The organism is Psychromonas arctica DSM 14288 (assembly GCF_000482725.1).
Classification (GTDB): Bacteria; Pseudomonadota; Gammaproteobacteria; order Enterobacterales; family Psychromonadaceae; genus Psychromonas; species Psychromonas arctica.
Genome location: NZ_AXWP01000045.1, coordinates 8,216 through 65,401 on the forward strand (window position 1 = coordinate 8,216; position 57,186 = coordinate 65,401).

The following is a 57,186-nucleotide window of genomic DNA, read 5'->3' on the forward strand; positions in this document are numbered from 1 at the left end:
ATCTCTTGCATAGTTACCACCTCAGTTAAATGAAAGTGGCATGATCTCAGTTATCGATGAAATATTTTAGGTGGGGGTTAATTTGCGCTTACGTTGTTACTATTTTTTGATAGCTTTTCTTTGAGTGTGTTAACTTCAAGCGTTAGCACGTCAACTTGCTGGGTAAGTGAACTGACTTGTTGAGTGAGCACATCAATTGTTTTCACCTGCACACGGGTTATCTCCCAAAGTTGATTGATCAACGTTTGAGCATCTTTGATATTAGTGGCTTGAGGTGCTTTATCATTCATACTGCTATGATAAAGCCTCAAAAGGATCAAGCAACTCGATCCTTGAATGTATTTAAAATAATTTATTTAGGCTGAGTAGTTACAAATTATCTTCATTAAGATTAATCATTTAACAGCACTTCTGCGACACAATAATGAACAAAAAATAATGCCATATCTGCCATGTTAAAACTGATATGGCATTGTTATAATGCGACTAAAGTGTGTCTCTATTAAAATGTAGTTTTATTAAAATACGCTTTATTAAAAAATGCTTTAAAGCTCTAGTTCAGAGTATTAAAGCTCTTCTCCGCGATTTTTAATCACACTATTATACCAATGGAAAGAGGCTTTCTTTTCTCGTTTTAAACCGTTTTTATGGTCTACATAAATGAAACCATATTGTTTTTTATAGCCATTCAACCAACTCAACAAATCAATGGCAGACCAAGCATAATACCCCTTAATGTGAGCACCACGACTGATCGCTTCTTTTACTGCACTTAAATGCTCTTTGATATAATTAATTCGTGGAATGTCACATACCGTATCTTCTATGATTGGATCTTCATCACCGAGACCATTTTCAGTAATATATAATTTAATTTGCCCATAGTTTTCTTTGAGCATATCCAGACCATCAATAAACCCTTGCGATGAGATCTCCCAATCCCACTTAGTATACTTTTTATCAGCCATCTTCACCGTACGATAAACCCCATCGTAACTTGGATTACCAGGTGCACCGGTAGAGTTTTCACGTGTAATAACACGCCCTTCAAGCTGACCTTGAATCTTTTCAATACGCATCGGTTGGTAATAATTCAATCCCATAAAGTCATTTAAGTGAGCCGCTTTTTTAATGACGGCTAGCTCTTCTGCAGTCCAGTCAGGTAGGTTACCTTCTGCGGTTAACTGCTTAACAACATACTCAGGATAATGCCCTAATAGAATAGGATCATAGAACCAGTTTAAGTTAAATTGGTTAGCATGCTCAGTAGCAAACAAGTTTGCTTCTGAGTCATCTACGCTAAAGGCAGGGCTAAATACATGACTCAATCCAATTTCACCAAATTGATTCAGTTTTTTATATGCAATAACCGTTTTAGCATGGGTATAAAAAACATTATGTATTGCTTGGAAGTATTTCTTAGGATCATTTTGAATACCCGGTGGGTGTGCGCCCGATAAATAACCTAAGTTACAAAATACAAAGGTTTCGTTAAAAGTAATAAAGTTTTTAACGCGATCGCCAAATGCTTCAAAACAAAGTTTTGCAAATACTAAATAAGCTTCACCAGTCTCTCTATTTAACCATGCCCCTTTTTTCTCTAACGGTAATGGCAAATCCCAGTGGTAAAGTGTTACAAAGGGTACGATCCCATATTTTAAACATTCATCAATAATGTTGTTATAAAAGTCGATGCCTTTTTGATTTACCTCTCCAGTGCCTTCTGGAAGTATACGCGCCCATGAAATAGAAAAGCGATAAGATTCCAACCCCATTTCAGCCATTAACGCTATATCTTCTTGATAGCGATTATAATGATCAATCGCCACATCACCATTAGTACCTTCAAAGGTTTTTCCGGGTATTTTAGTGAATTCATCCCAGTTTGTTGGACCTTTACCATCTTGATCCCAAGCGCCTTCTATTTGATAAGAAGCGGTCGCGGCACCAAATAAAAAATCATGAGCAAACTTCATTGTAGATCCCTTTTGAATTATAATTTTGTGATTAATCGCAGGCTCAACAAAATCGAGCCTGCCTTTCTATAAACTGTTATTGGAAATAAGGTTTTGATACCAGTAGAAGCTTTTTTTCTTAGTGCGCTTTAATACTTTAAGATCAAACTCTTCGCGATCTACATGAATAAAGCCATAACGTTTTGAGCACCCTTGATGAGTACTAATCAGGTCGATCGCAGACCAAGGGCTATAACCAAACACCTCAATACCATCAGTAATAGCAAGTTGAACTTGCTCGATATGTTGTGTCAGGTATTGAATTCGATAGTCGTCATTGATCTCACCGTTTTCATCTACTTTGTCAAAAGCACCAAGCCCATTTTCAGTGATAATTAATGGCAATGCATAACGCTCATAGATATCACGCATGGTGGTACGGAAACCGACGGGATCAATCTCCCATCCAAATTCGTTTTTTACTAAATGAGGGTTTTCAACCCCTTTATAAGCACCAACCTCACCAATGGTTATTTGTTGATCACCGGTAGAGTTGATATCACTTGCATCGCCAGAGCTTTCAGCAACGGTTTGTGAGTTGTAATAATTAAAAGCAATAAAATCAGGTTTAGCTGAGGCTAATATTTCCATATCGCCTTCGCTGATAGTTGGTGCCGCACTTCGCTCTTCAAGGAAACGCCAAGCCGTCGCGTTATAACGGCCATAAACTGCCATATCAAGATATAACCAGTTACGTACAGCGGAAAAAGTATTTGCGGCTAACACATCTTCGGGCTTACATGATGCAGGATAAATAGCCGAGATATTGGGTGCAGGTCCAATTTTTGCGTTCGGTAACAGTTGATGACAAAGTGACATTGCTTTCGCTTGTGCCACCAGCATATGATGATTTTGTTGGTACAAGTCTTTCATTGGGTTAGTTGCATCAACATGCTTAGTGCCCAATGCATCGCCATGTAAGATCATCATGTTTTGTTCATTAATAGTTAGCCAGTATTTAACGCGATCACCAAAAGCTTCAAACAAGGTTTTGCTATAAAGTGCAAAAGCATCCACCGATGCTCTATTTGACCACCCTCCTTTTTCTTGTAATCCATAGGGTAAGTCAAAATGGTACATCGTCGCGATCGGCTCAATACCTTTAGCAATTAATTCATCGATTAAGTTACTATAAAACTCAAGACCTTTTGCGTTAACCTGACCTTCTCCTGTTGGGAAAATTCTAGTCCAAGCGATAGAAAAGCGATAAGCTTTTAAACCTAGCTCTGCAAATAATGCAACATCTTCTTTATAACGATGATAGTGATCACTTGCGACTTTAAAATCAGTTGTCCCTTCAACGACATTACTCATATCAATAACAGAAGGACCTTTTCCATCTTCATCCCAGGCACCTTCAACCTGATACGCGGAGGTCGATCCTCCCCAGAAAAAATCACTTGGGAAATTTTTAAGTTTTGACATATAAACTCCTCATTATTTCTACAGCTTAAAATGTGAATGGCTTAGCTAGCTACTCGCTTATTATTAGATTCTTACTCGCTTGTTAATCACTATTTAAGCTTTCTATGGATATCAATTAATTCTTCAATTAATTCTCGCGCCAACATGGCTGTCATAATATGGTCTTGTGCATGCACCATGATTAAATTTACCGGTACTTTACCCTCACCTTCATCCAATCCGATAAGCTCAGTTTGCACTTTATGTGCACGCTTTGATGCTTCTGTCGATTGAGCAAGAAAATCGTCGACTACATCCCATTCACCTTTTTTAGCTGACATCAAAGCTTGCATCGCTAAACTTTTTGATTCACCTGCATTGATGATTAACTCCATCACAGTCATTTCTAAATCCATGTTAAAACTCCACTCTTTACTGAGAAGCTACCTTTAGTAGCTTCTTGTGATTCAGGGTCATTAATAATTCTTGGTTAATAGTTATCGGTTAACCATCAGTACTAACTTGCTATCGCTTCTTTAGCTTCAACTTCAGCAGTCTCTTCAGAGATAAGTTGCTTCTCATAAATTTTGAAGAATGGGTAGTAAAGCACCATATTGATACCGATAAGAATGAACACTAATATGGCATTATTGATCTGCCAACCAGCCCCCCATGCAGCACCGATTGGTGCAGGCGCAGTCCAAGGTACTAATGAAATCGTTTTACCAATTAAATTCCAACTTGCTGCGCAATAAGCGATAGTCGCATTCACCATAGGGATACAAACAAACGGGATAAACATAGTTGGGTTCATCACAAATGGTGTACCAAATATAATCGGTTCATTAATGTTAAATATCGAAGGTACTAAGCTTAATTTACCAATCGCTTTTAGGTGAGCTGATTTACTACGTAAATACATCAAGACTAAACCAAATGTTGCCCCAGAGCCGCCCAAGGTCACAAAGAAAGACCAAAATGATTCTATAAAAATATGTGGTAACTCCATACCAGCCGCTAATGCTTCTTGGTTTGCACCTAAGTTAGAAAGGAAGAACGGTGCCATAATGCCGCCAACAATCGCAGCACCATGAATGCCTGCAAACCAAAGCACGTGTGCAACTAATACCGCTAACAAAATAGCCGGAAGCGTGTCAGATGCAGAGATTAAAGGTTGAAACACTGCCATGATTGCACCTGGGATAATCAAGTTAAATTCATGTTGTACTAATAAATTAATTGGATAAATAGTTAAGATGATAATCAATGCAGGAATTAATAAATTAAATGACTCACGAATCTTATCTGGCACTTGCTCTGGCATTTTAAAGCCAATGTTTTTTCGATTAAGGAAATAAGCTAATTCTGTCACTAAAATTGAGATGATAATGGCAGTAAATATCCCTGTACCTCCTAGATATGAGGCAGGAAGTACACCCTCTTCCATCGGTGCAGAAATTAATAAAAACGTCATTAACGCTAACATACCTATTGATAAACCATCGAGTTTGTAGGTTTTTGCTAAGTTGTAAGCAATACAAGTACAGATATAACAGGACATAATGCCCATCGTCATATGGAAAGGTGTCATGATTTCACCAAAGTACTGCTTAGATAACCCCAGCCACCATTTGCCAAAGCCAAAAGTGGTTTCCGGTGAAAATGGTGGGAAAGCAAAAACGAGTAGGAATGAGCCTACAATCATAAAAGGCATCGCACCAATAAACCCGTCACGGATAGCGCAAATATGTCTTTGAGAAGCAAATTTTCCAGCGATCGGCGTTAACGTGTTTTCTAAAAATTCAAAAAATTTGTTAGACATCTGATAGCCCTCTTTAGTTAATCATCGCTAATGCGTCAGCTAAGATTTTTTCACCTTTCATCATGCCATAATCCATTTGATTAATTACCGCAATCGGCTTACCTGCTTGATCAGCCTTAACCTTAAAATCATTTAATTTATATTTAATTTGAGGGCCCAATAAAAAACAATCGTATTCCGTTACATGTGAATCAAACTCTTCTAAACCAACAGCATCAATTTGGACTGCAATGCCTTTGTTAGTAGCAGACTCACGCATTTTTTTAACAACCATACTGGTTGACATACCAGCAGCACAGCAAAGTAGAATTTTAGTCATAATATTTACCTTTAGTTGAATGTTTATTTTAAGAATTAGTTATCATGTTTATGCTCACAACTTAATGTAACCGGTTACAGAAACCGATTACAGTAAGCGGTTACATTTTTGTGACTAAGTTCGTTTTATTTTAAGTAATTATTTATTTTTTAGTAATTTGTGGATTTTTAGAAGATCTATCACAGAATAATGGACAAGGTATGTGCTTGTTTCCCACCACAAGCAATGTCGATTTGTAGTTCTCACTCTTTCGACTGTTTTTTTAGTGTTTAGAAAAATGGCGTTAGCTATTAAATGTAAAATAATATTTGATAGAAAGCGCCTAAAACGATCCGACAGTAGACAGTCAAACTTGAATGGCACTGTTAATCATTAAAAACCCTCAACCTATATATGATTGAGGATTTTTTATTGATGCTTAATTTGAATTAAGCAGCATGACCAATATTTTATGAAGCCCAACAATAATTGAATAAATAATAAAATTATTTTTCCTGCTTAACACGTTAATAATACAAATAATATTTGTATTTTACACAAAAAAAGCCCCGATATACGGGGCTTCATGAGAGTTAATGAACAATTAGAAACTAGCTAAAACACTATTCTATATTTTGTACCTTAACGTTGATTATAATAATTAATTCATTTTAAATCATATGTTTGTGGCTGTGTTTTATTTAATTTATATTTTTAACCACCGATTTAACCACCATTGATTATCCAGCTATCCATTTTGGTTATTCCTTGGTGTTCACATATTGTGAACTAAGCTTGGTTTAGGTATAGTGTTCACATATAGTGAACAAACTGGATAGTACATGCACGTTATAAGTAAGCAACCTTTTGAAAATGCGAAAAAACTCTATCCAAACGATTCCGATGCACTAGATGCAACGTACAAGGTGTTAAAAGAGAGTAAGGCAAAAAGCCCAGATGAGCTACGAAAAGTCTTTCCGTCACTAGACAACTTTAAATACGTTGATAAGTGGTGGGTGATTGATATTGGCGGTAACAACTTAAGGCTTATTGCATTTATCGAATTTGTTGGAGGTCGATGCTTCATTAAGAACATTGTCAGCCATGCCGAGTACGACCGTATTACAAAGCAATACCGTGAAAAGAAACTGAAGAGGTAACACTATGTTAGATATCGCTGTGTTAGACAAAGCCGCTAATCAACTGAACCAAGTTATGCCTTGGGTGAGTGGTATCTCTTCGCCTGAGCAATATCAAGAGCTGATTGCCACGATGGAAGTACTTGTCGAAGATTATGACGCTCATCAGCCAGTGATCGACTTGATGTTTCCGGTGATTGAGAGGTATGAAGAAGAAGCTGAGCAGTTTAGTGAGTTTAATCAAGCTATTGATAAGCTTGAGCCAGGAATCGCCATGCTAAGAGTTGTCATCGATCAGCACCAACTGACGTTAAGTGATTTCAAAGAAGAGATAGGTGCCAAATCGACGGTATCGATGATCTTAAGCGGGAAGCGCGCTCTAACGCTCAACCATATTAAGGCACTATCAGCGCGTTTTGGGGTGCCAGCTTCGTTGTTTATCGGCTAGTGGTAGTTTTGGCTATCGTTAATAAAAACCGAGATACTCATTCTAATAGCGTAGCTCTTATTAGTGGTTTCTCGGTTTTTGTCAAAGCACGAAGTGACAACAATACGCCAAAAGTTAAGGTGCGGTTACTTGCTAAATCCCCGATTTTTTAAGAACTTCATTGAGATGACCGATTTATACCTATGCATTAAATGGACATATCAGTGGCTATTTTTCACTTAGTGTAACTATAATGGATATTATTGTATCCATTAAGGCTGCGCATGAACTTTTCACTTTTAGATGATACCGATGTAAGCCAAGCTTTTGCTATTCATCTGCGGGGTTTACGCAAACAAGCGAAGCTATCGCGAGAGGCGCTAGCCCAGCGTAGTTGTGTACCTGCTTCGACCATAAAAAAGTTTGAACTTACCGGACAAATATCATTTCGTCAGCTGCTGCTTTTGTGGCAGTCGCTGGATTCACTAGACAGGCTTTATCAACTGACACAAACAACGGCTGACCGTACCGCTTTACCGACCAGTATAGAAGAGGTGCTTAAAGATGAGTTTTAAATCCATTCAAAAGTTGAATGTGGAGCGCACTCTCACAACAGGCGAAACTGTATCTGTGGGTATATTGGCGCAAAACCGTCAGGGTGTTTTCTTTCAGTACGATGAAAGTTATCTAAGCACGTTTGGCAATTTATCCCCTTTTACTCTTGAAGGAGATGTGCGATTACAGCAAGCACCGAAAGGGCCACACCAAGGCATTCACGGCGTTTTTGGCGATAGTCTTCCCGATGGTTGGGGTTTGCTGTTGCAAGATCGAGTATTCCGCCAACAAGGTATTTTGCCAGCACAAGTAACAGCAATGGACAGGTTGGCTTTTGTCGGTCAGCAAGGAATGGGGGCATTGTCTTTTACACCTGTATCAGAGCTATCATTAGAAAATCGTTCAGATATTGATTTGGAAACACTTGGTCTTGAAGCCCAAACCTTGTTCGACCAGTCCCTCTCTGATGAGTTAGACGGTAGCACTCAGCAAGTGTTAGCAACCTTGGTAGCCGTAGGTAGCTCCGGCGGTGCTCGACCTAAAGCGCAAATTTATATGCCTGCTGGCGACGCGACGCAATGCCGCACCTATGCACAGCCTGGCGATGAAGCATGGTTAGTTAAGTTTACTTCGAAGAACTTAGCATTGGGCCACGAAGAAGGTTTGTGTGAAGCGGTCTATTTAGAAATGGCTGAATTCGCAAAATGTCAGCCACCGATGTGGCAGTTAATTGAAGCTCCTACAAGTAGCGGTGCTAAAGCATGGCTTGCGTTAAAGCGTTTTGACTATTTACCCGCGAAGGAGAAGGCTGGACGCTTACATATGCACAGTGCTTGCGGCTTATTGGATGCAGACTTCCGAAGCCCTAGCTTAGATTACAGCGATCTGATTAAGGCCAGTCGTCAATTGTGTAAGTCACCCGCTGCTGGGCAACTTCAATTTCGTCGCGCAATGTTTAACTTATTTTCCGCGAACCAAGACGATCACAGTAAAAACTGGGGCTTTTTACAAGCCGATGATGGTAGTTGGCAACTCGCACCATTTTACGATGTAACGTTTAGCCCTCACCCTTTTAACGAGCATGCGACTGCCTTTGCCGGATACGGAAAAGCGCCACCACTCAAAGTGATGCAAAAGTTGGCTGCTAGTGCAGGCTTTACTAATTGGAAGAAAGCACAGCAATGCATTAAAGAGGTAGTGGATGCCATTAGTCAGTTTAGGGCGCTTGCTGAGGAGCATGGGGTGAGTAAGACCACTGTGTTAGCAATAGAAAAAACACTCGCAGAGCGCAAGCAAGAGAACGCAGCGCTACTTATCTAGCCAGTAAACTAAATAAACACAGATATATTTCATTTCCCTGGTTCAACTTATAATCAGGAAAAACTATGGAAATCATGCAATATCAAAATGAACGCTTTCTTCGTTTGAATGAAGTAATTAGCATAACAAGCCTGTGTAAAAGCAGTATCTATAACCTTATAAAATCGGGTAACTTCCCGAATAACATAACTGTTATGGGTAAGCGTAAGGCCTGGGTAGAAAGTGAAGTTCAAAACTGGTTACTGGCAAGAATAAACGAATCCCGCCAGTGCTAAAATCAAGTTATGTCGCTACCAAAAAGTAAATGTTGGTAGCGCCTATTTTTTGTTTTTAATAAAATATTGTGCTGGTTATATATTTTTATTAGCTATTTTAAAAGAGATCATCTCTAAGTGAATATTTAACAAGCGATTGATTTTTATCCGCTCAATAGTTCCCCTTTAAGTCTCATCCTTAATTTAGTTCCAAAAGTAAAGCTTACAGGCCAAGTTAATTTATGCACTTTATTGGCTTGTTGTAAGCTTTTCAATTGCTTGTGTTAAAACGGAATTTTGTTTTTCTAAAAACTCAATTTTCTTTTCCATCTTGACCAAGTCAGCTTTTAAATGGGCTTGGTTTTGTATTTTTTCTAGCTGGCTTTTTAACGCTATATTCGCTTTTTCTAGTTGCGCCATCTCCCTACTTACTAGACTACCGTCAAATAAAGAATCGATAGATTGCCCAACATTAGTAAACTGATTGCGCCTTTTAATTTTTGTGAGCATAGCAAAAGTGTCTTTCTTGATATTAACCGTTAGTTGCTTGTGCTTAGTTTTTTTTCTTCTTTTGTATTGTCCCCAAGCTCGCTTCATTCTGATAAGAGTGTTTTCTTTATCGAGTATATTTTGAACATCTGAGCAGTACGCTTCTAATTGTTGAAGTAGACTTTTTTCTGTATTACGAGTGAGTAAATGTTTCGGTGGATACCCTAGCTTTTTAAAATATTGCCCAGTCCAACGAGTCATTTCTTCGTCAGAAAAATCTATCCATTTTATAAGTTCATCATTTAAAACAGTGCGCATAACTAACCTTAAAACTAATATGTTACATGAAGCTTTACATGTAATAGGGTGCAAATCAAGTTATGATGTATTACACTTATAATAGGTATTATGTGTGAAATGGAGGTGTGATGCTAGATGCGTTTGAAGGAAGAAATGAGATAAAGGCCCAAGATAGGCTTATCTACCTACGGTGGCTTTGGTTAGTTCACAAAGATGAAAATAAAGGAATGTCTATTGCTGAAATAGCCAGCACGCTAATGCTAAGTGAATCGACAGTAAGAAACGCGATTGCTCGCTTAAATACCAATGACTATTTAGAGATCACGAGGAATGAGGAAAAGGCGTCAGAAAAGATCTATAAGTTAAAAAACACTCATAACATACCAGTATTTTTTTACGGTAAAAAAGCAAATTACATACAAGCCTTATTAGGCGTTAATGATGATTTTACTAAACTAACGGCTGAAAGCTTGGCCCGAAAATTTATGAAAGCGGCTTTAGTCATGCTAAGCAATGATATTGGTCTAGTTTCAAATATAGGTCTCAATAAGTTAGCTGGCTTTACGGGCTTATCATTATCAAGGGTGCGTAAATTTATAGATGAGTTACTCCATGAGGGACTAATTTTAAAATTTATAGCAGGAGGCAATGCTCCAAATTTATACCCAAAATGTAAGTCAATTTTAATTTTAAACCCTCGTTATTTTGGCGGCGCCTTACTAAAGATAAATAACTTTCCAGAAGAGAGATTGTTTGGCTTAAAAATAAATGAAGAGGTAAGTAAAGCGCTAAACAAGCGTAATCGTAAAACGGGCAAAACTACTCTTGAAGCTGAAGTGCTGGCGCTAAATAAACACAGATTAGCGCAGCGAATGTATCACTATTTTTATGAGTTAGTAGCTGAGAGTGTGGCTGAACGCGCACCACTTAAAAACAATCAATTAATTACTTATATGTTAGCGCAATCAACTAACACTGAAGTGAATGAAGCTATTAAGTCATCTTGTAGTGAAGCTGTAACTCAATACGCTGACTTTTTACTTGCGCTGGTTACCCAGCTAGAAAAAAGCATGCATTTGCTAAATAAAAAAATACAGTTTTATTGCTTTAAAAGTAATGGTGACTTTTTCGTTGTTTCGAATGCGAATAAGTCATTTGAAGGCGAGCTAGAATGGACAGCTAAAACAACCATTAACTTTCAAGGTACAGGTGTTTCTTGGGAGTTACACAAGTAATATAACTTTACAGTGGTTTTAAAGCACTATTCACATACATGGCGGTGTTTAGCGGTACGTTTTATATTCTGTCTGTTTAATATACCAATATCACATCTCAGTTATTACACCCATTAGGTAGCTAAAACCACTGTAGTCGTTAAGCAATAAATCTATAAAAAATAACCTCAATAGCCTTTCTATGAATCAAACATAGGAAGGCTTAAAGTGCATCATAACCATCAACGTTCTAAACAAAATAAAAACTTAAAACTAACTACTAAAAAAACATTCAGGGGAATGCCTATACTTACAAGCCATGGTGCGCTGTGTATTCCATACTTAGATAAAATCTATAATACGATTGAAATAGCTTTAGATAACTCCCCTAGGTTAATGGCTATACGTGTAGACCTAAGGTTTCCTAAGTTAAAAGCGCATCAAGAGTGGGGTAATGTCATTCAGCTGTTTATCCGCTCGTTACAGTCGCAAATCGATTGCACTACCCGAAGAAAGCAAAGGCTTAGGGAAATGGTTCATCCATGTAAAGTTCGCTATGTATGGGTAAAAGAGCGTTCTACATCGATAGCAGATCATTATCACTTGCTGCTACTTTTGAATAAGGACCGATTTAATTGGATAGGTTCAACCAAAAATAAAAGTAATAACTTGAGTTCATTAATAGTTGAGGCGTGGGCCCGTGTGGTGGGTATTGATTACAACGAAGCTATTGGTCTAGTGTTTTTCTCTAAAGATAAGGAAACGAAAAGTGTTGTTATCCATCGACTTGATAGTAGTTCAAATAGCTTTGATGATGACTTTGAAGAATTGTTTAAACACGTGAGCTATTTGGCAAAAGAAAAAACAAAACACTATGGCGAAGGTAGTCGTTGTTTTGGCGCCAGTATTCGATAAGCACAATAGGGGCCATGAGGCCCCTTACTTATCGTTTAGTTAAATCCCATGCTCGCCACTGACTCGCTTTAATATACTCACGCGCATCACGTTTGAGTTGGACTAAAGTAAAGGTATTGGTATGTATACTCCCTGTAATGCAGTAGCTACAAAACTGATGACAGTTTTTACTTAATACAGAATAAGCTTGTTGAGTACCAAGCAGTGCTTCAGCATCGTTAGCAATATCATCAAATCCAACAGAGGTTCCATTAGCATCACAACTTATATAAATGGTTATGGCACTGGTTCCTGCTAAAAACTGGCACACGGAAACAGTTTCAATTAATCCCTTGGCATTTTTATGGATAATTTTATTGTTGCCTAAGTAAATGCCTGAATGCTCAGCAACACCAAAGGCTAAGTCACAGTACACAATGCTCCCTCTAACAGGACCATCGGTTTTCCAAAATAGGTTATGCGCTAAGCTTTTCGATAAGCTGCCTACAACAAAGCTCCCTATTGCGTGATATGGATTCATGTTATTTACTCTCAAATGTGATGATAACGAAACTCAAAAGGGCTCTGAGCTTAATGTTTATAAGGGATTAGCGGTCCCGCCCCCTGAGTAAATGATTAGGTTTAAAGTTCAAGAGAAACGAAGTCCTTATCAACCTCATCTTGAGTGATACCGATATAGCGAAGCGTCACGCCTTCTGAAGTATGGCGAAGCATTTTCATGACACGGCCTATATCTTTTGTGGATTGATAAAGAAAGTAACCTCGGGTCTTTCTCATCGAATGAGTACCTAAAGCGATATTTAGCTCTTGCCCTACTTGTTGAAACGCCATGGACACAGCGCGTCGCGAGATTGGCTGGGGTGGTTTGTTTTTCAGCTGTTGGCATCGGTGGGATTGAAACAAGTAGATGTGGTCAGGATGTTGCTCTCTCAATCTAACAATGTGCTGCTGCGCTTTGGTATTGAGTTGAATGTTGGCGAGCTTTCCGGTTTTACTCTCACGAATAATGACTCGGTCGCCATGAATGTCTTCAAAGCGAATCGACAACAAATCAGAAATCCTCAGTGCTAGGTTTAATCCGATATGCCATACATCGGCCATTTGTGGATGACAACGAATACTCAATAAGTGACCAACCATACGTATGGTGTCATCGTCTTTAATTGCTTGGACTTCAGCCATAGTCTGCTTCCTTTTTTGTCTGTAGAAGGGTGTTTTGGGAAGCACAGAGCAGACGATATTAAAGAACCCTTATACAGCAAGGGATGGAAGCTTCCCGTTTTAACAATATGGGAAGCAGCCTCGTTTTAGCTCTGTGCTGGTGGTTGTGTTGAATATTTGTAATATGAAGTGGAGCGGGACGGTTAGTGGATAGGGTTGCTACGAGTGATGATTAACTGTACTCAACCTGAACTTGGTCGTAGGCGTTCATGTCTACATAAGCTAGAAAGTTACACTCCCACATCTCATATAGCTCGGTTGTTTCTTGCAGGTACATACCAAGCCATCCGCTGAAACGAGCGAAAGCGACGTTGTTAGCAAAATCAAAAGCCAAGTCAGGAACGAGCTCTGGTGTACCGGTTCCCACATAAACAAGGTCAGTGATTTCAATAAGAGCGATATGGCTATCTTTGATATCTACCGTAATAGAGACAGGGTGAAAGCCGCCGTCTTTCGGGTGGTAATTGGTATCTTGAAAACAGATGGTCATTTTTCCTCGGTAATTAACATCATCAATAGAGCGTTTGATTAGGTCTTTCAGTTGATGTGAAGGCTTAGCTCGCTTGCACGCGAACATAGCCAGATTGGCAGCTTGATTCATAGGGACCTCTTTGAAGTAAGTTAGGATTAACGAACGGATGTGATGTTGATTGAGATAGCAGGTTGCGTGGTGAGAGTGTGAGTGATGGCTTTAAGCCAGCTAGCAAGTAAGGCTTGTACTTCTGGCCGCTGTAAGTTGCACTGCTTAATCTCTGGGTGGTAGAACCAACACCCTGCGAAGTTGAAATACAGCGATAACTCTTTTTGTTGCTTACCAGCAACCATCACATCAAAGGTGGCAATAAAGCGAAGTTGCCAAGGTGTTTTGCTTGATGTTCGCTCTAATTGAATTTCGATTGGTTGAAAGCGACTATTGATATCTTTAGAGCGTATGTTTAACGCTACCCGCTCGACTGTATTCGGGATGACGTTTTCAGACATAAGTGCTTCAAGAAAACAATGCATGGGACTAACGAGTTCATCATTTACCCCTGAAATAACAAACTTATTCATACCCACCCCTTTTCTGCAAATGACACACAAGCCTCACCCACAACGATGTGGTCCAACACTCGGATATCCACCAGCTTGAGAGCATCTACTAAACGCTGTGTAATGCGTCTATCTGCTTGAGAGGGCTCAGAAATACCTGAAGGATGGTTATGAGCAAAAACGACGGCAGCAGCGTTATGGTTTAGTGCTGCTTTGAGTACCTCGCGTGGGTAAATAGAGGCAGCATCGATAGTGCCAAAGAACAACTCTTCAAAACTGATCAATTGATGTTGATTATCAAGAAACATCACGGCGAACACTTCGCGGTCATGAGCCCCTAACTTGAGCTTTAAATATTCCTTAACATTAGTTGGGTTAGTGAACGTGCCTTCTCGCTTGTATTTCGCAGCCAGTGCGTCGGCTGCACGCTCTAGCAGTTCATTTAACTCTGAAGTTTTGAATGGGTAATCGTGTTGGTTGTTGGCGTTACGCATAAGAGCTCCTTGGATTATCTGTTTGGTTATGCGTACTGATGAAATATATCTGAGAGCGTTTTGAATCAGGGTGTGAAGGAGAGTATTTCCAGAGACAGGTAAAAAATAACTCTCTTGCCGTTGTTATGTAGCAATCGCAATAGAGCGACGAATGAACAATCAACACAATCAGCTGGTGCAAAGGATGTATCGGCTTTTTAGTCTCTGGAGAGTATAAAAATGAAAAAAGAAATTTATGTAGAAGCAGCCATCGTAGAGAAGCGAAGAGGACGACTCTCTGCTGGGGTAGGGCAGGTTGTATTCGATGACTATGAAAGAATAGCGGGTGAAGACTGGTTGTTCCTTGATAGCATCGTAGACCGTAATTACGCAGAGTTATCAGCACTTGCTTTTGGGCTAGAGCGTGCTTGTGATGGCGATGTTATTTATTCAAGCAGTGACTATTGCGTTGATGGCTTTAATGAGTGGCTTGATGGTTGGAAACGTCGAAATTGGCGTAAAGCAAATAAAAAGCCGATAGCTCATCAAGACCTTTGGGAGCTAGTGGATAAACGAAGGGCAGACAAGCAAGTTGAGGTGAGGAAAGTCGCTGCTTGCTCCGCAGGAAAAGATGCTGCTTATAGATACGCTCTTGCAGCGGCGAATCGTCAATTGTAATAAGAATGAATCACTTGCTGGTACTGCCAGCAAGTGATTCTGTTTAGTGCGCCGAGCATGGCGTTGATCTAGGAGGTGAAAGTCCTCTACGGGCTCAGTCGAGCGGGAACCGTTAGCCTATGCAAGGGTGTTCATCGTGAGGTGAAATCTGAAGGAAGCAAATGGCAAAACGTGGTGATGACGAACAGAAACCTGATAGTAGGCTATGTCGACTTGGGTAACCTAGCTATAGATAGAATAGCCCAACGACTCGACGGGAAGTGCGACGTAGTAAATCAGGCATGACCACGGGAAAGAGCAACGTCTTACCTCGGGAGATCTTACCGCTTGTCTTCGAAAGACTCAGATCCCAGTGATGAGATCCTAAGAGCAGTAAGAAGTCAGCAGAAGGCATAGTACCTTGAGGAAGTACAACTTAAGGGAAGGCCTGAACTGAATATATCAAGAAGCAGTCACTAGACACTCAATCATGTGGAGTCACAGCAAGATGAAATTTATCTCTCCGTTCCAACAGGCGATACCGCAAGTAAAGCGTGAGGACACGAAGAGTGACAAGCATGGTCGGCGTAGACAGGAGGACGAGTCTTGGTGAATCCAACTCAGTTGATGGAGCAAATCTGCTCACCAACGAACTTGAATCAAGCCCTTAGGCGAGTGAAGAAGAATAAAGGTTGTGCGGGAGTCGACCGGCTCGATATCACCGCGACAATCGAAAAGCTTCGCCACTCCTCGAATGGGTTAGGGCTTCGCCAGAGTCTTCTGGATGAAAGCTATCAACCCCAACCCGTTCTTGGTGTAGAAATCCCGAAAGCGAGTGGAGGAACGAGGCAATTGGGCATCCCAACGGTTCTGGACAGGATAGTGCAACAAGCTATCACTTCAGTACTAACGGAAATCTATGAGCCGAAGTTCTCTGACAGCAGTTACGGGTTTAGGCCGAACCGTAGTGCTCATCATGCCTTATCGGCGGCGAGCCGCTACATAAGAGAAGGACGAGGTTATGTGGTGGATATAGACCTAGCCAAGTACTTCGATACCGTTAATCACGACAGACTGATGTACAGGTTGTCTCAGGATATAGCGGATAAACGAGTGTTGAGGTTAATCAGGTCATATCTCCAGGCAGGACTAATGCGAAACGGTTTAGTGGAGCGCAGACAAAAAGGCACCCCACAGGGGGGGCCTCTGTCTCCTCTGCTATCCAATATCGTGTTAGATGAGCTTGATAAAGAGTTAGATCGTAGAGGGCACAAGTTCTGCCGATATGCAGATGACTGTCAAATCTACGTGAGTAGCGAGGAGGCAGCGGCACGAGTCAAAGACTCGATAACGGAGTTCTTAGAGCAAAAGCTAAAGCTGACGGTAAACCGTGAGAAAAGCGCCGCGACAAGAGTGAAGGAACGCAGCTACCTGAGCCACCGCTTTGAGACAGACGGAAGAATCCGTTTATCAAAGGCAGCACAAACTCAGATGAAGAAGCGCGTGCGCCAGATAACAAAGCGAAACCGAGGAGTAGAGTTAGATATCGTAATACGAGAATTAACGCAATACTTACGAGGTTGGCAACACTACTTCAAACTGGCTCTGCGGAAAGGGATGATGTCGGACTTAGACAGCTGGATAAGGCGGCGTCTGAGAAGCTATCGTCTGAAGCAACGCAAACGGAAATACAGCATAGCGATGTGGCTACGCCAACGAGGTGTGTCAGAGAGTAATGCTTGGAAGTTGGCGATGTCAGATAAAGGTTGGTGGCATCTGGCCCGAACCCCGCAATCAAATCATGCCATGCCGAACGAATGGTTCAAAGAGTTGGGTCTGTACTCGCTATTAGAGGGGTACGAGTCACTAAAAGTATATTCGGAACCGCCGTATGCGACCCACGCTTGTACGGTGGTGTGAGAGGACGGAGGCCGTGAGGCCTCCTCCTACTCGATTGTGCTGTTCTAAATATGTGTTGTTAGTCGTCCCTTCGGAGTAGGCGATCAGGGGAAAGTAAAAAATAACGCAGCGGCCTTTGTTATGAGTTGAACTACATAACAAGGTTTCAAAATGAAATTTCTTAAACTACAACAAGTCATGGACAAAACAACACTTTGCCGTAGCAGCATTTACAACCTAATCAAAGCGGGTGATTTCCCTAAGAACGTGACAGTAATGGGTAAGCGTAAAGCTTGGCTGGAAAGTGAGGTAGAAGATTGGATGGTGAGTAAAATCGAGATCTCAGAACTTTAAATTTACTATAAAGCCAACGCTAAAGATGGATTGACCATCAGTTCGTCATACACAAAGAGTTGTGCCACAAGTCTACAACCCTCCATTATTATTTTCAGAGTGAAGACTTACCTGAGAGCTACCTTCTTGATGCTCATCTTTATTCTCTTTAAGGTTGGTCCGGCTCTCGTTATTTTGTTTTGTTCTAATACCATTCAATTCAAGGGCCGCTGCAAAAGCATGCTTATCAGGCATACTAATATGGTTTTCATTTTCTAATGGCCTATCTCTTTCAGATAAATGAGCAACTGATAACAGTTGATCGTTTTTTTGCTGGTCTTTAGTATTGAAAGTATCTACTAGGGCGTGTCTTCAATTGGATAAGCCCTAAATAATAGTTACAATACCGCATCACAGGGGCGCCTTGGTGTGACATACCTGAAGAATTATGTTCGTGGAAAACAGCCTATAGTCGTTTCAACCGCTGGTCGAAAACTGGCTTATGGGCGGATTTTTTTTTGGCTTACGAAAAGAAGTTGATACGGAATGGGTATTCACAGACGGAAGCTATGTTCGCTGTCATCAGCATGCAAGTGGAGCTCGGCGTGGTGAAGAGCGAGCAATTGGACAAAGCCGTGGCGGAGCAACTACAAAGATACACCTATCCTGTGATGCCGATGGATATCCGCTCCATTTTAAAATCACTGGGGGTGACGTCCACGACAGTCAAATTGCAGGTGAATTGATTGAGATGATTGGACAGGCAGATTACTTTATCGCTGATAAAGGCTATGACTCAGAGTGTATCAGAGACAAAGCTCGCAGCCATAATATGATACCTGTCGTTCCTAAAAGGAAGAATGCCAAACAGCCTAATCCAGAGTTTGATAGCTATTTGTACAAGCTGCGTCATCTTGTTGAAAATATGTTTGCAAGGCTTAAACACTTTCGTAGTATCGCCACTCGCTATGAGAAGTTAGCGCGTAATTTTAAGTCAATGCTTTATCTGGCGTGTACTATCGTTCATTGTAAGATGAATTGAAGACACGCCCTAGAGATTTATTTAACAAAAAACACCCAACCAAGTTGAGTGTTTTTTTATTCATCTCTTTCAGTTACATCAAAGCTTAAAGCGTACTGATAATCTCATTCAGCTTGTGATTAAACGTCTCGTCCGTGACGACACCAGCTTCTTGATACCCAGCAACTTTTTTAATCTAATGATGACTTTCAAAAAAATTTGAGAAAAACAATCATTACATAGTTTGGGGATTGGGAATTAATCCATCTTTTACCATGTTGTCTAAATGCTCAATGATTTCATTATCTGTACGCAAACTCATTTCATTGAATCCAGCCTGACGAGCTTTCGTCACATCAAATATCCCATCGGTTTCGACATGAAAAAGGAAGTCACCAAAACTGCCTTGAGCAATACGATTAATATCAGGCTCTCGCAAGTCATATCGAGTTGCAATATTCTTCCATTCGGAATCTGATGCCTGATTCAAACGTTGCTGAAGATTAATTGGCTGTGGCTCGCCGACATCCAGTCCGAACCATTCCGCCACTTTTGGCCAGAGATACTTCCAGCGACATACATCACCGTTGGTAACGTTATAAGCACCATCCTTTTCGTTGTCGGCCGCCCACACGACCGCCTCACCCAATAAACTCGCAGTCGTAAAGTTGATCAATACACTATAAGCCGCTGCAGAACCCGGAAATTGCATAGCAACGCCAAAGTGTTTACACAACGTACCATAGAGACCAATCAAGTTCCCCATATTCATAGCAGAACCAAGCGAATGACCAATCATGATATCCGGTCGCAAAGCGGTCCACCTGATACCTTTACTCTCTAACGTGCGAGCATAGTCTTCGTGTTCAAAATATAGGTTTGGTGGATAATGACGGCTATCATCCTCTCGAGCTGGCGTTTTATACACACCAAGATGAGCACCATAAACCTTGCCCCCTTGCAGAAATATCACCCGCTTCAAATCCGCCCCAGCGGCTATCACACTTTCGATGATATTCTTAAACATCAAGCTATTTTCTTCCGCTTCTGTCTTTGCATCATCGGAGGGTTTGATTGCTGCATAAAAAATATGAGTCACATGGGCCAGACTGTCTGAATGCTTCTGTAGTGAAGCTCTATCAAGTAAATCAGCAGATAAATGTGCTGTCTCATGGGGAGGCTCAATCGCTCTTGAAAGAGTTGTTACCTTCCACTCAGCATCTTGTAATGCGACAATAGCCCCGTTTCCGGTCACACCTGAACCACCTACGACAAGCATATGAGGTTGCATTATATCTCCTTAGGTAACGTCAACTTTTTTGATAGAAACCAGCCACTAGCAGTGGCTGGTATCAAAAATTAATTGTCTTACAGGTTAGGCGATACGACCACCGCCGTCAACATTGACCACGGTGCCATTAATAAAGCCATTTTCAAGAATAGCCAATGCTGCGTGAGAGAGGTCTTTCGTTTGACCAACTCGTCCAACAGGAAGCGATTGAGCGACATCATTAAAGAGAGCAGCTTTATCTTCATCATTGAGCATATCCCAAGTTGCGCTATCGACGACTCCGGGAGAAATAACATTAAAACGTTTTGGTTTCATTTCAATGGCTAAATTAGCCACAAGGCTTTCTAATGCGATGTTTACAACACCAACAATAGACGAGCCTACTCCTTGTCGATAAGCGGCAAGGCCTGAATAAAATAACACAGATCCTGAATTTGTCAGGTGCTTATCAGCGCTACGCGCTAAGTTGATCGGACCGTAAAGCTTGCTGGCAACCATACTTTGAATCTCCATATCCGACAACTCTAAAAATGGCTTAAACACCAGATCAGCAGCGGTCGATACAATATGATCGTATGGCGCCTGCTCTGCAAGTGCTACATCAACTTGCTTCGCATCACTAATATCTAGCGCATAAGTACCTAATACACTGTCACCCAGTTCTGCTGCAACCTTATCCAACTTATCTTGCTTTCGCCCAGCTAAGGCCACTTTGGCGCCACGAGCGACCGCCATCGTTGCAAGCGACGCCCCCATTCCTGAGCCTGCACCAACAATAAAAATTTTTCTGCCTTTCAGTGAGCCTTGACCATCATTGCTCTGTATCAGTGGTGTTGTCATTTTATTCTGCCTAAATTGTTAATTGGTCTTTATGATACAATATTTAAATCAACTAATAATTAACTATATAAAGAATAGTTTATTCAGGAATATTGAATAATGGACAGACTTGACTTAATGCAGATATATGTGGATATTCACGATATCGGCTCCATGGCTGGAGTAGCCAGACAAAGGAACATCGCTCCCTCAGCAGTCACGCAAGCATTACAAAAATTAGAGCAGTACGTAGGCGTAACACTGATTATGCGTACTACTCGGCGCATGTACTTTACACCGGAGGGAGAGCAGTTTCTGCATCACTGCCGCTCCATACTCGGAAAAATAAAAGAAGCGCTTGATCATGTTAATCAAAATGGACCACTACAAGGAACCATTCGTTTTACAGCAACCAATGATTTTGGTCGTACTCGATTACCATTGATCATTGATGAATTTCTAGAGTTACACCCACAAATAAAAGTGGATCTTCATCTATCGGATGGTGTCGTGGATCTGATCGGTGAACGCTTTGATTTCGCCATTCGAACCGGACCTCTGGTCGATTCAGAGTTCAAAGCACGCCGATTAATGAGTCAAAAGCGCTACGTATGTGCAGCCCCGATTTATTGGGCAAACAACGGGAAGCCCACGCATCCTAGAGAGCTCTTACAGCATAACTGTCTGGTTTTAGCTCGTCCCAACGCTTCGCAATCGGAATGGCACTTTATCGAACAAGGAAAATCATTTGCAGTTAAAATATCCGGCAACAGATTGGCCAATGATGGAGGTGTACTACGCCAATGGGCTATTAATGGTGCAGGTGTGGTTGTAAAAGGTGAATTCGACATTGAGGAAGACCTTAAAGCAGGACGTTTAGAGTGTGTGCTTACTTCTTTTACACATCAGCTGATCAATCTCTATGCGGTCTACCCCGGACATCGCCCATCGCCAAACCGAGTACTGGCGATGATAGATTTTATCGTTGACAGGCTAAAAGTGTAGTGGTCAACTAATTTAGGACAGCTGATAAGTGAGCTATGCTGAAAGAAGGGTATGGTCAACTTCAGGCAGTAGGATAATGATAAATACAAATTTGCAAAAGGCTATTGAATGCCTACGCATATCAGATCTGTATGTTAGAAACTTAGAATCAAAATGTAATGAAGGTTTTGATCCTAAACATTCTGATATGGAAGATTTAATTATTCAAACAAAGCATATGGTAACAAAATCTGAAATTCTTCAGAGTGATGAGGAAGAAAAACTATTCAGGGTTTGTGTTGAAGTAGGAGTTAGGTGGGCTAGAGAAGCTAAAGATACTAGTAATCCACTACTATTCATTGAAGCAGAGTTTGTAGCTGAATATAGTGTTACGGATGATTTACCTGAAGAATGCTTTAACGAATTCGCGTTAAAGAATGTTAGTTATCATGTATGGCCGTATTGGAGAGAACTATTAACGTCTCAATGCGATAGAATGAGGATGCCTCGCCTCCTTCTTCCTATGACACAAGTAGCGCATAATTCCGGTCATGGTGAAAAGATAAATAATTAATTGTTTATCGTTACAATTGAATTAATGTTATTCGCTAGTTCTATTAATGCTTCTCTCCGCTCTTCCAAATAATCATACTGATCATAGATACCTTCAACACCCTTTAACTTGTGATTTAAGCACCTCTCGGCCACATGGCCGGGGGTGCCTTGTTTTGCCAGTAGCGTACGGCAAGTGCGGCGCAGGTCATGTACCGTAAAGTGCGGCATGTCGCCCATCAAGTTAGGCGGTTGTTTCTTCTTACCGGCTTCATGACCAAATAGCTTAGTAATCGCTCTGTTAAGCGTGTCGGGGCCCATATGAGGGCTCTTGCTGGCTCGTCGGCTAGGTAACACGTACTCAGAACCAAAACCTCTTACCTTTAATTCCTCAAGCCACTCCAACACTTCTGGTGCTAATGAAATAGTAAAACCCACATTGGTTTTACTACGCTCCTTTGGTAAGTGCCATAAGCCATTCTCTAGCTCAAATTCTTCCCATTTAGCTTCACACAATTCAGATTTACGCACACCTAAACAAACCAATAATGCACAAGCTAGGTAGTTATCGCGGCTAAAGTTAGTGCTGTTCTCTCTAGCGATACTAAAGAACTGTTTCAATTCATCTTCAGTCAAGAAACGATCTTTACTTTGTTCTATGCCGCCAGCATCCCTCACAGTAAATGCAGAGGCCGGATTACCTTGAAGAAGATCTAGCTTCATCCCGTGATTAAATAACTGTTTACAGTGACCTAGAGCATCATTGGCTATAGTCGGACGACCAGAGTCATTAATCGCAGTGATTGTTGTGCGAATATCACGTGCGGTAATCTTATCGAGATGAATGTCTCCTATGTGTGGTGCTATATCTTTAGTGTAAACACGTTTGGGGATATTAGGGTGTTTAAGGCGCTTAACTAAGGTGGGGTACCAATCTTCGAATAAGTCATTAACGGTTTTAATGCTTTCCTGCTCGGCACGTTTGCGTTGTATGAGGGGATCAAAGCCTTCTCTCACTTGTTTCATTTTAGTGGCGGCTTCGAGGCGAGCGTTAGATAAGGAAAGGTCATTGACCTTACCAAGCGTCATTTCACGGCGCTTTTTATTAGAGGTAAAGCGTAGCATCCAGCTTGCAGTACCTGACGCTGGAACCACTAGGTATAAGCCTTCACCATCAGCATGGCGTTGTGTTCTCTCGCCACCAGCCTTAATGAGCGCTTCTACTTTCTTTACGGACAACTTAGCCATAACTCACCTCTAATCGTACCTGATCTTGGTGAATACTTTCTTACCCACCACCTATCTTGATGGTAAGTCTATCATACCCACCACATTAACCACCAGTTAGTGGTGGTTAATAGTGTATTAAAGAATACAGTGGTAGAAAGTGTTTTTATCTAAGTTGTTGTATTTTAATGATATAAATACAGTTAAATACAAGTGTAACTATTATTCAATATTCTGTACCTGCTCGCGCATTTGTTCAATCAAAACTTTACATTCAACCGCTGCTGCAGTGATGTCTGTGTTGATTGCTTTTGAACCTAGCGTATTGGCTTCACGGTTAAACTCTTGCATCATGAAGTCTAAACGACGGCCTACTGCACCGCCCTTCTTGAGAACATTACGCGCTTCTGATATGTGAGAATCTAAACGGTCTAGTTCTTCTGCTACGTCTGATTTTTGTGCTAATAATACGAGCTCTTGTTCAACACGAGTGCTGTCCAAATCGACTTTAGCATCTTCGAATTTTTTCAGAATACGCGCTTTTTGCCATGCATGTACTGCTGGCATAAATTCACGTACTTTAGCGGCTTGTTCGCTAATACCCACTAAGCGTTGGTCAATAAACACGGCTAAGTTAGCGCCCTCTGCAGCACGAGACTCAACAAATTCATTTAAAGTCGTTTGGAAACCAGCCATTAATTCAGCACTTACTGCATCAACATCTTGCTCTGGTGCTTGCATAACACCAGGCCATTTTAGAATATCAACAGGGTTAACTTGTCCTGAACCCATTTGATCAACAACCCATTGTGCATTTTGCATCAATTGCATTGCTAACTCTTGGTTCATACTTAATGAAGTACTACTCGTTGAATTTGCTTCAAAACGTAAGCTACATTCAATTTTCCCACGCTCTAGACGTTGTCGAAATGTTTCTTTTAATTTTGTTTCTAAACCACGAAATTGTTCAGGTAAACGAAAATATGTTTCAAGATAACGCTGGTTCACTGAGCGAATTTCCCAAACTGCAGTACCCCAATCACCTTTTAATTGTTTGCGTGCAAACGCCGTCATGCTGTAAATCATATTTTCCCCTTTAAATTTGAATCGAGAGTATAACTGACTACGCACTAAACATGCTACGATGTGAGTCAATTTGGAGTCTTTTTTAATGCAACAAAAAATAATTTGTCACTTGATCGCAGGTTTTTTAGGATCTGGAAAAACACATTTAATTCAACAGTTAGTTAGTTACAAGCCGGTTAATGAGCGCTGGGTTATTTTAGTTAATGAGGTAGGGCAACAAGATTATCCAATGGAGCAGCTAAAGGCACACCATGTTGCGGTGAAAACCGTGCTCGGTGGTTGTTTATGCTGTACTGCAGGTATGCCTTTTCGGGTCGCTTTAAACGACATGATTAAACAACATAGACCTGATCGTATTTTTATCGAGCCCGCTGGAGCAGGTCATTTAGATAATATTAAAACATTATTACAAGGGCAGTTTTACCAACCTATTATTCGTATTGCTGCTACGCAATGCTTATTAAATAACAAGCATTTAAACGACCCAAGTTTTGCTGAGCATGAAAATTACTTGCAACTTATCGAGCAGGCTGATGCTTTGTTAGTTTACGCAGGGGAGGCCGTTATTAAGGCGAAAGAGGTGTCTAAACGCTATACCAAGCCATTAACTGTTTTACAGGGTAATAGGCAAGATGCTCATCTGTTAATAGACTCTTATTAGTACTTGGATGATAGCCTCATACTAACAGGCCCTTTTAAATTAAGGGCCCTGTGTAGATGTTGAAGTCGATTAATTAGCGATCAAACGACCTAATTCTTGACCATCTTCAATCATGCCTTGAAACTCTTCAACTAAACCATCTTTATTCAGTTGTATTGCCGCGACTAAAGGTTCAGGAAAGCGACCAACGATCATTTCTGGCGATAAGTTTGCACCCCATGCAAAACCCGCAAATACCGATAAGCGGATTAGAATAGCACCTTCTGACGGGTGTTCGAAAGATAATGGATCTAATTGCTGTTCAATGGCATCACAAAACACTGTTGAGAAGTCCCAATGTTTTGCTAACTCAGCACCCACTTGGGTGTAATCAAAACCAAATATTTCACGCTGTACAGCCAAACGAGGGTCACCAGACTCAACAGCTAGTGCCACCAAGGCACATTCATCAGGTTTTAAAATTTGCAATAATAGTTCACCGATATTATGCATCATTGCGCATGTAAAGGCGGTTTCACTATTTACTTTAGTATGTTTAGCCAACGCTTTTGCAATACTGGCAGTAGTGAAGGTATCAGTCCAAAATTTGTTTTTATCAAACCCTGGAATATCAGGAAAAGTATTAGATAAAGTCGCAGCGACAACAATACTTCTAACTTGATTAAGTCCTAAACGAATAACCGCTTGCTCAATTGATTCTACCTCTTTACCACGACGATAAGCTACAGAGTTAGCCATTCGAATGACTTTTGCACTGATTGATTGATCCATTGCTACTTTTTTAGCAATGTCTTCTACTCTTGCTTCTTGATCAGAAAAACTTTCCATTAACTCAAGTAATAAAACGGGTAAAACAGGTAATTTTTTTGCTTCATTAAAAAGTTGTTTAATTTCGAGCATAAACCACCCTTATATATTGATTGTTAGACTACCAAACATAGTTTGGATTGTTATAAAATCAAATCCTAACAGCTTGTTTCTTAAATTACTTCAAAAGTAATAGTTTTTGAATATTTAGTTTCACATGCTGAGCATCAACAATAGCGACTGCGCACAACTCAAATACCGAGCTCATAATATGAATGATTTTTATTTAATAACAAAAGTTACAAAAAAGTTACTTATTAACCAGTCTATTATAATCAAAAAGACCATATTCAATAGGATCTTGCTGTAAATATAATTGGTGTAATCGGTCACTCACAGACCAGAATGCAGGATTACTTCTACGCACGCCATAACGGGTCATTAACGCTTGAAATTTTTGAATAGTATTAGCTTGAATGAATGCGCTAACAAAATGGCTTTTATCACGTGCTGATACTTTAAAAATTAAACCAGGATAAGTGCCAAGAAAGCCTTTTATTAACTCAGCCGTATCCTGCAAAGGTAATCGATTTGCTCTTTCATTCAATAAGCTAGAAACATTTTTATGTTCATTGTGACGTAATAATGTATACACCCTATCTCCCTGCTCTTGATCCTCGATAAGCACAAAGGAAACTTGAGGCAGTGCTAATACCACTTCATTATCCAATATGCTCAATCGTTTTAATTCAATATCGTCTTCTGAGATCCTATATTGTTGATTTTTTTTCTGTAGCATCGGAGCTTCATACACATATTGCTTAAGACGAGTTAATAACTCTTCTTTTGGAAATTGTGTTTCAAAATCGATACCTGAAGGGCGATTGTAAAATAAGTTTTTATCTTCTAAATAATCACTCAACTCCTTAGTCGAACCTAAATACCAGCTTGCTAAGGTCGACTTTCTAAATTCAGTAGGAATAAAAGAGATAAAGTTTGTTTCGGATTCAATGCGTAAAAAGTCCATGTACAATCGAGTGGTCAATTGATGGCCAACATTGCCATAAACGTCAAAACCAGCCACTAATAAATAGTGAATACGCTCTAAAATAGGGTAATCAATTATCCAAGCTGTTTTAGGCTGTTTGCCAACCGCGCCTTTTAACACCGTTGCACTGTCGATATGCCTAAAAATAGTCAATGCTGCGTTCTCATCACCTGACCAAATATCATCTAATGTCAGGCCTTTTTCGTGGTCCATATTTTGGTGAATATAGTTACTCTTGGCTTTAAAATACGCAGTATTCCCTTCTGCATAAGATAACCATTCTGTTAGTGACAAATTGGTACTACTTGATTCAGCAGGTAACCTTAAATTCTTAGCTTGTTCGTATACAAAGTCATCTATTCGTGGGTTTTCATTTATGTTTGGGTTAACAAAGAACACCCAGAATTTATCATTAATCACATTTACCGCAACTTGACCACGACAAACAGGACCTTTTATAAACCCGCTAATCGTGAAATGAGCCTCTTTAAGCATAAACTCATAACGCGCGCTAACAGGGATATCTTTAAATACTAAAAATGGATTAAAGTTTTGATAGTCAGGTAAAGTTTTCACTGTAAATTTCGCGCTATAGAATAATTTATCCCATTTTTTTTCTAGTTTTTGATTAAAAACATAGGGTAAATTAGTTTTAGCTAATGTGGTTGCTCTATCCAGTACCAAGCGATAATAAACACGTTCAACTTTTGGGTCGTCATAGGGGCGTCGTGTGGGAATGATTTTTACCGGTTCACCAGAAGGCGTATATGAACGGATCAATTTAAAGAAACGTGGCGGGCTTTGTGCACTGATCGGTTGTGCATCAAAATAAACATGCGCTAAAAAGAGATGTTCATAAATATAACGCGCGACTAACTGTTCTTTCAACGAGTTACCATTTAACTTTCTCTCCCAATGCTCAACTAACGCAAGATGCTGTGCTGACAGCGGTAATGGGGCTGACATTGGAGCACCTCGCCCAATCCACTGTTCCAGTGTTTTAAATTCATCATTACTTAGATTAGGTAAGCCATAGGGCATGCCTGCTAATGGAAAGTCTTCTTTATAGTCCTCTACTTGATTAATATCAGGACACTGGTCTTGACGATTTAATCCGTAATTAAATTCTGCGGGTAAAATACCTTGAGGCTGTGGATGTTGCTCTTTTTGTAATAGCAATTTGTACATAACACTACCTTGCAAGTTGGCAAGTAGTGTTTGATCTCGTTCATTTAATACGGAACTAAAGCCTTGTTTTCTCCATTCATCTGTCTCATGGGCGTCTACAAATAAACGCGAAGGTTGGGCGCCCAATAGGCGCTCGCCATTGTACACCTTATGCTTACTGGCTCCGCGATCAATACCTTCGGGCGATGACAACTTTAATTGGCAAGGTGCATCATAACAACCATGACAAACAACACATCGACTTTCAAGAATAGGCATTACCTGTTCACGATATTGCTGGGCTAAAGCATCCTCAACGGGTAACTGTCTTGGTCTTGTTTTATCGCTACCGTAATCTTTTTCGAGTTGATCCGACGCATCGGAACAAGCACTCACAAGAACGCTAGTTAGTAGGATAATTAATACTTTAAAAGTCATGAATACGTTCTCTAAAATTGTTAGTATGTGTCATTAATTGATCAAAACTGATGTTAGCAATTATCCGATCGACTAGACAGATCGGTAGATTATCAATGCTAAATAACCTCAGTTTCGGATAAGCAGAGTAGTATAACACAGCGATTTCCGCGAATATCTAGGTTAAACCATCTACCAATAGCTAGAGACAGGATACAAAGAATGAAATTTAGCCCATGCACCAGCGACTGCACTACTGACGAAGACAAATGCTACGGATGTGGCAGAAGCCGCGATGAAATAAGTGAAACACAAGCGATCACAAAATTATTAGTCGAGCATTTAGTCAAATACGACTATGACGATCCTGAAAATTTTTTAGAGAATATTAAAAATAAAGTAATCAAACGCTCTACAAAAATCAAAGAAGAAAATAATGGTTAAAAAGCATAAACATCAGGTCTCACCAGAAACCCAAGATGAAGCGCTTGCGATGGCAAAGAAAGTACAGAAGCCAGGACAAACTAAAGAGCAAACTAAATTAATTGCTTTAGGGATCCAAAAAGGCATCGCTGAATATAAAAAGCTTGCCAAAAGTAAGCAACGTGAAGCAGATAAAGCTAAAAAGAAAAAAGCCTCCAACAATGAGACAGAGTCTGATCTCGATAGCAATGATGATAGGCCTGCGACCTACTGGTTGTCTTGGGGTTTATTAGCACTAAGTTGGGTTGGGTTTATTGGTTATCATTTTTTAACACTATAAATGTAGTAAAGGAAGAATCATGGTTAAAGTAATTGTAAACGGCGCAAAAGGTCGTATGGGTGGTGAAGCAGTTAAAGCCGTTAATAATGACAGCGAATTAGAATTAGTTGCAGCGTGTGACTTTGGTGATGACTTAGCTGCATTGATTAAACAAACAGGCGCGCAGGTTGTTGTTGATTTAACAGCTGCTTCTGCAGGATTTAATAATACCCAAACGATTCTTAATGCGGGTGCTTGTCCGGTTATTGGTACCAGTGGTTTCCTTGAGCATCAAGTAGAAGAGTTGCAAGCACTTGCAAAAGAAAAGCAATTGGGTGGATTGATTGCACCTAATTTTTCACTAGGTGCGGTCTTAATGATGAAGTTTGCCGTACAAGCTGCTAAATACTTACCTGATGTAGAAGTCATTGAAGCACATAGTCCACAAAAAGAAGAAAGCCCATCTGGCACAGGTATTCGTACTGCAGAATTAATTGCAGCTGCGCGCACCAAAGCAGCTACACCTTGCAGCGATAAAGAATTACTTGAAGGCGCACGTGGCGCTGAATTAAATGGTGTTAAATTACATTCAATTCGGTTACCGGGTGTGGTTGCACAACAAACTGTCTTTTTTGGCGGATTAAGCGAAACATTAAAAATTGAACATAATTCTCAGCATCGTGAATCTTTTATGCCAGGTATTTGTTTAGCCTGTAAAGAAGTCGTTAAACGTTCTGAGTTGGTTTATGGCTTAGAATATTTAATGGACTAAAGACACTAGATGATACCGTCTGACTTAGGCTACTCGAATGTGGCTTAGCTGAAGTAAGTGAGATAAGCCATATAAATAATAACAAAATGCCCTTTAAACTACTTGTTTAAAGGGCATTTTTTATTGCTAGATCCACTTTAAGTCAACATAACGTTTCTAATGTTGAAATACCGATAACGTTTGATCAACGCGTTTTGCGGTTGCTAATAACTCATCACTCTTGCTCATTAGACGATCACTCGCAAGTTCGTTCTGACGAGCAATATTCATTATCTCAGTCGCATTGTTAGCAACTAAGTCACTTTCCTGTGACTGATGGATAGTTAGGTCAGCTAATGAACGCAAGCTTTGCTTAGACTGTTCAGCTTCTTGCTGCATGTTTTCTAAAGGTACGATAATACTTTCAATTAATAACACACCTTTTTCAATCCGCGATTCACTCTCAGTAATTTCAGTTTCTACTTGATTCGTTTGTTTCTTCATGGTGCTGATCACTTCATCAATATTCATCGTCACTTCAGCAGTTCGGCTAGCGAGTACGCGCACTTCGTCAGCCACAACCGAGAAACCTCGACCAAATTCTCCTGCACGTGCAGCTTCAATAGAAGCATTTAACGCCAGCAAGTTAGTTTGGTCGGCAATTTCTCGAATATGATTAATCGCATTAGAAACTTGAAGTGAACTCTCACTAAGTCTGGCGACTGAAGCGGTAGATTGCGAAATAGAAACGGCAATATCTTTAATAGAGTGGCTAGCCTCAGTGACCGATTTCACTCCTTGCTCAGAAAGTTGCTGCGTTTTCTCAGCTTGTGATTCGATGTGTTTCACATCTTCTGAGGTTTGTTTAATACCTACGGATAAAGAAACAATACTGTCATTGATGTGACCTGAACGCTGACATTGCTCAGTCAGTGCACTTTTCATATCGGCAGCTTGTAATAAAATATCGTTAGCATTGTCATGCACCAATTTTGCATCACTATCAACATCAGAGATCATCGATTTGAGCTGATTTTGCATATGCGACATACTTGATAATAAATGACCAAATTCATTGTTATCTCCCTGCGGGATCGACTTTGAAAGGTCTCCGGCAGCAATACTGGCAATAGCGGTTACCGATTGATTTAAAGGTAAGGTAACGCTACTGATAATTTTGTAAGTCATCAACACTCCAACCAATAATGCTGCACCACCTAATAGCAACATAATAAATAGCGCATTCTCAGTCATTGTTAAGATGCTCTCTTGGCGGTCATTCATCGATTTTTGTTGTTTTTGTTTAAACGATGACATTGCTGATAATAAGGCATTAAGCGCATCACGTGTTGAGCCCGCCATCATCGAACGAGCTTGCTCTGGGTCGCCAAACTCAATTTCATCTACCGTGGCAAAAAACTGATGGTGGTACTCTTTTCTCAGATCCATAATGGTACTGAGCGAGGTTTTATCCGTTTCTGAAATTAATAATGCTTCAATTTTTTGTATTACTTCATCTATCTGCTTATTTTTTCTATCGATATCTTTGTATACTTTGGTTCGCAGAGACTGTTCTTCTAATATAAACAGCAGTAATAAGCTCCCTGCAACACTTTCAGCCTGAATATTAACTTCTCCTGCTAACTCGGCACGCAACACATCACCTTCAACAATGTTGCGAACTTGAGAAGCTGTATGATCAAAACGAACACCAGAAAAGACTAGCATGCCCAGCATAAAAATAAGAATCATTGAGTGGCTTAATATCAGTCGATATTTAATAGGCATGTTCATTCCTTAAAAAGATAAAAATTATTTCCAACTATCAGGATAGTCTATTTAAATCAAAATGCTGAAAATTAATCATTAGCTGATCAATATCTACTCAGGTTTTATATTAATGAATATTCAGGCTTGATATGGCTTTATGGCGGCCATATAGAAAATAGATAAATACGAGAGGAATGGACAAGTAATACAGCGTTTGCAATTGATTTACAGCGTTATCCTCAAGAGGAACAAATAATGCAATTAAGCTGAAAAACAAGATCAACATAAATTGCGAGTAATAACTTTTACAAATGATGTAATAAGTGGGTTGATGTTGACGAGCAATATCATAAAAGCGCTTATTAAACGCAAGTCGGAAAAAGTTACTCAAAAAGGCCACTAATAATAAGCCTATATACAACATTACATTATTTATATCTTGGCTTAGCTCCGCTCTAATAAACCAAGAACAGGCATATCCAATAACGGCAAAGCTATAGATTAGCTGAGTATTTACACGATCAATCTGTTTTTTTATAAAGAAAAAAATCAGTGCTAATAACAAACTCAGTGCCACAATAATTAAACCTAACCGCATTACATTAGCTTGCGTCAGCAAATAAATCGTTAACACCCAAAAATAACTTTCTAAAAATAGAAATAAACCATCAACGACAAAAATAAGTGCCGATTTATTCGTGTCTTTGAATTGAATTATTTGTTTTAACGTAAATGCGGGGACTTGCTTTAAGGAATATAACTGACGGTTACTTTGTAGACTTTTATTAACCCAATAAAAACCTATTAATGATAAGACAAAAGATAGGGTTAGCAAACCAGCAAAATATGCCATGCCAAGCAAATAACTGCCCACTAACACGCCAATTTTTAATGCAAAAACGACAAGTATTTGAAAGTTACCAAACGTATTGCCTGTATTTTTATCTTCCGTAATAGCTTGAAATAAAAGACGCTGAGTGGACCAATAAAAGCAGCCCGCCATGCCATTAATGAATGCACCCAACGTCACCAGTAAGTTTTGTTGATCCCACACTAGTAGCGCAACAAAGCACCCCTGAAAAATAAACGAGCAGCTTATTAGCTTACGCCACTGGTGCTTTGCACGTAATCTATCCCAGTAATATAATGCGCATAAAAACCCCACCGAGGTCAGCGCCACAAAATACGCAATATCACTAATGGTTAAGCCTTTATCCCATAAAATAACAGGAATGAATAAAGGCAATAACCCTAATAAAAAGGAATGAAAACCAGTAAATAGATAAAATGTTCGTGCTAAAGACGACATTTAAAAGGTATCAGACTGTTTAATCTCTAGCGCATCTAATTGAGAGAATTGTTCACTTAAGTCTTCGGCCTTACCATACCGAGGATAAGCATGCATTTTTAAATAAGGGCGCGAATTGACTTCAAGGAAAATACACTTCTGTTGGCGGTAATCGTATTCAATTCCCTTTTCTAAAATCACATCAATACCTAAAATATTGGCATCAAATAAAGTCAGAACTTGTTTAAATAATTGATTATTAGCTTCAGGTAGTAACTGTTTATTAATCACTTCCACCACACCGCCCGGTGCTAATGAGATGCGATAAAATAAAGTAACACGTTGCTCTGCAGCAGGCACAGACTCAAAGTTTAAACCTTGTTTCGCTAAAAAACCTTTAGTTTGCACACTTTCTTTTAGCGGGTAAATAACCGGGTATAGCTGCATTTGTTCACGAATTGCATTTTCTTTTTGCATTAATTCACGAATAGTCGACGTACCGTCGCCTTTGACTGCAGGAGCGTAGCGTTGTAATACAGAGACTATTTCGCCGTTAGCGACAACAACACGATAGTTACTGCCTTCAAGGTATTGCTCAACAACCGTAAATGGCCACCAAAGTTTAGCTAAAAAAATAGCTTTCCATAATTCTTTGTAATCGCGAATGGGAAAATGACTACCTCGAGAAAAGCCACTCACATTAGGTTTAATCACAAGCGGAAAGCCATATTGCTTAGCGAAACGTATTGCCGCAAAAGGGTTTAAAAAGATCAAACCTTGCGCATGAGGGATGTTACCTTGCTTAAATTTATCACGCGCTTGCTCTTTACTACGGCAGCCTCTTCGTACTTCTAAGCTATTATAATTACTGCAACCACCCATGAATTTTTTGCTGATCCATGCATATATTATTTTTTTAAGGTTCATTAAGAAAGCTCTTTTTTTGTACTTGATTTCAATAATCGAGCACATTGTAATTTTTGAAAGAAAACCGATTTTATAGCTTGAGAAGCTGGAATGTCTTTAGTCACTAAAGCCAATTGCTTCATGCTTGAAAATACAAATTTTAACTGCGCCTTAAAACTCAGCTCATCCGTTAATAAGATGAGCGGCATAGGCACATAAACATTAATTTCAACAATAGAAAATTGCCCATCAAGTAATGCTTCTATCGAGTCAGCTCTAGCGCAATAACGTGCAATTCTAAAAGGCCCTATTGCAGCAAACATCGATTCTATTTTTTGTACTTGATGTGTATTTAATAACGGCATACAAGATTTATAAAAAGTATCCTTATTATAAATACCATTAACAGGCATCTCATCACCACTGTTATTGCAGGTTTCAGTGACCGAAATAATAGCAGCTGAATGATTGGTTTTAGCGCCAGGGATATAAAATATCTCAAACTCGCGCTTACCTTTTGCCGCTGCTTGTATTAAGTAACGAGGACCATTTTCTGTACGCTGCTCACGGTGTTCTTTCAAGGCTTGCTGATTATCAACACGACAAACGCCCTGTGAGTTCTGCCCCCATTCCGGTTTAAGGAATACGGGGTATTGCTCTGGTTGTTTATTGCCTTGTTCCGCACCTTGATCAACAAACTGTGTGAGTCGCCATTTTTCAGGTATCAACAGGTCCATATCTAATTTAGAAAAGAGATGGCGATGCTCATTAAAATAATTAGCATTGAGTTGAAAGTACTTCCACGGCGCGATCAAAAATCGACAGCACCATAAAATATAAGAAAGTACCAGCAGTATACGTATTAACAATGTGGTCCCTTATTGAGTTATTTTACTTTTATAATCACGGTAATTAGCCACAAAAAGAACAAAACCTAATATTAAAATAGAAACAGCAGCATAAAATAAACTACCACCATCACTCTGTCCTTCATGAATAACTTCAATACCTAATGGGGTAAATAAGTGGAAGAAAGCAGCGCCCCCCATGACACCCGAGGCCATCAATCCGCCAAGCGCATGTAATAAACTTCTGCTAGGTGCACATTGTAATAGTTTAACTTTTTTCAGTAACCAAAAAACAACCGGTAATAATAAAATAACTGAAGTAACCAGCTCAACAAAACCAACTGCATATGAGCCATAGTTTGCAAACCATGTGCCTATCGAGTCCCCTAGAATACCTTGCATCCAAGCACCAATCATTCCGAAAATATGTTGTGTATCAGGATGTAATGTAAACTTGTAGGGTAGCGATAATAAAAAAACTTTTGCAATCCACAGCACCACTATCCAGCTAAAAACAGGTAAAATTCTCATTATTATTCCTTGTCCAATTTAGCCCAGTTAAGATCGGCTTGTTTAATAAAATTGTCTTTATCAGCAGCCCATGAATCTTGCACAGACTGATCATAATTTAAATACAGTTTATCATTATAAACGGTCCAAAATGGTGGGTTGCCCGGTGCAGTTTCATTACCTGCTATCGCCCATGCACAATAACCACCATATTGTGGTGCATACTTTTCTGGATCACCTTTAAACAAAGCTAAATTTTCTTGGCTTGAAAAGTACCAATCCGCGCCTTTATATTCAAGCTGGTACTTACTGCTACCTTCTACCGGTTTTTGCTCAGTAAAATAAGCAACAACATCATATCCCGAGACCGCTTTATTACTAAAGAATCCAGTATGTATTGCATCAGCAGCATTCGCACTTTGAAAAAGAGCAAAGCTCATTAATGTGATAACTTGTAAGATTGAGAGTATTTTTTTCATATTCAGTTCCACCCTTTTAAAAATAATATAATCTACAAGACCTGAAAGACCCTAATTTTATTGCTTCTTTTATTAAAAAAATACAAATTATATGAATGGCATGCATAAAAAGGTAAACATTTATGGCTTTTACGAACATTCATTTAATTAACTCTAGTTATTAATCAATACGTTAACACCAAAAACTACAATCAATAGTTTTTCTAAAAGTAACAGAAAAAAAGCCCACTTAATTGCTTAAGTGGGCTTTCGAGTCATAAACGCTATATTATGTTTAAATTAATCTTACACTTATAACACTGATAACTTATCTTTCATTTCTTGGTGTTTAGCTAACATAGTTGTACTCGGTGCAGCTGTCATTAAACTAGCTACCACGATTGAAATAGTAGCAAAAATAATACCAGGGACAATCTCGTAAACGTCAAACCAACCGCCACTTAATTGTTTCCAGACCACAATTGTTACACCACCTACAACAATACCCGCTAGCGCGCCTAAACGATTCATGCGAGACCAGAATAAACTTAATACAATCACAGGACCAAATGCGGCACCAAAACCAGCCCATGCATATGACACTAAACCAAGTACTGAGCTTTCAGGGTTAAAGGCTAAAGCTAATGCAATAAGCGATAAACCAACGACACCTAAGCGCCCAACTAATACTATTTTTTCAGAGCTAGCTTCAGGATTAATATGCTGTTTATAGAAATCCTCCGCCAATGCAGAAGAAGAAACAAGTAACTGTGAATCCGCTGTACTCATAATAGCCGCTAGGATCGCCGCTAATAAAATACCCGCGATCACAGGGTGGAACATACCATTCACTAGAATCATAAAGATAGTTTCGCTATCTTCTAATACACCACCTAAATTCGCATCCACGTAGGTGATCCCAATCAAACCAACAGCAATAGCACCCATAATTGAAAGTGCAGTCCAAATCACTGAAATACGACGAGCGGTAGTTAACGATTTATTACTACTTGCTGCTTGGAAACGCGCTAAAATATGAGGTTGTCCAAAGTAACCTAAGCCCCATGCAACTAGTGAAATAATAGCGATGGCACTCATTGGTGTACCATCATTGTTAGTAAAAGCATCTAACAATTCAGGGTTCTTAGCCGTTAATGTTGCCGCTAAATCACTTACCGATCCATCTATTGCAAGAATAGGCACCAGCAGTAATGCCGCAGCCATCAATAGACCTTGCACTAAATCAGTCCAAGATACCGCTAAGAAACCACCAAACAAGGTATAAGAAACAACACAAACCGTACCGATAATTACAGCGAGCTGATAGTTGAGGTCAAAAACAGTTTGGAATAACTTACCGCCAGCTACTAAACCCGCGCTGGTGTAAAAAAGGAAAAATAGCAGAATAAAAAACGCAGACATCGTTTGTAATAATTTACTTTTATCTTCAAAGCGACGCGCAAAATAATCTGGTAAGGTTAATGAATCATTAGTAATAATGGTGTAGGTACGTAAACGCTTTGAACAAATAAGCCAATTTAACCAACTACCCACTAATAAACCACCAGCTAACCAAAGAGAGCCGTAACCAGCCACTAATGCATACCCAGGTAAACCTAACAACAACCAACCACTCATGTCAGATGCACCAGCAGATATTGCCGTTGGCCAAGGTCCGAGTTGACGTCCACCTAAAAAATAATCCGAAGAATTAACTGTTTTTCGAAAAGCCCAATAACCAATCCCCATCATCATCGCTAAATAAAGGATGAAGGTTCCAATCACTGCAAAATTTTGTTCTATCATAAGATTTAAACTCCTTAACACTTCCTGTGATAATTTGTATTTCCAAACAACTATCATTCCTTAAATGTTGTTTATAACAATACCTTAACAAATTAGCCTGTGAATAATTTACTTTAGTGAATTTAAACTCAGATTTAAGTAAAAATCAGCTCCTTGAAAGTTTTTTTTGTGATCTTGCGCAGATAATATAAAAATAATTTATTCAAACATATCATTATAAAATTAAACAATATGCTTGAAAAATAAGCATATTAATAGCGATAAACCATTCCTGTTGAAATAATAACGCCTTTGCTATCATAGAAAGCTATATCTGAATTTTCTTGATTATATCCAAGCATCATGGTCCAGCTCCAATGCTGCCAATCAAATGGACGCTGATAGGAATAAAGACTGAAAATGCCTGCATGTGTTAAATCTTGCTTATCATTAAAAATAGGATTTTCTTGTTTATAAAGACGCACACCGGCATTAATAGTGGTGGTTAAAGTATGTCTTTGCTTGAATAATAAAAGCGACAGTTGACCCGTATATTGATCATAACTATTTGCATCTCCATCGGCATTTCGATTGGTATATTGAAAAGCCGGCTTCAGTAATACACCCTGAGATATAGGAAATGAGCTTCCTACCTCAACACGTTGATATAAGCTATCACGTTTTAACAACGCTATTTCAGAGGTATCACTTAATTGGCTCTGACCACTTAATTCATCGTCGATACTACTGCTTGCTATCGCGTATTTAAAAGTGAGCCCAGTACCTAAAATATTATCAACAGCAATTCGAGCACCACCGACTTTTTGATCAGTGCTTTGCCTTTTTATATTAGTAACAAAAGGGTCTTCCCAAGTTTCATTGAATAAAGATAATTTAGGAAAAACGGCAACCGTTAATTTACTTTGATCTGCAAAATGATGGATCATGCCAAGTTCATATTGGAATTTTGCAGTACTAACTTGTTCGCGGCTATTGCCTAGATAGAATTGGGTGTTAAGGTTTTTTAAGGTGTATTGGATCCGCCCTAATGGATACACAAGTACTGATGAGTTAGATTGGCCACTATTATTTAAATCGTTAGTGATTTCATTATCATGATCAGTATCAAACTGTGACTCTCCTCCGCTGTAGCCAGCATTAACGCTTAATGTAAACTCCCAGCCCGCTTCTTTACTGAGTGGTTGAGCGATAACAGAACAACTTATAAAAATACCCGCGGTTAAACCGCCTATTGCTTTTAACATTATCTTTATCCCTATTGAAGTGTTTGCTTACTGTACTGCTTTATTAATATGTTTACCTGTAGCAATAAAACCAATACGTAATTTTTTTTAAATTAGCTCTTTTTTCATTACTTTAAAGAATCAAAACATGAACATGACGAAGTTATTTGATTAAGGGGGCAAGCATTTTTTCTAATCCATTTAATTTTACTTCGTACATTAACGCCAACTGCTCACCTAATTTACCTTCTGGAAAGCCTTTACCGTGAAACCACACTAAATAAGGCTCAGGTAAATGAATTAGCTTACGGCCTGCGTACTTACCAAATGGCATGGTTTGATTAATTGCATCACTTAATGCACGAGGGTTATCTAACATATTATTCCTTTGAGCAGGTGTTGACTAAGGTAATGAGTTGTTTTAATTTTAATTCAATCTCTGAAGCACTGATCTTAAAGCCAATATTTAGGCGAAAGCAATGCTTATATAAACCCAACGTACTAAAGCTTTCACCAATGCGTACATCTAATTGCTTTTCAATCGCTAGCTTTCTTAATCTAAACGTATTTAAATTATCCACTTCAATCCATAAAACAAACCCACCAGCCGGTTGACTTATCTTACTATTAAGCGGCAAATTTTGTTGTAAATAGGTAGTAAACTGCAATGTTTGCTGAGCGAGGTGTAAGCGTATCTTTTTGAGATGGTTAAGGTAATCACCACGTTGAATAAAATCTGCTATTGCGAGTTGTAAAGGCGAAGTAATACCTTGATTCGCAAATAATCGTTGTTGTAAATAAGCTTGCAAATAACGACCTGGTAGACACCACCCTAACCGGTAACCAGCCGCAATAGTTTTAGAAATAGATCCACACCATAGGATATACCCCTCTGTGTCCCAATGCTTTGCAGGCAAAGGAAGGACTTTTTTATAACCCAATTCGAGATACACATCATCTTCAATAATAGGGATTTTATAATGAGTCGCCAGCTCAACTAACCTTTGCTTTTGCAATGGTGTCATTGAGGTTCCCTGTGGATTCATATGTGAAGTGCAAAATAATCCCGCTTTTATTGACCCTAAATGCATTTGTTTCTGTAACTGATCAAGGTCTATCCCCTCTTGTACAGAAGGGATCTCAACAACTCGACGCTTCATAACGCCTAATAATTCCAATAAACCTGAGAAACAAGGTGAACTAATTGCGACGGCATCTCCCTCTTCAGTGATTATTTCAATTGCACTGCGTATTGCATCCATGCAACCGTGAGTGATTACACAATCTTCAGCAGAAAAATGAAAATCGATTCTTTTGAAATGATCACTTAAGCTTTCTCGCAATACCGGCTCTCCCTGCGGAGCAGGATAGTGACTGAGATGATTGCCTTGACGTTTCATCGCTCGCCGAAAAGATCCCTGTAATTTATCGATAGGAATTAACCCAGGATCGTAACGTGCAATACCTAAGGGGCAAGGATCAACAAAAGGATTATAGATAGCAGGTAAATGCGGTTTAGTAATGCTACTCGTAAAAGATACAAAACTCGGCCTAGATGACTGGTCCATTAATGGTGATTGCTGCGCAACATAATATCCCGACTGAGCTTTAGCCACCAACCAGCCTAATGATTCAAGGTGTTGGTAACAGTTTAAAGCCGTCGTCATACTCACATTGTGTAACTGTTTAAATTTACGTAATGACGGCATTTTAGCATGTAATGCTAATTGCCCAGATTTGATCTGCTGCACACACTGTGTCGCTAATTGTATATAACGCATAAAACTGTACCGCCCATAAAATTGAAATTTGTATCTGTTATCTTTTTTAGTTTGTTTGATAATACTCACAAGCGCAAGCACACCTCATTTAAAATAAAGGGTCGATGATGAAAAAAAATGATTTGATACTAGGTATCTTAGTAATGATTGTCTGGGGATTAAATTTCTCTGTAATCAAATTGGGTGTCAGTGAAATTGATCCTTTATTATTAACCGCATTAAGGTTCACACTAGCAACATTACCGGCTATATTTTTTGTTAAAAAACCAAATGTTTCATGGTGGTATCTGATCATTTATGGATGGTTATTCGCAATTGGTATTTGGGGTATGGCGACATGGTCTATCGAAGCGGGTTTAAGTGCTGGTATGGCATCAGTATTGCTACAAATGAATGTAGTATTCGGTTTATTCTTAGGTTATTTTTTACTAAAAGAACCGCTGCCAATTAATAAAGTCATTGGCAGCGGTATTGCTTTAGCAGGGTTATTATTAAGCTTAACCGTCACTGACGGTTCAGTAACTCAACTAGGGTTAATGTTAATATTATTCGCTGCTATATCGTGGAGTTTAGCGAGCATCACAGTCAAAAAAGCGGCAACCAAACAAATCTTTGCCTTTAGTTTATGGGCGATGGCTTTTGCACCTGCTCCTTTGTTTCTTATCGTCTATTTACAATCAGGTAGCGATATTTTTGTACAACTGCCAGAACAACTCAATGAACGGGTCATTTTCTCTGTATTATTTCAAGCGTATCCGGTTACTTTATTAGGGTATTGGATTTGGAATCGTTTATTAGTGACTTATCCATTAACAACGGTTGCTCCCCTCACTTTATTAGTGCCCGTGTTTGGATTATTAGGGGGGGTATTGTTTTACCAAGAGACGGTAGGTCTGATTAAGTTGATTGCTTTTTTATGTGTGATCAGCGGAATTTTAATTAGTTTTGTTAATACTAAATTGATCACTAAACTGAAATCGCGATACATTTGAGTTACTTAACCTCAACCCGGGGTAATAAATACAAAATTAATATCATAATCAATTAGTTATAATTTCTCACAATACAGTTTTGTGTAGTTCAAGGCAAATCAGCATAGCAATAACTGATTATTGATAGCTGATTTAACACAGAAATACACGGAAATAGCTGCGCTGTATCGGTTGGATGATCCCGAGCTGAGGTTGCTTATTAAAGTAGTGAGTTGAAACAGAATATTGAAGCATTTTACTGACTAAAATATACGACCAGTGGGATAACACTTTTATCGACGTCTGATGCATTAAAGAATTAACGGATTTACTATAAAAAACAGGTAAACTAGATCCGCTTTATCACCTTAATAATATGACAGAGATACTTTATGCCCTACCAAGCTGCTATTTTCGATATGGATGGTCTATTACTGGATACTGAACGAGTTTGCATGCAAGCCTTCGAAAAGGCCTGCCAACAGTTATCACTGCCTTTTGTGAAAAGCGCTTACTTAAAAATTATTGGTCGTAATGCTCAAGGTATTGAAGAAGCGATCATGTCGCATTATGCACAGTATATTGAGTATGCACCATTACGTAAGGCTTGGATGGATGGTTATTGGCCGATTGTTGAGCACCAAGCTATTCCGGTTAAATCAGGTGTGATCAATTTACTTGAATGGTTTAAATCACAAAATATCCCTGTTGCCGTCGCCACATCAACACATAATAAATTAGCGGCAACAAAATTAAAGTTGGCGGGACTTGATCATTATTTTCAACATATTAGTAGTGGTTGCGAAGTTACTCGTGGTAAACCTGATCCCGAGATATTCTTACTCGCTGCACAACGCTTAAATGTTGCCCCTGAGCAATGTTTAGCCTTTGAAGATTCAAGTAATGGTGTTATCTCTGCCATAGCCGCAAAAATGCAAGTCTTTCAGGTACCTGATCTGGTTATTCCAGATCAACAAGTGATTGCATTAGGTCACCATATAGCATCTTCACTAGATCATGTGTTAACGCACCTTAAACAGCAAAACAACAAGTAAATACTTAACCTTTTTTGTTTTTGTTAACGCACATCAATACTCATTGATGTGCGTTGCTTTTTATCTAAAGCGACATTTTAATCCACAGCTATTTTTTGATCTACAAAGATAAGCTCTTGAGTGGCGAAACCATACTTAGCAGCAGTATTAATAAAGTCCTGTTTCACGGTATCACTCACTTGCGGAGTTCGTGACAACAACCATAAATAATCATGATTATAACTACTGATAAAAGCATATTGATAGTCCACTTTATCCATTTTAAAGATAATATAAGACCCGTAAAATGGACCAAAAAAAGAAACTTTTAAATGCCCTGTATTTTTATCATCAACAAAATAAGCCTTTCCAACCGCTTCTTGCCATTCCTTATCTTCTTTGGAGTAGCCTCTATTAATGACTTTAATACCGCCATCTTCACGCATTGAGTAAGTCGCAGAGACTTGATCCAGACCTCGTTCAAAAGAATGGTCTAAACGCGCTATTTCATACCAAGTACCTAAATAACGCTCACTTTCAAAGTGTTTAACTGCCTGCATACCTTCGGGTACGCCAGTACATGCTGTTTGTAACAAAATAGCCGTCAGTAATAATAAAACTTTCATTTTGATCCCTCATTTACGCTCGTTTTTGTAGCTAAGGATGAGCCACATAAAACAGTCTGGTGTTATTCGCCATTAAAGTAAACAAAGATCATTCAGTATTTTAGTAGATGAATTTTCTCCCCGCTGTTATGACAGGTCACGATTACGAAGGCGAATAAATTCACGCGGCGTAATGCCACTCCAACGCTTAAAAGCACGTACAAAGTTATTAGGATGTGTATACATCAGCTTTTCCGCTAATATTTCATATTCATGCACATTTTGATCAATAAGTTCACAAGCCTGCTGAAAACGGACCTCATCGAAAACCTGGCGCAAAGACGAGCCCTGCCCCTGCAGTTTTCTTTTTAAAGTACGAACACTTATATCTAATGAAGCAGAAATATTCTCCGCTAACCAATCCTGACCAAAATACCCCTGTTTTAATAAAAGCTTGAAGGCTTGTAAAAAATCATTAGGTATAGGGTCAATCTCAGCTAACTGCGGTAAATCAATAGCTGGGTTGTGTTTATTTAATAAACGTCGATCTATCGCGATTGCCGAATAGCTGTGCCCTAATTTAATATCGGTACCTTTAAAGAATCGAGAGTGTTCAATTCCAACTGCCTCTGTATCTCTTAATTTAATCTGTTTAGGTTGCCAGCCATGCCCTAAATAATGTTCAACTAACAAACAGATAAAAGTGAGCACGTGCTGTTCAACTTGCCAAGCTCCTTGTTTGACATGCCGAGAGTGCGGCTGGCAGATCCAAATATTTTGCTTGTCTTCCTTTAGCAAAAAAATGTTATTACTATTGTGAAGACTAATGTGACGAGTTAATAACAGTAAAGCTTGATGAAGATTATCAGCATTCACCAAACATTTAGTAAATTCACCATACTGTGATAAATCACTTTGCTCTGTTAACCAAGTCGCCAAATGCGGCATATTGGTATAATCAGCAGCAAGCTTTAAAAAGTGCCAAATTTTCTTTTCTATAATCAGTTCGTTAGGCTGAATTGGGGTAGCAAAATATAGCCCTGCTTTTTCCAATAAAGATTCAACGGGAAGCGATAATGCGTGCAGGTTTTGAATCACTGCATTTAAGTGACTTGCTCTAATTAAATGTAGACTTGTGGGCATCTATAACACCTCATATTGATAAAATGATGTACTTACTTTTAATAAAAAAACCTAAAGTAATCAAAATAGTATATGCACAGATAAAATTTATGCGCGAAAAAATACCTCAAAAAGAGTACTTAATTCAAAATTTTTACAAAATCAATGAGACCGATTGTTCTTCATGTATGATAATTTGTATTTTTTGTAGGAGTGTGTAGGAAAATGAGCAATATAAAACAACAACAAATAATAGAAGCTGCCTTTGCACTTTTTTATCAAAAGGGGTTTCATGCCGTTGGTATCAATGAAATTATCAAGCAATCACAAGTTGCAAAAAAGACACTCTATAATCATTTTAAAAATAAAGATGCACTAATTCTTGCTACGTTAGAATGGCATCATCAACAAATCATAGAGCACTTACAAAAAAGTATTACCTTAGCAGTACCGGGCAAAGATAGTATCTTGGTTATTTTTGAGCAGTTAGATGCTTGGCTTAATGGGAAAGTGACACAATTACCAACCTTCAATGGTTGTTACTTCACCCAAGCACATAAAGAATTTTCTATGCTAAATCCCGAGATAACTGAATCCTGCTTACACCATAAACAAACCTTTCAGAATATTTTTAAAAAACAGGTAGAAGATTTCGAAAAAGATGCTCAAAAAAATCGTTTGATTGTTGATTTATTGACCTTATTAAAAGAAGGTGTCATTGCAAACGAACAAATATTCCAACAAAAATATAGCGCTCAGCAGGCCACCTTTTACATTGAAAATATGTTACGTTTCAAGCGTTAGTATAAGTACGCCCTAAGTAACAAGCTTACAGAGCATAGTAATTGCTAACTAATAAGTAATATAAAAATTGCTTAAATGATTTCTATTCGTATAATGCCCCGCACAATTAATGCGCTGAATTTACGTTTCAGTTAGCAAACAGAGGAATAAAAAATGCAAAATACAGTGGTTTGTGCGCTATACCGATTTGTTGATCTAGTAAATTATGAAGAGATCCAAACACCTTTACTTAACATCATGAATGCCAATCAAGTAAAAGGTACTTTGTTATTAGCAAGCGAAGGTATCAACGGCACTATTGCTGGTGATCAAGAAGGTATTGATAATGTACTTAATTGGTTAAAATCAAACCCTTCTTTAACCGATTTAACAGCAAAATTTTCATTTGATACAGAAAACCCATTTTACCGCACAAAAGTAAAACTAAAAAAAGAAATTGTAACTTTGGGTGTTGAAGGTATTGATCCGAATCGTGTCGTAGGGACTTACGTTAAACCTAAAGATTGGAATGCCCTGATCAGTGATCCAGAGGTATTATTGGTCGATACTCGAAATGATTATGAAATTAGCATTGGTACTTTTAAAAATGCTGTCGATCCAAAAACAACTAATTTCCGTGAATTTCCACAATACGTTAAAGAAAATTTAGACCCTAAAAAACATAAAAAAATTGCTATGTTTTGTACCGGTGGAATTCGTTGTGAAAAATCAACTGCTTACTTAAAAGAGCAAGGTTTTGGTGAAGTTTATCACCTTGAAGGTGGTGTACTTAAATATCTTGAAGAAGTGCCAGAATCAGAAACCATGTGGGAAGGTGAGTGCTTTGTCTTTGATAATCGCGTATCAGTAAACCACCAGCTTGAAAAAGGTCAATATGACCAATGCCATGGTTGCCGTTTACCGATCACTGAAGAAGACAAAAAATCAGAAAAGTATATGCAAGGCGTAAGTTGTCATCGATGCCATGACAGTTTATCTGAGCAACAAAAATTGCGTTTTTTAGAGCGTGAAAAGCAAATTCGTCTTTCGCAGGAGCGTGGTCAAGCACATATTGGCTCGGATGCTTTAACACAATTAGAAGAAAATAGAGCAAAAAAACAAGCAGTAAAAATGCAGCAACGCTGCAGCTTATAAGATTACGATCAACAATATCAACGGCGAGTGATCGCTGTTGATATCAATTTATTCAGATTTAAAGCCCCTGCCACAATAACTCAATCACTTTCTTTTTAATATCTATCGCTTAAAAACTACGTTTTAATTAAATAGCCATAAGAAAAGCGTTTCCTCCGAGTAAACAAAGTTGATCTTTGAGTTGATACCACTCGTACTCTTTGATTTGATAGTATGTATTTTCTTTCCATTAACACGGCTCACATTGCGCAATAAACAGTCAATAAAAGTGTTATGTGAACCTAAGAATTAGTTAAAGTACAAAAAAACACACAAAGGCCCTACTAAATTATTGAAAGGTGCTAAGGTTAAATGAGTATTTTATTGAGCAACTTACAAACAATTTTAAATCAAAAAGACACATCACCATTACTGTTAATGTGCAAATCCTTAACTATCAGTAAAATAATTAAACTTTAATTAACACTTGCCGATATAGACAAATCAACCTGTACTTAAAAGTACGCTATTTACCCTCTTCAAAGCAGTGTTTAATATATATGCAACAACAAATTTCAACGTTTTTTCAATATAGTGATTATAATTTATTCATTGTTTCTACGCACAACCCAATATTAGTCATTTTATCAATATTGATCGCTATCCTTGCTTCTTTTATGGGGTTTCAAGTTGCATCTCAAGCAAAGCATACAACGCCCGCCCGTAAAAGTTTATTACTACTAATTGGCAGTATTGCTTTAGGAGGTGGTGTCTGGTCAATGCACTTTATTGGCATGCTCGCTCTGGAGTTATGTACTAGTGTTTCCTATCAGTTTGAGTTAACGACGCTCTCTATTTTACCTGCAGTAGCCGCTTCTTGGGTGGCACTTAATTTACTTACAAACCACCAAATTCAAAGGAAGCAGTTAGTCTATAGCGGTGTTCTGGTTGGTTCAGGTATTGGAACTATGCACTATGTCGGTATGGCGGCGATGGAGATGGCCCCTTTACTTCGTTATGACCTACCTTTGTTTATCCTCTCTATTATTGTCGCTATCAGCTTGGCAATATTAGCACTGTGGATAAGCTTTGGTTTAGATAAAAAGGCATCATTGCAATACAGTAAAAATACAAAACTAACCATTTCAAGTTGTGTTATGGGAGCGGCCATTGCTGGTATGCATTACACAGGTATGCTTGCAGCTCGTTTTGTATTGCCACCCGGCATCGAGCTATCACAACAAAGCAGCAATGTATCAACGTTATTGGCACTGGGAGTCACAACCATTACCGTAGTGATCATTTTTCTAGTGTTAGGCATAAATTTAATTATTCGCTATAAAGATATTTCAGCCACTGCAACCAATAATGAAAGACGACTGCTTGCCACTATGGACACTGCTATCGATGGCATTATTACGATTGATGCTGAGCGTATTATTATTAGCGTCAATAATGCAGTATCAACATTATTAGGATGGCAACCAGAAGAGTTAATTGGCAATAATGTCAAAATGTTAGTGCCTGTACCTTTTCAGCATAATCATGATCAATATGTGGATAATTACCTACAAACTAGAGAAGCAAAAATAATCGGCAAAGGCCGTGAAGTAGAAGCGCTTTGTAAAAGCGGTGAAAAAATCCCAGTACGTTTAGGAATTGGGCATGTAGAACTGAATAACCAACATATGTTCGTAGCCTTTATTTCTGACTTACGTGAGCGTAAAGCCATGGAAAACACACTGCGAAAAAAAGAATCTAAGATCCGTTCCTTGGTCACTAATATTCCCGGTATTGCTTATCGTTGTATCGATAGGCCGGGTTGGCCAAATATTTTTATTAATGATGAAGTTGAAAAAATATTGGGTTACCCAGCTGAAGACTTCTTATTACCTTACCCTAAACGTAGTATTGCAGACTTTGTACATCCAGAAGATATGCCAACTATCGCACAGACTAATTTTCGACACACAAACGGCTTTCAGCTTGAATTTAGAGTTATTGACCGTAACAGCAAAGTAAAATGGGTACTGGGTCACGGTCGCTCATCAAAGGATGAAAACTCAGAAGATTATTTTCTTGATGGTTTCATCATGGACATTACAGACCGTAAAAAAATGGAATCAGCTTTAATTGCAGAAAAAGAAAAAGCTGAGCAAGCCGCGGCAACTAGAGCTGCTTTTTTAGCAAATATGAGCCATGAAATTCGCACTCCAATGAATGCCATTATTGGTTTTAGTGATATTTTATTGGATGAAGAACTCAGTATTCATCAAAGAAAACAACTCAATACTATTAATCAATCAGCTAAGTCCTTATTGCATATTCTAAATGACATTTTGGATAGTGCGAAACTGGATAAAGGTAAATTTCAGCTCGAATATCGGGATTTTTCGCTAGTCGAAGAAGTCGATTCAGTGGTATCAACATTATGGTTGCAAGCCCAACATAAAAATTTAGATATTAATCTTAATATAGAAAAAAATATTCAACGCTTCTACCATGGTGCACCTGATCGATTAAGGCAAGTACTCACTAACCTGATTGGAAATGCAATCAAATTCACCGAACAAGGGCATGTTGATATCGCTATAAAAAGTGAGTCTGAGGGTTTTTTAACCTTTGCGATTTCAGACACTGGCATCGGCATGACTCAGCAACAACTAGCCGCTATTTTTGATGCATTTGCACAAGCAGATGAATCCATGAGTCGCCGTTTTGGAGGCACCGGGTTAGGTACCACTATCAGCAAACAGCTAGTTGAATTAATGGGAGGCACAATTTCGGCGAGTAGCGAGTTTGGCAAAGGCTCTACTTTTACTTTTACGCTTCCTGTAAAAATTGCGATAGCATCTACAACAGCAGACAAAAAACAAGATCAAGTTCTCCTACCACAACTGAGTGTATTGATTGTCGATGATATTGAGCAAAATATTGATTTATTAAGCTTGATCTTAAAACGACACGGACATGTAATTTCCGTTGCAAGAAATGGTGAGCAAGCACTATTAAAAATGGAAAGTGAAGGGTTTGATGTCGTCTTGATGGATATACAAATGCCAGTAATGGACGGTTTGACAGCGACAGAACAAAGACGAACCTATGAAGCAGAAAATGGGCTGGCACGATTACCAATCATAGCCTTAACGGCCAGCGTGCTACCTCAAGATAAAAAATCTGCACAACTTGCAGGAATGGATGGTTTTGCCAGCAAACCCATCGATATTCGGCAGTTAATAGGTGAAATTGCGAAGACTATTATTATTGAGCAAGTAGACACTTCACCCAAACAGCCAGTTTCAACACAAAAAGCAACGATTGACCTTGAGAAGGGCATTGATTTGTGGGGATCGAAAACAACTTTATTTCATGAAATCATAAACTTTTTAAACAAGTCAGAACATGAACTCTGTTCACTAGTGTCATTAGTACAAAGTAATGATTGGTCCAAGCTAGAAGATATTGCACATAAATATAAGGGTGTTGCTGGTAATTTAGCACTGAATCAACTGATGCTGGCGTTTACTGAGTTAGAGCAAATAACCCGTAAACACAAACAAAGCGATGCTTTATTATTGATTGAGACGGTTCAAGATGAAGTTGATGCCATTAGTAAATGCGCGCAGAAAATGAGCAGTAAAACGCATAAAAAAGTACAAAGTAAACTTAAGGCAATATCTAAAGAACAGTTACTTAATACTTTATTAACCTTACAGAAATACGTTACCAATAATGAATTCGATGATGACTTATTAGATACACTTCAAGCCAATGCTGCGGGGTACGATAAACAAGTTACGCCTATCATCATTGCATGTAATGACTTTGATTTTGATTTAGCTTCAAGCCATATCAAGGCGTTTATCGACTCGTTACGATCCAATATTTAAATGATTAATAGGTGAATTGAATGCCAAATAGTAAACAGAATGTGCTTGTTATCGATGACGAGCCTATTAACTTAAAAGTATTGAACAATATCCTGAAGGATACCTATAAACTGACTTTTGCAAAAAGTGGTGCGGAAGCATTACGCTTAATAGAAAAAGAACAACCTGATTTAATATTACTTGATGTAATGATGCCAGAAATGACAGGCTATCAGGTATGTGAGCACTTAAAACAAACTACTTTATATAAGTCTATTCCTATTATTTTTGTCACTGCTTTAAACGATGCAGTGGATGAAGCCAAAGGTTTGAATATGGGGGCCGTAGACTATATTTCAAAACCTGTAACACCTGCGGTAGTGAAAGCACGCGTAAAAACACATCTATCATTAGTTGATGTGAACGAATTAAAACGCACTCGATTACAAATAATACAACGTTTAGGCCGAGCTGCAGAATACAAAGATAATGAAACAGGTATGCATGTGATGCGCATGAGCCATTACTCTAAAATAATTTCTTTAGCTTATGGCCATTCAATGAAAGAAGCGGATGCTTTATTTCATGCCGCACCGATGCATGATATTGGAAAAATAGGCATTCCTGACAGCATCATGCTTAAACCGGGTAAATTAACTAGCGAAGAATTCAGCATCATGCAAAAACATCCGGAAATAGGCGCTGAAATACTCGGAGAGTCTGATTCTGATTTAATTGAGTTAGCTAAAGTCGTCTCTATGACACACCATGAGAAATGGGATGGAACAGGCTACCCTAAGCAATTAAAGGGAGAAAACATTCCTATTGAAGGACGTATCGTCGCCCTAGCAGATGTTTTTGATGCATTAACCAGTGTGCGCCCTTATAAAGAGGCTTGGACGGTTGAAAAAGCCGTTGAGTTTATTACTTCGCAAAAAAATAAACACTTTGACCCAGAGCTAGTTGACTTATTTGTAAGTAAGCTGGACAAAATTGTAGAGATAAAAAATCGCTGGAAAGATTAGATTATGAAAGTCTTTTGATAAGCGATAGCGCCTTTCAGCCCTAACAATAAAGCTTGTTAAACGAGGTTATTATTTAAAAAATAATCGAACAATAAACAGACTTCATGAACAAAATAGGCGATAATCCGCGCTTACAAAATTTCAGGTGCTCAAAAATTCACCAGCCTAGCACCCATTTATAAAAATATAGTTTCAGGAAATTTATTTATGTCCCAAGTTGGCACTCTTTTTATTGTATCTGCCCCAAGTGGCGCAGGGAAATCTAGCCTTATTAAGGCTTTATTAGCAGAAAATAGCGATCACCCTGCTCAAGTATCAATTTCACATACCACACGTTTACCGCGTCCAGGTGAAGTAGATGGTGAACATTACCATTTTGTTAGTAAAGCAGAGTTTGAACAGTTAATTTCAGAAAATGCATTTTTTGAATGGGCTGAAGTGTTTGGTAATTATTACGGAACCTCTCGCATCACTATTGAAGAGTCCTTGCAACAAGGCATCGACATCATGCTAGATATTGATTGGCAAGGTGCTCGTCAGGTACATCAAGTTATGCCAAACGCTAAAGGTATTTTCATCTTACCTCCGAGCCGCGCAGAGTTAGAAGCGCGCTTGAACAAGCGTGGCCAAGATAGTGCTGAAGTCATTGCGCAACGTATGGAAAAAGCACAATCAGAAATGTCACACTATAATGAATATGATTATTTAATAGTCAATGACGATTTTGATACAGCTATACGCGAGTTTTCTGCTATTGTACGCGCACTGCGTAATGAGCAAGAAAAACAAGCGATAAAACACAGTAAAACCATCAAAGAGTTATTAGAAGTATAAACTCTATACTAAGGTGCTGGATCAATTCCTATTTTGCACATATAATAACCGCCCTTTTTTATGTAATTAACTTTTGGAGTTCAACAATGGCACGAGTAACCGTTGAAGATGCAGTAAATGTAGTAGGCAACCGTTTTGATCTAATCTTAATGGCTTCTCGCCGAGCTCGTCAGCTTGCTACTGGAGGTAAAACACCTTTAGTTGATCCAGAGAATGACAAACCAACCGTGATTGCTTTACGTGAAATTGAAGAAAACTTAATTACTAATGAGTTAATGGATATTCAAGATCGTCAAGAAAGACATGAAAAACAAGCTGCTGAATTAGCTGCTGTTGCTGCAATTGCTGAAGGTCATGGTTAAATACTAACTGACCTTATAAAAATGAAAAAGCGCTGATCATGTAAATGTTCAGCGTTTTTTTATGGCTAAAAAAATACCATCGATTGTATTAAATAGGTGGCTTAAATTTGCTGCTGGAAAATGAATTAGGTTGAGCATAGATTGATGTAAAGGTTATTTCCTTTAACGAACTTACAATAAAAAATACCTAATTTTAACCCGCGAAATAATCCACTTAATTATTCTAATTGATGTAATTAGTATAATCAGGAAAAAATTTTGTTTACTTTATTACTTCCCGTTCTCGCTATTATTATCGGTTTTGTGTTGCTTATCTGGAGTGCTGATAAGTTTGTCTTAGGCGCGTCTAATACTGCACGCAGCTTTTCTATATCTCCTCTCATAGTCGGTGTTGTTATTGTTGGCTTAGGCACCTCTGCCCCTGAGATGCTAGTATCTGCAATGGCTGCCGCTGATGGCAATACCGGTTTATCAATTGGTAATGCTATCGGTTCTAATATCACTAATATTGGTTTAATGTTAGGGATCACTGCAATGCTTTATCCATTGCAAATTCACTCAAAACTACTCAAACGTGAAATGCCCGTTTTACTCGCTATTATTACCTTAAGCTATTTTATTCTCTGGGATAGAGAACTCAGTTTTGCGAATGGTTTATTATTGCTAACACTTATGTTTTTGATGTTAGCTTTCACTATTTGGGAAGCTAAAAATCAACCTGACGATGCCCTGTCACAGGAAATATTAGAGGAGCTACCGGAACAGGTTAGTAAAGGAGAAGCCATTAAATGGTTGTTGATAGGCATCTTTATTTTGATCGCATCTTCTCGAATTTTAGTCTGGGGTGCCGTTGAAATTGCAGAATACTTTCAAGTCAGTGATTTGATTATTGGATTAACCATTGTGGCCATTGGCACCAGTCTGCCTGAGTTAGCTGCAACGATTACCGCAGCGCGTAAAAAAGAATATGACCTCGCACTGGGTAATATTATTGGGTCTAATATATTCAATATACTCGGCGTAATGGCATTACCAGGACTTATTCGTCCAGGCACATTTGATAGCGTTGTATTAACCCGAGACTATCCAGTGATGTTAGGTTTAACCATCGCCTTACTGATATTCTCTATTGCTTGGCGTAAAGGCACAACTGGCGTTTTAGCGCGCGTTGAAGGTGGTTTATTATTAGCCGCTTATATCGGTTATATGTTTTGGTTATACACTGGCCTAATTGAAACGGTTGTTTAGTGTTAATTTAATTACAACAAAAAAATAAAAATTTAAAGGTGCTAAAGATATACTTTAGCGCCTTTTTTCTTTTAAAAAGTAAAACCCATAAATTGCAATAAATTGTCTATGATTAATAAAACACTTGTCGGCTTCAATATTGAAGTGCATAAGGACTAAGCAGCACCAAGCAGCAAAAAGTACCCGCCCTCCTATTAAGACAATAGGTCCAAGTGTTCTGGCGGCGAGGCGTATAAATAAATAAGAGTGATCCTTCCTAGATAGCAACGAGTATTATTTACAGGGTCTAGCCGTATAAAACTTGCTAAGCCCATTTTTAATTCCTCAATCAATAATTGTGGTGTATAGCTAATAATTACTCCCTCTAATTGTTGTGCACTTTTATTATTCATACCATTCCACTTAATTAAATGGTTAAAAATTACGAAGGAAAAATCAATGAGGGCAAGGCGTTTGATTGAGTAATAGCTAGCTATTGGAATTGAGAACTACGGATTGAAAACAACAAAGTGTTCGTTAATTTTAATCAGCAATATTGATCAGGTTTTTATGCAGAATTGTATCATTTAGATAGCAGGTATAAAAAAGCCCAGCGTGTTAACACTAGGCTATTTATTCCAAAATAAAAATTAATTTTTATTTTGCGTTTAATACTTCTTCTGAAAAAGCTTCATTTGTTGCCTTCACTTCAGATGCAACATTTACTGGTGCTGTATTTTTTCTATGTGTTAAATAAAGTGGGATGGTTGCAAATACTACTCCACCTACAATGTTACCCAAAATGGTAGGGATCAAGTTAAAGTTTAACCATGTTGCAATACCAAAATCAGCACCTAAAATCATACCGAGAGGGAAAAGGAACATGTTTACCACTGTATGTTCAAATACTAACGCGAAGAAGATAAAGATAGGTAGCCACATAGCGGCCACTTTACCTGCAACAGAGCGTGATGTCATACCACCAATAACACCTAAACAGACCATCAGGTTACAAAAAATAGCGCGTACAAAACAAGTTATCCAGCCATCCATGCCTAGGTTTTCAAAACCAACGGTACGTGCTGTTGAGACTGCAATAAATTTCTGTGCCACAGCATTAGGGTCAATTGAAAAATTCATAGTTAATGAAATCGCAATCAAGTAAGCCACGATTAATGAACCAATTAAATTACCTAATCCAATCAGTCCCCAACAACGAAAAATACTCGCCCATGAAACACCTGGACGGTTATCAAATTTAGCCAACGGCGCTAAACCAAAAGCACCTGTTACTAAGTCAAAACCCATCAGGCTTAAAATACAAAAGCCAACTGGAAAGACAAGTGCACCAACAAGGCCAACGCCTGTTTGTACAATAGCTGTGATAGCAACAACAACGGCAAGTGACAAAATAATGCCTGCCATGGTGCCACGTAAAAGCAGATCGCCAGTACTCGTTTTTGTTTTAGCTTCGCCAGCATCGATCATGGTTTTTACGAAGTCAGTAGGTTTAATGTAAGACATAATATTGTCCCTATTGGTTAAAGTTTAAAGTTAAAATTGAATAGTAAAAGGCTTCCTACTTACCTCATGAATCACGATCATCACGTCCATAAGTAAGAAGCATTTGAGCTATTTAATCTTTACAGTTGAGCTTTTTATAACTGAACCTCGATGTTGCCTTCTTTGACTCGTGTTTTATAAGTCGCCACTGATACTTGATCACTTTCTAAACATGAACCATCGATTAAGTTAAAACGTTGTTTTTTAAGTGGCGAAGCAACCCACAACTGCTCTTTGTGTTCGCAAATAATGCCGCGAGACAATACATTTGAACGAGAAAATGGGTCCATATTATCAATGGCAAAGACCTGTTCTTTTTCGCTTGGACGAAATATGGCAATTTGCTTACCTTCAATTAGTGCACAAACACCGGTTCCTATATAGATGTTGTTAAACGCACAAACTGGGATCCATTTACTCATTACACTTCCTCCAAATTGATTTTGTATGTTGGGGCTTTTTCTTCAATGAATGCAGGACGTTTTTGATCGCGTATCGGCGTAAATACAACATTTTCATCGTGTAAATCGCTGTTAATAAAATGCGCAAAACGTTTTAATTGATTATCATCAGAGAGTGTTTCTGTCCACTCACACTTATAGCGACCAATTGCTGCAGCCATATCCATTTCAAGTTGATCATTAATACCTAGTTTATTGTCGATAATCACTTTTTTCAGATAATCTATACCGCCATCTAGGTTCTCTAACCAAACTGAAGTACGTGTCGCTTTATCTGCAGTACGCACATAGAACATGACAAAACGGTCTAGGTATTTAAGCATTGTTTCTTTATCAAGATCAGTGGCGAATAGATCTCCGTGGCGCGGCTTCATACCACCATTACCACACACGTACATGTTCCAACCACTATCGGTTGCGATAAAACCAACATCTTTACCCTGTGCTTCTGAACACTCTCGCGTACAACCTGAAACACCAAATTTCATTTTATGTGGCGTACGTAACCCTTTATAACGGTTTTCCAGTTCAACACCGAGGCCAATACTGTCCTGCACACCAAAACGACACCAAGTATTACCTACACAGCTTTTCACCATACGCAGTGCTTTGGCATAGGCTTGACCCGTTTCAAAACCAGCTGCGATTAATTGCGACCAAATATCAGGTAAATCACCTTTATGCGCACCGAATAAAGCGATACGTTGTGCGCCTGTTACTTTAGTATAAAGCTCATACTGATCCGCCACACTTGCCAAAGCAGACAAAGCTTTAGGCGTCACTTCACCGCCGGGCATACGTGGGATAACCGAGTACGTACCATCTTTTTGCATATTACCGAGGAAAATATCATGGGTATCATGCAGACCATTATTATCGCTAGAAAGAATGTACTCACTCCAACAAGACGCAAGAATAGATCCTACCGTTGGTTTACAGACTTCACAGCCGTAACCGCTACCGTATTTTGCTAATAACTCAGAGAAGGTTTTAATGCCTTCAACGCGTATCAGATGGAATAACTCTTGACGAGAATAAGCAAAATGCTCACAAATATAATCATTAACTTCCACACCGAGTTTCGACAATTCAGAGTTTAATAGTTGAGTTACTAAAGGAATACAGCCACCACAACCTGTACCTGCACTGGTTTCCATTTTTATTGCATCAAGCGTGTGGTGACCCGCTGCAACTGCATCAGCAATATCACTTTTCTTAACATCAAAACATGAACAAATTTGTGCTGTATCAGGTAATGAATCAACA

Annotated in this window: 60 protein-coding genes and 1 pseudogene (1 of these 61 running past the window's edge); 26 read left to right on the forward strand and 35 right to left on the reverse strand. The window is 38.8% G+C overall.

The features are described from left to right. Window positions 1–77: 77 nt before the first annotated feature. The 6 genes from H592_RS0106890 to H592_RS0106915 form a co-directional block, all read right to left on the reverse strand. Window positions 78–290: a hypothetical protein gene (locus tag H592_RS0106890; RefSeq protein ID WP_028868124.1), complete on the reverse strand. Its 213-nt coding sequence runs from the start codon at window positions 288–290 to the stop codon at window positions 78–80. Between the two features lie 276 nt (window positions 291–566). Then, window positions 567–1,976, reverse strand: coding sequence for a glycoside hydrolase family 1 protein (locus H592_RS0106895; protein ID WP_028868125.1), 1,410 nt, complete (start codon window positions 1,974–1,976; stop codon window positions 567–569). 66 nt (window positions 1,977–2,042) lie between these two features. Continuing rightward, window positions 2,043–3,440, reverse strand: coding sequence for a glycoside hydrolase family 1 protein (locus H592_RS0106900; protein ID WP_028868126.1), 1,398 nt, complete (start codon window positions 3,438–3,440; stop codon window positions 2,043–2,045). 89 nt (window positions 3,441–3,529) lie between these two features. Beyond that, window positions 3,530–3,835 (reverse strand): PTS lactose/cellobiose transporter subunit IIA, encoded by a 306-nt coding sequence (locus H592_RS0106905; RefSeq protein WP_028868127.1) that lies wholly within the window; start codon window positions 3,833–3,835, stop codon window positions 3,530–3,532. Between the two features lie 101 nt (window positions 3,836–3,936). Further along, on the reverse strand, window positions 3,937–5,241 hold the full coding sequence (locus H592_RS0106910; RefSeq protein ID WP_028868128.1) for a PTS sugar transporter subunit IIC: 1,305 nt from the start codon (window positions 5,239–5,241) through the stop codon (window positions 3,937–3,939). Between the two features lie 13 nt (window positions 5,242–5,254). Then, a complete protein-coding gene (locus H592_RS0106915) occupies window positions 5,255–5,560 on the reverse strand; it encodes a PTS sugar transporter subunit IIB (protein ID WP_028868129.1) in 306 nt (101 codons plus the stop codon). Between the two features lie 821 nt (window positions 5,561–6,381). Between H592_RS0106915 and H592_RS0106920 the strand changes: the two genes are divergently transcribed. The 5 genes from H592_RS0106920 to H592_RS0106940 all read left to right on the forward strand — a co-directional run bounded on the left by H592_RS0106920 (window position 6,382) and on the right by H592_RS0106940 (window position 9,255). Further along, complete coding sequence (locus tag H592_RS0106920; RefSeq protein WP_017102430.1) at window positions 6,382–6,699, forward strand: type II toxin-antitoxin system HigB family toxin; 318 nt, start codon at window positions 6,382–6,384, stop codon at window positions 6,697–6,699. Window positions 6,700–6,703: 4 nt separating this feature from the next. Continuing rightward, entirely contained in the window at window positions 6,704–7,126 is a 423-nt protein-coding gene (locus H592_RS0106925) for a helix-turn-helix domain-containing protein (RefSeq protein WP_028868130.1), read from the forward strand. 263 nt (window positions 7,127–7,389) lie between these two features. Further along, a complete protein-coding gene (locus H592_RS0106930) occupies window positions 7,390–7,680 on the forward strand; it encodes a helix-turn-helix domain-containing protein (protein ID WP_028868131.1) in 291 nt (96 codons plus the stop codon). After that, window positions 7,670–8,980 carry a type II toxin-antitoxin system HipA family toxin gene (locus H592_RS0106935; RefSeq protein WP_028868132.1) on the forward strand — a complete coding sequence of 437 codons (1,311 nt, stop codon included), beginning with the start codon at window positions 7,670–7,672 and terminating at the stop codon, window positions 8,978–8,980. The genes H592_RS0106930 and H592_RS0106935 overlap by 11 nt, the downstream gene beginning before the upstream one ends. Window positions 8,981–9,045: 65 nt before the next feature. Next, the gene (locus H592_RS0106940) at window positions 9,046–9,255 is read left to right on the forward strand and encodes a helix-turn-helix transcriptional regulator (protein ID WP_016786712.1); all 210 of its coding nucleotides are present in this window, start codon (window positions 9,046–9,048) and stop codon (window positions 9,253–9,255) included. A 228-nt stretch (window positions 9,256–9,483) separates the two neighbouring features. Here the strand turns inward: H592_RS0106940 and H592_RS0106945 are convergent, their stop codons facing one another. After that, window positions 9,484–10,041, reverse strand: a complete 558-nt coding sequence (locus H592_RS0106945) for a hypothetical protein (protein WP_016786711.1) — start codon at window positions 10,039–10,041, stop codon at window positions 9,484–9,486. A 110-nt stretch (window positions 10,042–10,151) separates the two neighbouring features. On the opposite strand from H592_RS0106945, the gene H592_RS0106950 reads away from it, so the two are divergent. Both H592_RS0106950 and H592_RS0106955 read left to right on the forward strand, forming a co-directional pair. After that, window positions 10,152–11,258, forward strand: coding sequence for a MarR family transcriptional regulator (locus H592_RS0106950; RefSeq protein WP_028868133.1), 1,107 nt, complete (start codon window positions 10,152–10,154; stop codon window positions 11,256–11,258). A 279-nt stretch (window positions 11,259–11,537) separates the two neighbouring features. Continuing rightward, the gene (locus H592_RS0106955) at window positions 11,538–12,152 is read left to right on the forward strand and encodes an inovirus Gp2 family protein (RefSeq protein WP_139151645.1); all 615 of its coding nucleotides are present in this window, start codon (window positions 11,538–11,540) and stop codon (window positions 12,150–12,152) included. Window positions 12,153–12,180: 28 nt separating this feature from the next. Here H592_RS0106955 and H592_RS0106960 read toward each other — a convergent pair whose 3' ends face one another. From H592_RS0106960 to radC, 5 genes are all read right to left on the reverse strand, one after another. Then, complete coding sequence (locus tag H592_RS0106960) at window positions 12,181–12,672, reverse strand: lecithin retinol acyltransferase family protein (RefSeq protein ID WP_028868134.1); 492 nt, start codon at window positions 12,670–12,672, stop codon at window positions 12,181–12,183. 101 nt (window positions 12,673–12,773) lie between these two features. Further along, window positions 12,774–13,334, reverse strand: coding sequence for a tyrosine-type recombinase/integrase (locus tag H592_RS0106965; RefSeq protein WP_028868135.1), 561 nt, complete (start codon window positions 13,332–13,334; stop codon window positions 12,774–12,776). A 211-nt stretch (window positions 13,335–13,545) separates the two neighbouring features. Next, on the reverse strand, window positions 13,546–13,974 hold the full coding sequence (locus tag H592_RS0106970; protein WP_028868136.1) for a DUF2787 family protein: 429 nt from the start codon (window positions 13,972–13,974) through the stop codon (window positions 13,546–13,548). Between the two features lie 26 nt (window positions 13,975–14,000). Further along, window positions 14,001–14,426: a DUF2787 family protein gene (locus H592_RS0106975; RefSeq protein ID WP_028868137.1), complete on the reverse strand. Its 426-nt coding sequence runs from the start codon at window positions 14,424–14,426 to the stop codon at window positions 14,001–14,003. Then, complete coding sequence (gene radC, locus H592_RS0106980; RefSeq protein WP_028868138.1) at window positions 14,423–14,899, reverse strand: RadC family protein; 477 nt, start codon at window positions 14,897–14,899, stop codon at window positions 14,423–14,425. The genes H592_RS0106975 and radC overlap by 4 nt, the downstream gene beginning before the upstream one ends. A 219-nt stretch (window positions 14,900–15,118) precedes the next feature. Between radC and H592_RS0106985 the strand changes: the two genes are divergently transcribed. The 3 genes from H592_RS0106985 (at window position 15,119) to H592_RS0107005 (ending at window position 17,788) form a co-directional block, all read left to right on the forward strand. Beyond that, complete coding sequence (locus H592_RS0106985) at window positions 15,119–15,556, forward strand: RNase H family protein (protein ID WP_028868139.1); 438 nt, start codon at window positions 15,119–15,121, stop codon at window positions 15,554–15,556. 588 nt (window positions 15,557–16,144) lie between these two features. Beyond that, a complete protein-coding gene (gene ltrA, locus H592_RS0107000; protein ID WP_037071218.1) occupies window positions 16,145–17,455 on the forward strand; it encodes a group II intron reverse transcriptase/maturase in 1,311 nt (436 codons plus the stop codon). Window positions 17,456–17,605: 150 nt separating this feature from the next. Beyond that, window positions 17,606–17,788, forward strand: a complete 183-nt coding sequence (locus tag H592_RS0107005) for an AlpA family phage regulatory protein (RefSeq protein ID WP_028868142.1) — start codon at window positions 17,606–17,608, stop codon at window positions 17,786–17,788. A 72-nt stretch (window positions 17,789–17,860) separates the two neighbouring features. Here H592_RS0107005 and H592_RS23880 read toward each other — a convergent pair whose 3' ends face one another. After that, window positions 17,861–18,022, reverse strand: coding sequence for a hypothetical protein (locus tag H592_RS23880; RefSeq protein ID WP_156916082.1), 162 nt, complete (start codon window positions 18,020–18,022; stop codon window positions 17,861–17,863). 158 nt (window positions 18,023–18,180) lie between these two features. Here H592_RS23880 and H592_RS23550 point away from each other — a divergent pair. Further along, window positions 18,181–18,809 (forward strand): annotated as a pseudogene (locus H592_RS23550) (IS5 family transposase); the annotation flags it as partial. 214 nt (window positions 18,810–19,023) lie between these two features. Here H592_RS23550 and H592_RS0107020 read toward each other — a convergent pair. After that, window positions 19,024–20,079 carry an SDR family oxidoreductase gene (locus H592_RS0107020; RefSeq protein WP_211235636.1) on the reverse strand — a complete coding sequence of 352 codons (1,056 nt, stop codon included), beginning with the start codon at window positions 20,077–20,079 and terminating at the stop codon, window positions 19,024–19,026. 84 nt (window positions 20,080–20,163) lie between these two features. Further along, window positions 20,164–20,919, reverse strand: a complete 756-nt coding sequence (locus tag H592_RS0107025) for an SDR family oxidoreductase (RefSeq protein WP_025651574.1) — start codon at window positions 20,917–20,919, stop codon at window positions 20,164–20,166. Window positions 20,920–21,018: 99 nt separating this feature from the next. Here H592_RS0107025 and H592_RS0107030 point away from each other — a divergent pair, with 99 nt between their 5' ends. Together H592_RS0107030 and H592_RS0107035 are read left to right on the forward strand one after the other, a co-directional pair. Continuing rightward, window positions 21,019–21,903, forward strand: coding sequence for a LysR family transcriptional regulator (locus tag H592_RS0107030; RefSeq protein ID WP_037071204.1), 885 nt, complete (start codon window positions 21,019–21,021; stop codon window positions 21,901–21,903). Window positions 21,904–21,979: 76 nt separating this feature from the next. Continuing rightward, window positions 21,980–22,456, forward strand: a complete 477-nt coding sequence (locus H592_RS0107035; RefSeq protein WP_028868147.1) for a hypothetical protein — start codon at window positions 21,980–21,982, stop codon at window positions 22,454–22,456. On the opposite strand, the gene H592_RS0107040 is transcribed toward H592_RS0107035, so the two are convergent. Together H592_RS0107040 and H592_RS0107045 are read right to left on the reverse strand one after the other, a co-directional pair. Continuing rightward, window positions 22,453–23,682, reverse strand: coding sequence for a tyrosine-type recombinase/integrase (locus tag H592_RS0107040; protein WP_028868148.1), 1,230 nt, complete (start codon window positions 23,680–23,682; stop codon window positions 22,453–22,455). The genes H592_RS0107035 and H592_RS0107040 overlap by 4 nt on opposite strands. A gap of 201 nt (window positions 23,683–23,883) precedes the next feature. Further along, a complete protein-coding gene (locus H592_RS0107045) occupies window positions 23,884–24,747 on the reverse strand; it encodes a YicC/YloC family endoribonuclease (RefSeq protein ID WP_028868149.1) in 864 nt (287 codons plus the stop codon). Between the two features lie 85 nt (window positions 24,748–24,832). Here H592_RS0107045 and H592_RS21690 point away from each other — a divergent pair, with 85 nt between their 5' ends. Next, a complete protein-coding gene (locus H592_RS21690; protein WP_037071205.1) occupies window positions 24,833–25,408 on the forward strand; it encodes a GTP-binding protein in 576 nt (191 codons plus the stop codon). Between the two features lie 69 nt (window positions 25,409–25,477). Here H592_RS21690 and H592_RS0107055 read toward each other — a convergent pair whose 3' ends face one another. Together H592_RS0107055 and H592_RS0107060 are read right to left on the reverse strand one after the other, a co-directional pair. Then, window positions 25,478–26,308, reverse strand: coding sequence for an HDOD domain-containing protein (locus tag H592_RS0107055; protein ID WP_028868150.1), 831 nt, complete (start codon window positions 26,306–26,308; stop codon window positions 25,478–25,480). A 217-nt stretch (window positions 26,309–26,525) separates the two neighbouring features. Next, on the reverse strand, window positions 26,526–28,868 hold the full coding sequence (locus H592_RS0107060; protein WP_028868151.1) for a fatty acid cis/trans isomerase: 2,343 nt from the start codon (window positions 28,866–28,868) through the stop codon (window positions 26,526–26,528). 201 nt (window positions 28,869–29,069) lie between these two features. Between H592_RS0107060 and H592_RS0107065 the strand changes: the two genes are divergently transcribed. From H592_RS0107065 to dapB, 3 genes are read left to right on the forward strand one after another with little or no spacing between them, the layout of a single operon-like run. Beyond that, window positions 29,070–29,291 (forward strand): DUF1289 domain-containing protein, encoded by a 222-nt coding sequence (locus H592_RS0107065; protein ID WP_028868152.1) that lies wholly within the window; start codon window positions 29,070–29,072, stop codon window positions 29,289–29,291. Next, window positions 29,284–29,610 (forward strand): DUF2956 domain-containing protein, encoded by a 327-nt coding sequence (locus H592_RS0107070; RefSeq protein ID WP_028868153.1) that lies wholly within the window; start codon window positions 29,284–29,286, stop codon window positions 29,608–29,610. Before H592_RS0107065 ends, H592_RS0107070 begins: the two co-directional genes overlap by 8 nt. Window positions 29,611–29,629: 19 nt before the next feature. After that, entirely contained in the window at window positions 29,630–30,361 is a 732-nt protein-coding gene (gene dapB, locus H592_RS0107075; RefSeq protein ID WP_028868154.1) for a 4-hydroxy-tetrahydrodipicolinate reductase, read from the forward strand. 156 nt (window positions 30,362–30,517) lie between these two features. Here dapB and H592_RS0107080 read toward each other — a convergent pair whose 3' ends face one another. The 10 genes from H592_RS0107080 to H592_RS0107125 all read right to left on the reverse strand — a co-directional run bounded on the left by H592_RS0107080 (window position 30,518) and on the right by H592_RS0107125 (window position 40,930). Further along, entirely contained in the window at window positions 30,518–32,128 is a 1,611-nt protein-coding gene (locus H592_RS0107080) for a methyl-accepting chemotaxis protein (protein ID WP_028868155.1), read from the reverse strand. Window positions 32,129–32,237: 109 nt separating this feature from the next. Continuing rightward, window positions 32,238–33,419 (reverse strand): MFS transporter, encoded by a 1,182-nt coding sequence (locus tag H592_RS21695; RefSeq protein ID WP_051369059.1) that lies wholly within the window; start codon window positions 33,417–33,419, stop codon window positions 32,238–32,240. Continuing rightward, window positions 33,420–34,325 carry a cyanophycin synthetase gene (locus H592_RS0107090; RefSeq protein ID WP_037071207.1) on the reverse strand — a complete coding sequence of 302 codons (906 nt, stop codon included), beginning with the start codon at window positions 34,323–34,325 and terminating at the stop codon, window positions 33,420–33,422. Continuing rightward, window positions 34,325–35,173: a hypothetical protein gene (locus tag H592_RS0107095; protein ID WP_028868157.1), complete on the reverse strand. Its 849-nt coding sequence runs from the start codon at window positions 35,171–35,173 to the stop codon at window positions 34,325–34,327. Before H592_RS0107095 ends, H592_RS0107090 begins: the two co-directional genes overlap by 1 nt. Before the next feature lie 9 nt (window positions 35,174–35,182). Further along, window positions 35,183–35,683 carry a hypothetical protein gene (locus tag H592_RS0107100; protein WP_037071208.1) on the reverse strand — a complete coding sequence of 167 codons (501 nt, stop codon included), beginning with the start codon at window positions 35,681–35,683 and terminating at the stop codon, window positions 35,183–35,185. A 2-nt stretch (window positions 35,684–35,685) separates the two neighbouring features. Next, window positions 35,686–36,141 carry a YHS domain-containing (seleno)protein gene (locus H592_RS0107105; RefSeq protein ID WP_028868159.1) on the reverse strand — a complete coding sequence of 152 codons (456 nt, stop codon included), beginning with the start codon at window positions 36,139–36,141 and terminating at the stop codon, window positions 35,686–35,688. Between the two features lie 291 nt (window positions 36,142–36,432). Continuing rightward, the gene (putP, locus tag H592_RS0107110) at window positions 36,433–37,926 is read right to left on the reverse strand and encodes a sodium/proline symporter PutP (RefSeq protein ID WP_028868160.1); all 1,494 of its coding nucleotides are present in this window, start codon (window positions 37,924–37,926) and stop codon (window positions 36,433–36,435) included. A gap of 251 nt (window positions 37,927–38,177) precedes the next feature. Continuing rightward, on the reverse strand, window positions 38,178–39,170 hold the full coding sequence (locus tag H592_RS0107115; protein WP_051369060.1) for a DUF2860 domain-containing protein: 993 nt from the start codon (window positions 39,168–39,170) through the stop codon (window positions 38,178–38,180). A gap of 142 nt (window positions 39,171–39,312) precedes the next feature. Continuing rightward, complete coding sequence (locus H592_RS0107120) at window positions 39,313–39,528, reverse strand: DUF3820 family protein (protein WP_028868162.1); 216 nt, start codon at window positions 39,526–39,528, stop codon at window positions 39,313–39,315. A gap of 1 nt (window position 39,529) precedes the next feature. After that, window positions 39,530–40,930, reverse strand: a complete 1,401-nt coding sequence (locus tag H592_RS0107125; protein WP_028868163.1) for an aminotransferase-like domain-containing protein — start codon at window positions 40,928–40,930, stop codon at window positions 39,530–39,532. Between the two features lie 107 nt (window positions 40,931–41,037). Between H592_RS0107125 and H592_RS0107130 the strand changes: the two genes are divergently transcribed. Both H592_RS0107130 and H592_RS0107135 read left to right on the forward strand, forming a co-directional pair. Continuing rightward, window positions 41,038–41,922, forward strand: a complete 885-nt coding sequence (locus tag H592_RS0107130) for an EamA family transporter (protein WP_028868164.1) — start codon at window positions 41,038–41,040, stop codon at window positions 41,920–41,922. Between the two features lie 371 nt (window positions 41,923–42,293). Next, window positions 42,294–42,956 (forward strand): HAD family hydrolase, encoded by a 663-nt coding sequence (locus tag H592_RS0107135; protein WP_028868165.1) that lies wholly within the window; start codon window positions 42,294–42,296, stop codon window positions 42,954–42,956. A gap of 77 nt (window positions 42,957–43,033) precedes the next feature. Here the strand turns inward: H592_RS0107135 and H592_RS0107140 are convergent, their stop codons facing one another. Both H592_RS0107140 and H592_RS0107145 read right to left on the reverse strand, forming a co-directional pair. Then, window positions 43,034–43,561 carry a lipocalin family protein gene (locus tag H592_RS0107140; RefSeq protein WP_028868166.1) on the reverse strand — a complete coding sequence of 176 codons (528 nt, stop codon included), beginning with the start codon at window positions 43,559–43,561 and terminating at the stop codon, window positions 43,034–43,036. A 126-nt stretch (window positions 43,562–43,687) separates the two neighbouring features. Further along, window positions 43,688–44,683, reverse strand: a complete 996-nt coding sequence (locus H592_RS0107145) for a helix-turn-helix transcriptional regulator (RefSeq protein ID WP_028868167.1) — start codon at window positions 44,681–44,683, stop codon at window positions 43,688–43,690. A gap of 204 nt (window positions 44,684–44,887) precedes the next feature. Between H592_RS0107145 and H592_RS0107150 the strand changes: the two genes are divergently transcribed. The 7 genes from H592_RS0107150 (at window position 44,888) to H592_RS0107180 (ending at window position 53,917) form a co-directional block, all read left to right on the forward strand. After that, on the forward strand, window positions 44,888–45,466 hold the full coding sequence (locus H592_RS0107150) for a TetR/AcrR family transcriptional regulator (RefSeq protein ID WP_028868168.1): 579 nt from the start codon (window positions 44,888–44,890) through the stop codon (window positions 45,464–45,466). 153 nt (window positions 45,467–45,619) lie between these two features. Next, window positions 45,620–46,600 (forward strand): oxygen-dependent tRNA uridine(34) hydroxylase TrhO, encoded by a 981-nt coding sequence (gene trhO / locus H592_RS0107155; protein WP_028868169.1) that lies wholly within the window; start codon window positions 45,620–45,622, stop codon window positions 46,598–46,600. A gap of 539 nt (window positions 46,601–47,139) precedes the next feature. After that, on the forward strand, window positions 47,140–50,469 hold the full coding sequence (locus H592_RS0107160) for an MHYT domain-containing protein (RefSeq protein ID WP_028868170.1): 3,330 nt from the start codon (window positions 47,140–47,142) through the stop codon (window positions 50,467–50,469). Window positions 50,470–50,489: 20 nt separating this feature from the next. Continuing rightward, entirely contained in the window at window positions 50,490–51,473 is a 984-nt protein-coding gene (locus tag H592_RS0107165) for a response regulator (RefSeq protein WP_028868171.1), read from the forward strand. A 207-nt stretch (window positions 51,474–51,680) separates the two neighbouring features. Beyond that, the gene (gmk, locus tag H592_RS0107170) at window positions 51,681–52,307 is read left to right on the forward strand and encodes a guanylate kinase (protein ID WP_028868172.1); all 627 of its coding nucleotides are present in this window, start codon (window positions 51,681–51,683) and stop codon (window positions 52,305–52,307) included. Window positions 52,308–52,393: 86 nt separating this feature from the next. After that, window positions 52,394–52,669, forward strand: coding sequence for a DNA-directed RNA polymerase subunit omega (rpoZ, locus tag H592_RS0107175; RefSeq protein WP_028868173.1), 276 nt, complete (start codon window positions 52,394–52,396; stop codon window positions 52,667–52,669). A 258-nt stretch (window positions 52,670–52,927) separates the two neighbouring features. Continuing rightward, complete coding sequence (locus H592_RS0107180) at window positions 52,928–53,917, forward strand: calcium/sodium antiporter (RefSeq protein ID WP_028868174.1); 990 nt, start codon at window positions 52,928–52,930, stop codon at window positions 53,915–53,917. A 194-nt stretch (window positions 53,918–54,111) separates the two neighbouring features. Here the strand turns inward: H592_RS0107180 and H592_RS23885 are convergent, their stop codons facing one another. The 4 genes from H592_RS23885 to nirB form a co-directional block, all read right to left on the reverse strand. Further along, window positions 54,112–54,309 carry a hypothetical protein gene (locus H592_RS23885; protein ID WP_156916084.1) on the reverse strand — a complete coding sequence of 66 codons (198 nt, stop codon included), beginning with the start codon at window positions 54,307–54,309 and terminating at the stop codon, window positions 54,112–54,114. 244 nt (window positions 54,310–54,553) lie between these two features. Further along, complete coding sequence (locus H592_RS0107185) at window positions 54,554–55,420, reverse strand: formate/nitrite transporter family protein (RefSeq protein ID WP_037071212.1); 867 nt, start codon at window positions 55,418–55,420, stop codon at window positions 54,554–54,556. Between the two features lie 134 nt (window positions 55,421–55,554). Continuing rightward, on the reverse strand, window positions 55,555–55,881 hold the full coding sequence (nirD, locus tag H592_RS0107190) for a nitrite reductase small subunit NirD (protein WP_028868176.1): 327 nt from the start codon (window positions 55,879–55,881) through the stop codon (window positions 55,555–55,557). After that, window positions 55,881–57,186: the 3' portion of a nitrite reductase large subunit NirB gene (nirB, locus tag H592_RS0107195; RefSeq protein ID WP_028868177.1), read on the reverse strand. It continues 1,241 nt past the right edge of the window; only the last 1,306 of its 2,547 coding nucleotides appear in the window; its start codon lies beyond the right edge, outside the window; the stop codon is at window positions 55,881–55,883. Before nirB ends, nirD begins: the two co-directional genes overlap by 1 nt.

What these genes read in the sequence shown, in the direction of transcription:
- H592_RS0106890 (WP_028868124.1), bottom strand. Translation starts at nt 290, where the DNA reads ATGAATGATAAAGCACCTCAAGCCACTAATATCAAAGATGCTCAAACG.
- H592_RS0106895 (WP_028868125.1), bottom strand. Translation starts at nt 1,976, where the DNA reads ATGAAGTTTGCTCATGATTTTTTATTTGGTGCCGCGACCGCTTCTTAT.
- H592_RS0106900 (WP_028868126.1), bottom strand. Translation starts at nt 3,440, where the DNA reads ATGTCAAAACTTAAAAATTTCCCAAGTGATTTTTTCTGGGGAGGATCG.
- H592_RS0106905 (WP_028868127.1), bottom strand. Translation starts at nt 3,835, where the DNA reads ATGGATTTAGAAATGACTGTGATGGAGTTAATCATCAATGCAGGTGAA.
- H592_RS0106910 (WP_028868128.1), bottom strand. Translation starts at nt 5,241, where the DNA reads ATGTCTAACAAATTTTTTGAATTTTTAGAAAACACGTTAACGCCGATC.
- H592_RS0106915 (WP_028868129.1), bottom strand. Translation starts at nt 5,560, where the DNA reads ATGACTAAAATTCTACTTTGCTGTGCTGCTGGTATGTCAACCAGTATG.
- H592_RS0106920 (WP_017102430.1), top strand. Translation starts at nt 6,382, where the DNA reads ATGCACGTTATAAGTAAGCAACCTTTTGAAAATGCGAAAAAACTCTAT.
- H592_RS0106925 (WP_028868130.1), top strand. Translation starts at nt 6,704, where the DNA reads ATGTTAGATATCGCTGTGTTAGACAAAGCCGCTAATCAACTGAACCAA.
- H592_RS0106930 (WP_028868131.1), top strand. Translation starts at nt 7,390, where the DNA reads ATGAACTTTTCACTTTTAGATGATACCGATGTAAGCCAAGCTTTTGCT.
- H592_RS0106935 (WP_028868132.1), top strand. Translation starts at nt 7,670, where the DNA reads ATGAGTTTTAAATCCATTCAAAAGTTGAATGTGGAGCGCACTCTCACA.
- H592_RS0106940 (WP_016786712.1), top strand. Translation starts at nt 9,046, where the DNA reads ATGGAAATCATGCAATATCAAAATGAACGCTTTCTTCGTTTGAATGAA.
- H592_RS0106945 (WP_016786711.1), bottom strand. Translation starts at nt 10,041, where the DNA reads ATGCGCACTGTTTTAAATGATGAACTTATAAAATGGATAGATTTTTCT.
- H592_RS0106950 (WP_028868133.1), top strand. Translation starts at nt 10,152, where the DNA reads ATGCTAGATGCGTTTGAAGGAAGAAATGAGATAAAGGCCCAAGATAGG.
- H592_RS0106955 (WP_139151645.1), top strand. Translation starts at nt 11,538, where the DNA reads ATGCCTATACTTACAAGCCATGGTGCGCTGTGTATTCCATACTTAGAT.
- H592_RS0106960 (WP_028868134.1), bottom strand. Translation starts at nt 12,672, where the DNA reads ATGAATCCATATCACGCAATAGGGAGCTTTGTTGTAGGCAGCTTATCG.
- H592_RS0106965 (WP_028868135.1), bottom strand. Translation starts at nt 13,334, where the DNA reads ATGGCTGAAGTCCAAGCAATTAAAGACGATGACACCATACGTATGGTT.
- H592_RS0106970 (WP_028868136.1), bottom strand. Translation starts at nt 13,974, where the DNA reads ATGAATCAAGCTGCCAATCTGGCTATGTTCGCGTGCAAGCGAGCTAAG.
- H592_RS0106975 (WP_028868137.1), bottom strand. Translation starts at nt 14,426, where the DNA reads ATGAATAAGTTTGTTATTTCAGGGGTAAATGATGAACTCGTTAGTCCC.
- radC (WP_028868138.1), bottom strand. Translation starts at nt 14,899, where the DNA reads ATGCGTAACGCCAACAACCAACACGATTACCCATTCAAAACTTCAGAG.
- H592_RS0106985 (WP_028868139.1), top strand. Translation starts at nt 15,119, where the DNA reads ATGAAAAAAGAAATTTATGTAGAAGCAGCCATCGTAGAGAAGCGAAGA.
- H592_RS0107005 (WP_028868142.1), top strand. Translation starts at nt 17,606, where the DNA reads ATGAAATTTCTTAAACTACAACAAGTCATGGACAAAACAACACTTTGC.
- H592_RS23880 (WP_156916082.1), bottom strand. Translation starts at nt 18,022, where the DNA reads ATGCCTGATAAGCATGCTTTTGCAGCGGCCCTTGAATTGAATGGTATT.
- H592_RS0107020 (WP_211235636.1), bottom strand. Translation starts at nt 20,079, where the DNA reads ATGCAACCTCATATGCTTGTCGTAGGTGGTTCAGGTGTGACCGGAAAC.
- H592_RS0107025 (WP_025651574.1), bottom strand. Translation starts at nt 20,919, where the DNA reads ATGACAACACCACTGATACAGAGCAATGATGGTCAAGGCTCACTGAAA.
- H592_RS0107030 (WP_037071204.1), top strand. Translation starts at nt 21,019, where the DNA reads ATGGACAGACTTGACTTAATGCAGATATATGTGGATATTCACGATATC.
- H592_RS0107035 (WP_028868147.1), top strand. Translation starts at nt 21,980, where the DNA reads ATGATAAATACAAATTTGCAAAAGGCTATTGAATGCCTACGCATATCA.
- H592_RS0107040 (WP_028868148.1), bottom strand. Translation starts at nt 23,682, where the DNA reads ATGGCTAAGTTGTCCGTAAAGAAAGTAGAAGCGCTCATTAAGGCTGGT.
- H592_RS0107045 (WP_028868149.1), bottom strand. Translation starts at nt 24,747, where the DNA reads ATGATTTACAGCATGACGGCGTTTGCACGCAAACAATTAAAAGGTGAT.
- H592_RS21690 (WP_037071205.1), top strand. Translation starts at nt 24,833, where the DNA reads ATGCAACAAAAAATAATTTGTCACTTGATCGCAGGTTTTTTAGGATCT.
- H592_RS0107055 (WP_028868150.1), bottom strand. Translation starts at nt 26,308, where the DNA reads ATGCTCGAAATTAAACAACTTTTTAATGAAGCAAAAAAATTACCTGTT.
- H592_RS0107060 (WP_028868151.1), bottom strand. Translation starts at nt 28,868, where the DNA reads ATGACTTTTAAAGTATTAATTATCCTACTAACTAGCGTTCTTGTGAGT.
- H592_RS0107065 (WP_028868152.1), top strand. Translation starts at nt 29,070, where the DNA reads ATGAAATTTAGCCCATGCACCAGCGACTGCACTACTGACGAAGACAAA.
- H592_RS0107070 (WP_028868153.1), top strand. Translation starts at nt 29,284, where the DNA reads ATGGTTAAAAAGCATAAACATCAGGTCTCACCAGAAACCCAAGATGAA.
- dapB (WP_028868154.1), top strand. Translation starts at nt 29,630, where the DNA reads ATGGTTAAAGTAATTGTAAACGGCGCAAAAGGTCGTATGGGTGGTGAA.
- H592_RS0107080 (WP_028868155.1), bottom strand. Translation starts at nt 32,128, where the DNA reads ATGCCTATTAAATATCGACTGATATTAAGCCACTCAATGATTCTTATT.
- H592_RS21695 (WP_051369059.1), bottom strand. Translation starts at nt 33,419, where the DNA reads ATGTCGTCTTTAGCACGAACATTTTATCTATTTACTGGTTTTCATTCC.
- H592_RS0107090 (WP_037071207.1), bottom strand. Translation starts at nt 34,325, where the DNA reads ATGAACCTTAAAAAAATAATATATGCATGGATCAGCAAAAAATTCATG.
- H592_RS0107100 (WP_037071208.1), bottom strand. Translation starts at nt 35,683, where the DNA reads ATGAGAATTTTACCTGTTTTTAGCTGGATAGTGGTGCTGTGGATTGCA.
- H592_RS0107105 (WP_028868159.1), bottom strand. Translation starts at nt 36,141, where the DNA reads ATGAAAAAAATACTCTCAATCTTACAAGTTATCACATTAATGAGCTTT.
- putP (WP_028868160.1), bottom strand. Translation starts at nt 37,926, where the DNA reads ATGATAGAACAAAATTTTGCAGTGATTGGAACCTTCATCCTTTATTTA.
- H592_RS0107115 (WP_051369060.1), bottom strand. Translation starts at nt 39,170, where the DNA reads ATGTTAAAAGCAATAGGCGGTTTAACCGCGGGTATTTTTATAAGTTGT.
- H592_RS0107120 (WP_028868162.1), bottom strand. Translation starts at nt 39,528, where the DNA reads ATGTTAGATAACCCTCGTGCATTAAGTGATGCAATTAATCAAACCATG.
- H592_RS0107125 (WP_028868163.1), bottom strand. Translation starts at nt 40,930, where the DNA reads ATGCGTTATATACAATTAGCGACACAGTGTGTGCAGCAGATCAAATCT.
- H592_RS0107130 (WP_028868164.1), top strand. Translation starts at nt 41,038, where the DNA reads ATGAAAAAAAATGATTTGATACTAGGTATCTTAGTAATGATTGTCTGG.
- H592_RS0107135 (WP_028868165.1), top strand. Translation starts at nt 42,294, where the DNA reads ATGCCCTACCAAGCTGCTATTTTCGATATGGATGGTCTATTACTGGAT.
- H592_RS0107140 (WP_028868166.1), bottom strand. Translation starts at nt 43,561, where the DNA reads ATGAAAGTTTTATTATTACTGACGGCTATTTTGTTACAAACAGCATGT.
- H592_RS0107145 (WP_028868167.1), bottom strand. Translation starts at nt 44,683, where the DNA reads ATGCCCACAAGTCTACATTTAATTAGAGCAAGTCACTTAAATGCAGTG.
- H592_RS0107150 (WP_028868168.1), top strand. Translation starts at nt 44,888, where the DNA reads ATGAGCAATATAAAACAACAACAAATAATAGAAGCTGCCTTTGCACTT.
- trhO (WP_028868169.1), top strand. Translation starts at nt 45,620, where the DNA reads ATGCAAAATACAGTGGTTTGTGCGCTATACCGATTTGTTGATCTAGTA.
- H592_RS0107160 (WP_028868170.1), top strand. Translation starts at nt 47,140, where the DNA reads ATGCAACAACAAATTTCAACGTTTTTTCAATATAGTGATTATAATTTA.
- H592_RS0107165 (WP_028868171.1), top strand. Translation starts at nt 50,490, where the DNA reads ATGCCAAATAGTAAACAGAATGTGCTTGTTATCGATGACGAGCCTATT.
- gmk (WP_028868172.1), top strand. Translation starts at nt 51,681, where the DNA reads ATGTCCCAAGTTGGCACTCTTTTTATTGTATCTGCCCCAAGTGGCGCA.
- rpoZ (WP_028868173.1), top strand. Translation starts at nt 52,394, where the DNA reads ATGGCACGAGTAACCGTTGAAGATGCAGTAAATGTAGTAGGCAACCGT.
- H592_RS23885 (WP_156916084.1), bottom strand. Translation starts at nt 54,309, where the DNA reads ATGAATAATAAAAGTGCACAACAATTAGAGGGAGTAATTATTAGCTAT.
- H592_RS0107185 (WP_037071212.1), bottom strand. Translation starts at nt 55,420, where the DNA reads ATGTCTTACATTAAACCTACTGACTTCGTAAAAACCATGATCGATGCT.
- nirD (WP_028868176.1), bottom strand. Translation starts at nt 55,881, where the DNA reads ATGAGTAAATGGATCCCAGTTTGTGCGTTTAACAACATCTATATAGGA.